This is a genomic window from Vineibacter terrae (genome assembly GCF_008039615.1).
In the GTDB taxonomy this organism is placed as follows: Bacteria; Pseudomonadota; Alphaproteobacteria; order Reyranellales; family Reyranellaceae; genus Vineibacter; species Vineibacter terrae.
In genome coordinates this window covers 1-56,498 of record NZ_VDUZ01000005.1, presented here as the reverse complement: position 1 = coordinate 56,498, position 56,498 = coordinate 1, and the positions used below count along the sequence as shown (strand labels likewise).

50 protein-coding genes, 1 tRNA gene, 1 pseudogene and 1 riboswitch (1 of these 53 running past the window's edge) are annotated in these 56,498 nt (G+C 68.3%); of the genes and pseudogenes, 16 read left to right on the top strand and 36 right to left on the bottom strand.

Features of this window, described 5'->3' with window-relative positions; translation table 11 throughout:
• On the top strand, window positions 1-386 hold the 3' portion of the coding sequence (locus FHP25_RS05875) for an ArsR/SmtB family transcription factor (protein ID WP_147845981.1). It extends 13 nt beyond the left edge of the window; only the last 386 of its 399 coding nucleotides appear in the window; the start codon falls outside the window, past its left edge; the stop codon is at window positions 384-386.
• A complete protein-coding gene (locus tag FHP25_RS05870; protein ID WP_147845980.1) occupies window positions 383-1,273 on the top strand; it encodes an alpha/beta fold hydrolase in 891 nt (296 codons plus the stop codon). The genes FHP25_RS05875 and FHP25_RS05870 overlap by 4 nt, the downstream gene beginning before the upstream one ends.
• A 76-nt stretch (window positions 1,274-1,349) precedes the next feature.
• Here FHP25_RS05870 and FHP25_RS05865 read toward each other — a convergent pair whose 3' ends face one another.
• The 6 genes from FHP25_RS05865 to FHP25_RS05840 form a co-directional block, all read right to left on the bottom strand.
• Complete coding sequence (locus FHP25_RS05865) at window positions 1,350-4,598, bottom strand: AAA family ATPase (protein WP_231712224.1); 3,249 nt, start codon at window positions 4,596-4,598, stop codon at window positions 1,350-1,352.
• A gap of 13 nt (window positions 4,599-4,611) precedes the next feature.
• On the bottom strand, window positions 4,612-6,504 hold the full coding sequence (locus FHP25_RS05860; protein ID WP_147845978.1) for a S1 family peptidase: 1,893 nt from the start codon (window positions 6,502-6,504) through the stop codon (window positions 4,612-4,614).
• A 9-nt stretch (window positions 6,505-6,513) separates the two neighbouring features.
• A complete protein-coding gene (locus FHP25_RS05855; protein WP_147845977.1) occupies window positions 6,514-7,791 on the bottom strand; it encodes a trypsin-like serine peptidase in 1,278 nt (425 codons plus the stop codon).
• Window positions 7,770-8,399: a hypothetical protein gene (locus FHP25_RS05850; RefSeq protein WP_147845976.1), complete on the bottom strand. Its 630-nt coding sequence runs from the start codon at window positions 8,397-8,399 to the stop codon at window positions 7,770-7,772. The genes FHP25_RS05855 and FHP25_RS05850 overlap by 22 nt, the downstream gene beginning before the upstream one ends.
• Window positions 8,400-8,538: 139 nt before the next feature.
• Complete coding sequence (locus tag FHP25_RS05845) at window positions 8,539-9,930, bottom strand: selenium-binding family protein (RefSeq protein WP_147845975.1); 1,392 nt, start codon at window positions 9,928-9,930, stop codon at window positions 8,539-8,541.
• 265 nt (window positions 9,931-10,195) lie between these two features.
• Window positions 10,196-11,341 carry a lipoate--protein ligase family protein gene (locus FHP25_RS05840; protein ID WP_147845974.1) on the bottom strand — a complete coding sequence of 382 codons (1,146 nt, stop codon included), beginning with the start codon at window positions 11,339-11,341 and terminating at the stop codon, window positions 10,196-10,198.
• Between the two features lie 44 nt (window positions 11,342-11,385).
• Here FHP25_RS05840 and FHP25_RS05835 point away from each other — a divergent pair, with 44 nt between their 5' ends.
• Both FHP25_RS05835 and FHP25_RS05830 read left to right on the top strand, forming a co-directional pair.
• Window positions 11,386-11,763 (top strand): DsrE family protein, encoded by a 378-nt coding sequence (locus FHP25_RS05835; protein ID WP_147845973.1) that lies wholly within the window; start codon window positions 11,386-11,388, stop codon window positions 11,761-11,763.
• Window positions 11,764-11,775: 12 nt separating this feature from the next.
• The gene (locus tag FHP25_RS05830) at window positions 11,776-12,222 is read left to right on the top strand and encodes a glycine cleavage system protein H (RefSeq protein ID WP_178133326.1); all 447 of its coding nucleotides are present in this window, start codon (window positions 11,776-11,778) and stop codon (window positions 12,220-12,222) included.
• Window positions 12,223-12,349: 127 nt separating this feature from the next.
• Here the strand turns inward: FHP25_RS05830 and FHP25_RS05825 are convergent, their stop codons facing one another.
• The 8 genes from FHP25_RS05825 to FHP25_RS05790 all read right to left on the bottom strand — a co-directional run bounded on the left by FHP25_RS05825 (window position 12,350) and on the right by FHP25_RS05790 (window position 19,285).
• Entirely contained in the window at window positions 12,350-13,897 is a 1,548-nt protein-coding gene (locus FHP25_RS05825; RefSeq protein ID WP_147845971.1) for an acid phosphatase, read from the bottom strand.
• Between the two features lie 99 nt (window positions 13,898-13,996).
• Entirely contained in the window at window positions 13,997-14,365 is a 369-nt protein-coding gene (locus FHP25_RS05820) for a hypothetical protein (RefSeq protein WP_147845970.1), read from the bottom strand.
• A gap of 1 nt (window position 14,366) precedes the next feature.
• The gene (locus FHP25_RS05815; protein WP_147845969.1) at window positions 14,367-14,828 is read right to left on the bottom strand and encodes a hypothetical protein; all 462 of its coding nucleotides are present in this window, start codon (window positions 14,826-14,828) and stop codon (window positions 14,367-14,369) included.
• Window positions 14,829-14,853: 25 nt separating this feature from the next.
• The gene (locus FHP25_RS05810) at window positions 14,854-15,615 is read right to left on the bottom strand and encodes a hypothetical protein (protein ID WP_147845968.1); all 762 of its coding nucleotides are present in this window, start codon (window positions 15,613-15,615) and stop codon (window positions 14,854-14,856) included.
• A 98-nt stretch (window positions 15,616-15,713) separates the two neighbouring features.
• The gene (locus FHP25_RS05805; protein ID WP_147845967.1) at window positions 15,714-15,983 is read right to left on the bottom strand and encodes a hypothetical protein; all 270 of its coding nucleotides are present in this window, start codon (window positions 15,981-15,983) and stop codon (window positions 15,714-15,716) included.
• 409 nt (window positions 15,984-16,392) lie between these two features.
• Entirely contained in the window at window positions 16,393-16,971 is a 579-nt protein-coding gene (locus FHP25_RS05800; RefSeq protein ID WP_218578209.1) for a hypothetical protein, read from the bottom strand.
• A gap of 39 nt (window positions 16,972-17,010) precedes the next feature.
• Window positions 17,011-18,246, bottom strand: coding sequence for an acyl-CoA dehydrogenase family protein (locus FHP25_RS05795; protein ID WP_147845965.1), 1,236 nt, complete (start codon window positions 18,244-18,246; stop codon window positions 17,011-17,013).
• Window positions 18,247-18,310: 64 nt separating this feature from the next.
• A complete protein-coding gene (locus FHP25_RS05790) occupies window positions 18,311-19,285 on the bottom strand; it encodes a Bug family tripartite tricarboxylate transporter substrate binding protein (RefSeq protein ID WP_147845964.1) in 975 nt (324 codons plus the stop codon).
• Window positions 19,286-19,447: 162 nt separating this feature from the next.
• Here FHP25_RS05790 and FHP25_RS05785 point away from each other — a divergent pair, with 162 nt between their 5' ends.
• Window positions 19,448-19,876: a globin family protein gene (locus FHP25_RS05785; protein WP_147845963.1), complete on the top strand. Its 429-nt coding sequence runs from the start codon at window positions 19,448-19,450 to the stop codon at window positions 19,874-19,876.
• 107 nt (window positions 19,877-19,983) lie between these two features.
• Here the strand turns inward: FHP25_RS05785 and FHP25_RS05780 are convergent, their stop codons facing one another.
• From FHP25_RS05780 to FHP25_RS05770, 3 genes are read right to left on the bottom strand one after another with little or no spacing between them, the layout of a single operon-like run.
• Entirely contained in the window at window positions 19,984-20,292 is a 309-nt protein-coding gene (locus FHP25_RS05780) for a tripartite tricarboxylate transporter substrate-binding protein (protein WP_147845962.1), read from the bottom strand.
• Window positions 20,279-20,719 carry a tripartite tricarboxylate transporter substrate-binding protein gene (locus tag FHP25_RS05775; protein WP_147845961.1) on the bottom strand — a complete coding sequence of 147 codons (441 nt, stop codon included), beginning with the start codon at window positions 20,717-20,719 and terminating at the stop codon, window positions 20,279-20,281. The genes FHP25_RS05780 and FHP25_RS05775 overlap by 14 nt, the downstream gene beginning before the upstream one ends.
• Window positions 20,720-20,751: 32 nt before the next feature.
• The gene (locus FHP25_RS05770) at window positions 20,752-22,509 is read right to left on the bottom strand and encodes an acyl-CoA dehydrogenase family protein (RefSeq protein ID WP_147845960.1); all 1,758 of its coding nucleotides are present in this window, start codon (window positions 22,507-22,509) and stop codon (window positions 20,752-20,754) included.
• A gap of 126 nt (window positions 22,510-22,635) precedes the next feature.
• Here FHP25_RS05770 and gcvA point away from each other — a divergent pair.
• Window positions 22,636-23,528: pseudogene (gene gcvA / locus FHP25_RS42570) on the top strand (transcriptional regulator GcvA).
• 12 nt (window positions 23,529-23,540) lie between these two features.
• Here gcvA and msrB read toward each other — a convergent pair.
• On the bottom strand, window positions 23,541-23,990 hold the full coding sequence (gene msrB / locus FHP25_RS05760) for a peptide-methionine (R)-S-oxide reductase MsrB (RefSeq protein WP_147845959.1): 450 nt from the start codon (window positions 23,988-23,990) through the stop codon (window positions 23,541-23,543).
• On the opposite strand from msrB, the gene FHP25_RS05755 reads away from it, so the two are divergent.
• Together FHP25_RS05755 and FHP25_RS05750 are read left to right on the top strand one after the other, a co-directional pair.
• Entirely contained in the window at window positions 23,989-24,210 is a 222-nt protein-coding gene (locus tag FHP25_RS05755; RefSeq protein WP_147845958.1) for a hypothetical protein, read from the top strand. The two genes, msrB and FHP25_RS05755, sit on opposite strands and share 2 nt — an antisense overlap.
• Before the next feature lie 139 nt (window positions 24,211-24,349).
• Window positions 24,350-25,189 (top strand): hypothetical protein, encoded by an 840-nt coding sequence (locus tag FHP25_RS05750; protein ID WP_147845957.1) that lies wholly within the window; start codon window positions 24,350-24,352, stop codon window positions 25,187-25,189.
• Window positions 25,190-25,224: 35 nt separating this feature from the next.
• Here the strand turns inward: FHP25_RS05750 and FHP25_RS05745 are convergent.
• The 6 genes from FHP25_RS05745 to FHP25_RS05720 all read right to left on the bottom strand — a co-directional run bounded on the left by FHP25_RS05745 (window position 25,225) and on the right by FHP25_RS05720 (window position 31,515).
• Window positions 25,225-25,320: transfer RNA gene (locus FHP25_RS05745), tRNA-Sec, on the bottom strand.
• A gap of 48 nt (window positions 25,321-25,368) precedes the next feature.
• On the bottom strand, window positions 25,369-27,315 hold the full coding sequence (gene selB / locus FHP25_RS05740) for a selenocysteine-specific translation elongation factor (protein WP_147845956.1): 1,947 nt from the start codon (window positions 27,313-27,315) through the stop codon (window positions 25,369-25,371).
• Window positions 27,316-27,484: 169 nt separating this feature from the next.
• Complete coding sequence (locus FHP25_RS05735) at window positions 27,485-28,264, bottom strand: tetratricopeptide repeat protein (protein WP_147845955.1); 780 nt, start codon at window positions 28,262-28,264, stop codon at window positions 27,485-27,487.
• A 34-nt stretch (window positions 28,265-28,298) separates the two neighbouring features.
• Window positions 28,299-29,687 carry an L-seryl-tRNA(Sec) selenium transferase gene (gene selA / locus FHP25_RS05730; protein WP_147845954.1) on the bottom strand — a complete coding sequence of 463 codons (1,389 nt, stop codon included), beginning with the start codon at window positions 29,685-29,687 and terminating at the stop codon, window positions 28,299-28,301.
• 104 nt (window positions 29,688-29,791) lie between these two features.
• On the bottom strand, window positions 29,792-30,751 hold the full coding sequence (gene fdhE / locus FHP25_RS05725; protein WP_147845953.1) for a formate dehydrogenase accessory protein FdhE: 960 nt from the start codon (window positions 30,749-30,751) through the stop codon (window positions 29,792-29,794).
• A gap of 62 nt (window positions 30,752-30,813) precedes the next feature.
• Entirely contained in the window at window positions 30,814-31,515 is a 702-nt protein-coding gene (locus FHP25_RS05720; RefSeq protein WP_147845952.1) for a glycosyltransferase family 2 protein, read from the bottom strand.
• A gap of 169 nt (window positions 31,516-31,684) precedes the next feature.
• Between FHP25_RS05720 and FHP25_RS05715 the strand changes: the two genes are divergently transcribed.
• Window positions 31,685-33,049 carry a glycosyltransferase gene (locus FHP25_RS05715; RefSeq protein WP_178133325.1) on the top strand — a complete coding sequence of 455 codons (1,365 nt, stop codon included), beginning with the start codon at window positions 31,685-31,687 and terminating at the stop codon, window positions 33,047-33,049.
• On the opposite strand, the gene FHP25_RS05710 is transcribed toward FHP25_RS05715, so the two are convergent.
• From FHP25_RS05710 to fdnG, 3 genes are all read right to left on the bottom strand, one after another.
• Complete coding sequence (locus tag FHP25_RS05710; RefSeq protein WP_147845950.1) at window positions 33,042-33,674, bottom strand: formate dehydrogenase subunit gamma; 633 nt, start codon at window positions 33,672-33,674, stop codon at window positions 33,042-33,044. The genes FHP25_RS05715 and FHP25_RS05710 overlap by 8 nt on opposite strands.
• Window positions 33,675-33,843: 169 nt before the next feature.
• Entirely contained in the window at window positions 33,844-34,743 is a 900-nt protein-coding gene (gene fdxH / locus FHP25_RS05705; RefSeq protein ID WP_147845949.1) for a formate dehydrogenase subunit beta, read from the bottom strand.
• A 16-nt stretch (window positions 34,744-34,759) separates the two neighbouring features.
• Window positions 34,760-37,837 (bottom strand): formate dehydrogenase-N subunit alpha, encoded by a 3,078-nt coding sequence (gene fdnG / locus FHP25_RS05700; RefSeq protein WP_218578207.1) that lies wholly within the window; start codon window positions 37,835-37,837, stop codon window positions 34,760-34,762.
• A gap of 313 nt (window positions 37,838-38,150) precedes the next feature.
• Between fdnG and FHP25_RS05695 the strand changes: the two genes are divergently transcribed.
• Genes FHP25_RS05695 through FHP25_RS05675 form a run of 5 tightly spaced genes read left to right on the top strand, consistent with a single transcriptional unit; the run spans window position 38,151 to window position 42,620 of the window.
• Complete coding sequence (locus tag FHP25_RS05695; RefSeq protein WP_147845948.1) at window positions 38,151-38,438, top strand: type II toxin-antitoxin system ParD family antitoxin; 288 nt, start codon at window positions 38,151-38,153, stop codon at window positions 38,436-38,438.
• Between the two features lie 10 nt (window positions 38,439-38,448).
• Window positions 38,449-38,820, top strand: a complete 372-nt coding sequence (locus FHP25_RS05690) for a type II toxin-antitoxin system RelE/ParE family toxin (protein WP_147845947.1) — start codon at window positions 38,449-38,451, stop codon at window positions 38,818-38,820.
• 9 nt (window positions 38,821-38,829) lie between these two features.
• Window positions 38,830-41,064, top strand: coding sequence for a selenide, water dikinase SelD (gene selD, locus FHP25_RS05685; RefSeq protein WP_218578206.1), 2,235 nt, complete (start codon window positions 38,830-38,832; stop codon window positions 41,062-41,064).
• Between the two features lie 54 nt (window positions 41,065-41,118).
• A complete protein-coding gene (gene mobB, locus FHP25_RS05680; RefSeq protein ID WP_147845946.1) occupies window positions 41,119-41,622 on the top strand; it encodes a molybdopterin-guanine dinucleotide biosynthesis protein B in 504 nt (167 codons plus the stop codon).
• Between the two features lie 32 nt (window positions 41,623-41,654).
• Window positions 41,655-42,620, top strand: a complete 966-nt coding sequence (locus FHP25_RS05675) for a Bug family tripartite tricarboxylate transporter substrate binding protein (RefSeq protein ID WP_147845945.1) — start codon at window positions 41,655-41,657, stop codon at window positions 42,618-42,620.
• Between the two features lie 158 nt (window positions 42,621-42,778).
• On the opposite strand, the gene FHP25_RS05670 is transcribed toward FHP25_RS05675, so the two are convergent.
• The gene (locus FHP25_RS05670) at window positions 42,779-43,243 is read right to left on the bottom strand and encodes an Lrp/AsnC family transcriptional regulator (protein WP_147845944.1); all 465 of its coding nucleotides are present in this window, start codon (window positions 43,241-43,243) and stop codon (window positions 42,779-42,781) included.
• Between the two features lie 156 nt (window positions 43,244-43,399).
• Between FHP25_RS05670 and FHP25_RS05665 the strand changes: the two genes are divergently transcribed.
• Window positions 43,400-44,413, top strand: a complete 1,014-nt coding sequence (locus FHP25_RS05665; protein WP_147845943.1) for a 1-aminocyclopropane-1-carboxylate deaminase — start codon at window positions 43,400-43,402, stop codon at window positions 44,411-44,413.
• Window positions 44,414-44,541: 128 nt separating this feature from the next.
• Here the strand turns inward: FHP25_RS05665 and FHP25_RS05660 are convergent, their stop codons facing one another.
• The 4 genes from FHP25_RS05660 to FHP25_RS05645 form a co-directional block, all read right to left on the bottom strand.
• Entirely contained in the window at window positions 44,542-45,651 is a 1,110-nt protein-coding gene (locus FHP25_RS05660) for an acyl-CoA dehydrogenase family protein (RefSeq protein WP_231712216.1), read from the bottom strand.
• A 130-nt stretch (window positions 45,652-45,781) separates the two neighbouring features.
• Window positions 45,782-46,870, bottom strand: coding sequence for an NAD-dependent epimerase/dehydratase family protein (locus tag FHP25_RS05655; RefSeq protein ID WP_147845941.1), 1,089 nt, complete (start codon window positions 46,868-46,870; stop codon window positions 45,782-45,784).
• Between the two features lie 36 nt (window positions 46,871-46,906).
• Entirely contained in the window at window positions 46,907-47,872 is a 966-nt protein-coding gene (locus FHP25_RS05650; protein WP_178133324.1) for a Bug family tripartite tricarboxylate transporter substrate binding protein, read from the bottom strand.
• A gap of 58 nt (window positions 47,873-47,930) precedes the next feature.
• Window positions 47,931-48,962, bottom strand: coding sequence for an asparaginase (locus tag FHP25_RS05645; protein WP_147845939.1), 1,032 nt, complete (start codon window positions 48,960-48,962; stop codon window positions 47,931-47,933).
• A gap of 127 nt (window positions 48,963-49,089) precedes the next feature.
• Window positions 49,090-49,241: riboswitch (FMN riboswitch) on the top strand.
• A gap of 88 nt (window positions 49,242-49,329) precedes the next feature.
• Between FHP25_RS05645 and FHP25_RS05640 the strand changes: the two genes are divergently transcribed.
• Window positions 49,330-49,815: a 6,7-dimethyl-8-ribityllumazine synthase gene (locus tag FHP25_RS05640; RefSeq protein WP_147845938.1), complete on the top strand. Its 486-nt coding sequence runs from the start codon at window positions 49,330-49,332 to the stop codon at window positions 49,813-49,815.
• A 158-nt stretch (window positions 49,816-49,973) separates the two neighbouring features.
• Here the strand turns inward: FHP25_RS05640 and FHP25_RS05635 are convergent, their stop codons facing one another.
• The 4 genes from FHP25_RS05635 to FHP25_RS05620 all read right to left on the bottom strand — a co-directional run bounded on the left by FHP25_RS05635 (window position 49,974) and on the right by FHP25_RS05620 (window position 56,039).
• Entirely contained in the window at window positions 49,974-51,683 is a 1,710-nt protein-coding gene (locus FHP25_RS05635) for a hydantoinase B/oxoprolinase family protein (protein ID WP_147845937.1), read from the bottom strand.
• 321 nt (window positions 51,684-52,004) lie between these two features.
• Window positions 52,005-54,053 (bottom strand): hydantoinase/oxoprolinase family protein, encoded by a 2,049-nt coding sequence (locus FHP25_RS05630; RefSeq protein WP_147845936.1) that lies wholly within the window; start codon window positions 54,051-54,053, stop codon window positions 52,005-52,007.
• A 497-nt stretch (window positions 54,054-54,550) separates the two neighbouring features.
• Window positions 54,551-55,282, bottom strand: a complete 732-nt coding sequence (locus tag FHP25_RS05625) for an ABC transporter ATP-binding protein (protein ID WP_231712214.1) — start codon at window positions 55,280-55,282, stop codon at window positions 54,551-54,553.
• Window positions 55,272-56,039, bottom strand: a complete 768-nt coding sequence (locus FHP25_RS05620; RefSeq protein ID WP_147845935.1) for an ABC transporter ATP-binding protein — start codon at window positions 56,037-56,039, stop codon at window positions 55,272-55,274. Before FHP25_RS05620 ends, FHP25_RS05625 begins: the two co-directional genes overlap by 11 nt.
• Window positions 56,040-56,498 lie beyond the last annotated feature (459 nt).

Sequence of the window (56,498 nt, the reverse complement as noted above, 5' to 3'; positions counted from 1 at the left end):
TCGACAGGAAGCAATTCGAACGCAGCGCCGCGAACGCGGCGCAGCTTCTCAAGGCGCTGGCCAACCAGCGGCGCCTGATGGTGCTGTGCGCCCTGGCCAATGGCGAGCGCTCGGTGGGCGCGCTGGCGGCCGAGGTCGGCCTCGGCCAATCAGCCTTGTCGCAGCACCTGGCGCGGCTGCGCGGCCTGGGCATCGTCGCCGCAAGGCGCGACGCGCAATCGGTCTACTACCGGGTTGCCGATCCCGCGGCGGCGCGCCTGCTCGAGACCCTGGCGGCGATCTTCTGCCCGCCACGCCAGGCCGCGAGCAGACCGCGCGGCTCCCGGCGTGCTCAGGGCTTGTCGGTTAAGGCAAGGAGCGCGGCAGGAGCCGCGCGGTCCGGTTGAGCACACGTCTTCCTGGATGGCTTGCTGCGCTGGTGGCGGTGCTGACGCTGGCCGGCCCGCAGGCCTGCGCCGAGCCGGTGCAGATCCGGCACGATGGCCGGACGCTGAATGCCGACCTGACGCTGCCGCAAGGCGGTGATGTGCGGGACGGGCTTGTGGTGCTGGTGCACGGCACGCTGATGCATGGCCGCATGGAGATCATGGCGGCGCTGCAGAAGGGCCTGGCCGAGCGCGGCGTCGGCAGCCTTGCGATCACGCTGTCGCTGGGGATCGACGACCGCCGCGGGCCCTATGATTGCGCCACGCCGCATCGCCACATGCTCGACGCCACCGCCGGCGAGATCGGCGCCTGGACGCTTTGGGCCAGGGAGCGCGGCGCCGCGCAGGTCGATCTCGCCGGCCATTCGCGCGGCGGCGCGCAGGCCGCCTATGCCGCCGCCACGGGCGCGGCGCCGGACATACGGCGCCTGCTGCTGATCGCGCCGGCGACATTCGATTCCGCCGCGATCGCGACGGGCTACGAGAAGGCGTTTGGCCTACCGCTGGCACCGCTGCTGACAGGGGCGGCCGGCCTCGCCGCGACGCCGGATGCGCTGCTGCGTCCGATCGGCTTCCTCTCCTGCCGCGACGCCGCCGTTGCCCCGCGCACGTTCATCGATACCTACACCGTGCCGGAACGCCACGACACGCCGACCCTGCTCGCCCGCCTCAACCAGCCGGCCCTGGTGGTGATCGCCGGCAACGACGAAGTCGTGCGCGGCCTCGATCGCGTGCAGGCCGTGCCGGGCCGGGTGCGTGTGGTCAACGTCGACGGCGCCGACCACCAGTTCCGCGACCTGTACGGCGACGATCTCGCCGACGCAGTGGCAGCGTTCGTGAAGGAGTAGGCTTCGGGCCCTCCAAGACGTGATCTCAACGGCTCCAAAAGTGCATCCTTCGGACGGGCCTCTGGCTTGGCGTCTATCAAGCGCGGGGCCTCGAGCGCGGCACCGGCGGAAGCAGCGGGTCGATCAGACCGTCGATGTCGGCGAAAAGATCGGCCCGCCACCTGCCGTAGGCGGACACCAGCCGCCGGAAGTCGCCATCGGACAGCCTCGTCCGCGCCGTGAAGCGTCCCAGCACGATGTGAAGCACGCCCAGGCCGTCGAATTGGGCGAACAGATCGGCCAGCGACTTCGTGGTTCCGCACGACGACGCCGGCTCGAACGGCAGGGTGGGCATTTCCGAGTCGTAGAGAGCCGATACCGGTATCGATTGCCGCCAGTCTCGCCGCAGGGCGCAGGCCAGGGGCACGTACCATTGCGGTGTCGCCGGGCGCATGACATGCCGCAGAACCAGCGACTCGGCGGGGCCGATGTCCGTCTCCGGTATGCCGATCCTCCGGGCCACGTGCCGGAAGATGCGGGTCTCCTTCTCCATCACTTCGCAGATGCTGCGCGCGGCCATCAGAACCGGCGTCGATTGCCGCGCGTCATCGAGCAGGCGGCCAAGGAACCTGACCTGGTTTCGCATCACCTCGATCATCGGCATGCCGTCACAAATCGCGAACCCTGTCCGATCGACTTCATCCGTCAAGGTGATGAACCAGAACTGGTCGTTGGTCGGCGTCGCCGTGATCGGCCATGGCCGATCGTCGTACCAACCGCGCGTGACGTCATCAGCCGATGCACGGCGAAGGCCGCCTCGCGCCAGTCGCGCCTGCAACCGGACGATGGCCAGCAATTCGCCCGGACGCCACGGCACGCCCTCTACCGCGAGCTCGGACAGGAATCTCGCCAGCTCGCTCCACTTTTCCGGCTCGTCGACAACGCGCTCAACGAAATCAGCCGCCTCAAGGACCGACATGCCCCAATCTTCCAGGGGCAATAACCAGGCCCCTTGCGCTGACTTCACGGGGATCGACATGATGCCCCAATCTCGGGGGTTTGTGTGCGAGCGCCAGCCTTTGAGGTTTCTTGCCTGGTCCCATTTGCCGGCCCGATCAAATGTCCGACGCTCCAGGAGAAGGCGCTTGTCGTCTGGAAGAAGGTCGCCGCTTTCCGATAGCACGGCCAGTGCCCTCTCCGGCTCATCGGCTGACAGCGACGCTTTGATCGTGCGGATCGCCCATTCCCGCCGCAGGCTCACTGGCAGCGCGCGCCCCTCTTCATCCGTCGGACTGCGATCAAGCATCACCTTGAGCGTTCCCCGACCTCCGACATGGGCGATTTCGTCGACTGCCGACGCCAGATCCAACCGCGCTCGGGAGGTCCATCGTCCCGGAATTGTGTCGAGGTCGAGCCCGGCGGCGAGCCGGTGATACAGCTCCTCGACGCGATCGCGCTCGGCTGTGGCGGCGTTCGCCGGATCAGCCTGCCGCCTGAGGTAGTAGTCGGCTGCGGCGCGATGCAGCGCCTCCGTTTCCCGTGGCTTTTCCTCGCGCATCAGCTCCAGCATCTGGCCGCGGATGTCGGCGCGGTGGCGCACGCTTCCGTCGGGCTCGACCCTTACGAGATCCTTCTGGCGGCGAAGCACATCGAGGATTGCCGCGATCCGGTCGTCGGAAAGGTCGGGGTGTCCGAGGACGGGCAGCATGACCTGGCGTACGACGTCGTGATCGATACGGCGCAACACCAGGCCGGGGTGCACAAGGTCCCGCAGATCCTTGGCGACGTGATCGAGAATCCGCCCATACAGTATCCCTTCGATCAGCCGCTTCCTGAAGAGGCCCCTCAGCGTGTCCACGAAGCTCACGCTCGCCGCGTCGGCACCCTTCTCCCGCACCAGCCGTGCCGCCAGCAGCAAGGCGAGCGGACGACCGCCGACTTCGTCCGCGACCTGGGCCGAGATGGATGGGCTGACGCCGCGTCGCTCGAGGAAGGACTGGCGACTGGCGCGATCCGCGAATTCTTCCAGGGTGTGCCGCGCCGCGGTCGTGAAAAAGCCCTTGGCGTCGTCGCGACCGGCGATCAGAACCCGCGTCTGGGGCATGGCGGCGTGGACGGCTTCGATGAATCCCTGAAGCCGGCGAACCGCCTCATCTCCCAGAGCCTGGGCTTCTTCGAGCGTGTCGAACACCAGGAGCAGCGGCAGGTCGGGCGCGTCGCTGGACGTGATCTGCCGTGAAAGCCCGCTCAGGAATGAATAGAGGACCTGAGGCGGCAGCAGGTCGGGAGGAATCCGGGCGTCATGCATGGCGGCCGCCTGCCGAGATGCCGTCCCGCTTTCGCTCGCCGTGCTGCCTGCCGCGCGTTGCCGTTGCTCCATCCATTCGCGGACCTGGGCGCGCAGCTGCCGCAGATCGTCATGGCCCGCCGGCAATTGCCAGCTCAGCTGCCGCACGATCTCCAGAAGCAGCGTGCCAGGTTGAGCTGCCGTGACCGTCGAGCGGTCGAAGTCGAGATAGGCGAACCACATCTGCTGCCCGGCGTCCGGCTGCACGTGCTGCAGGATGAACTTCGCCAGCAGAGTCGATTTGCCGATGCCACCGACCCCGCTCAGGATCATCGTTGCCGGTCGACGACCGGCCACGCGCCGCACGGCGCGGCGGATGGACTCGCCGATGCCCTCCGACTCCAGAACGTCGGCAAACACCCGCAGATCCCGCAGTTCCTTGTCGCGGCCGACAAAGAGATCCCGGCCGGTCTGTGGATCGTAACCCGTCAGGAAACGGAACGCCTCGAGCAGCTCCTCGAGCTCGATCCGGCGCAGCTCGGCGCGTGGACTGACGGGCAGGCTCGATGCTTCCGGAAGCCACCCCAGCACGGACCTGTAGGCCGCCAGGGCTTCGCGGCTGGCGACCGCGGGATCGATGCGCGCCCCGCTTGCGAGGCTGGCCAGGGCCTGGCTGAGGGCATCGCCGGCCGACGCACCCAGGGCCTGGAGCTGCTGCTGCGCCTCGTCGACCCCGGCGCGCAGCCCATCGACCGTGGTCGCCACGTCGGCGAATATCTTTCGGCGCTCGTCCGCCTTCAGGATCCACTGCGTCGTGTCACCTTCGGCCGCGACATTGCAGACGTTCAGCAGCTGCCGGAGGTCGGCCACGCCGGCATCGGGAAACAGGCGCGCCGGCTCGAACCGGCCCAGAAACGCAGCCGTCTTCAGGATCTTCTGGTAGGTCGATGATCCAACGCTGCGCCAGCCGACGTCGGGCGCAGGTGCGCGCGATGCCCGGGCGATCTCCCGCAGATCGGCAAGATCGTCTTCGGGGATCATCGGCGCCGGATTCGGCACGTTCGCCAAGGCCCTACTCCTCGCCGGCGGCATCCGCCCCCTTGCGGCGGCGCGCGGCCCATCTTTCCAGCGCCTTCGCCAGATGGGACACGGAGGTGATACCGAGGTCCCTCGCCTGCTCGACATAGGCGCTCGCTTCGCGCAACTGATCATCCAGCGGCTTGCCAAGCGCATCGCGCACATGCGCCATGAACGGCGCCACGGCAGTCCCCGATAGCAAATTGAGGTCGCTGCGCCAGATGCGCTCGGGCTGAACGCTCGCCAGATCGCCGCCATAGCCCAGCAGCACGTAACGCAGCGGCTGAGCCGGCCCCGATTCGTCGCCAGCGATCATGGCGACGAGCAGGTCATGCGTCTCCTGTGCAAACTGCACGACATCGAGCCCGTCGAAGATCAGCCACAACGTCCGTCGCGCCGGCGCCCCGCCGGAGTCCACGGCCAGCAAGCCCTGGGTCCACTCGCTGAGCTTGAGGGTGATCCAGCGCGCGCGCTGGCGACTGTCCGGGGCCGGCGGCGGCTCGGCATCGACGTGCCCCGATATCTCGTTGACGAGGCGCCGCGCGAATTTCTCCGGCGTGTCGCCTGCGAATTTTTCCGCGTCGAACAGGAATGCCTGCTGGCCACGGCTCATGGCCAGGCTGCGCACCAGCTCGCCTGTGAACGTCTTGCCCGAACCCGTCGCGCCGGTGACGGTGATCGTCGTCAGATCGCTGCTACCGTCGATCATCGCCTCGATGCGCTCGGCGAGATCCTGCCGGCCAAGAATCGGCTTGTTCTCGGCCGTCACCGGCGACAGGAAGGCAGGCTTCGGCGCAAGTACGTTGCGGCCGCCGCCGGCACCGGTGATCGCTGCCTGGATCAGCGCCACGGGTATCCCCTGATTGACCCGTGCCGCGTCATAACCGGCATTGTGCAGCGCCTGAGGTCTCCAATCGACCGAGAAGCAAGGCGCGCCGGAGGAACCGTGAACAGTGGGCGTCTTGTACCGGATGCGCTGCCGGCAATTGGAAAAGGTATGAACCAGCCCCACGGACAGGCGCAGATCGGCGCCGCCCGGATGATGCGCGATCAGCATCTGGGTGCCGCTCTGGGCTGGCGTCGCCAGGTTGGCAAGGTCGATCGAGCCGCGCGGCGAGTTCCTGCGGTACCTGGGCGGAATCTTGCCGATCGGCTTCGCCAGCTTGATCAGCGCGAAGTCGAGGCGGCCCGGCGTGATCTGGGGCAATGGCCCCGTAGGCTTGTCTTCATCGTCGTCCCTGACCGACGACAATTCGAGCCAATCCTTCGCGGCGTGCACGATCGTGCGAAAAGCCCCGATGGGCTTGCCCGCCAGTACGATGTCGTCGAAGACGAACTCCATCTGCAGATCGCTGCCGGGCTTCGCGACGCCGTTCGTGTCGATCAAGGATCCGACCGTGTGATGAGCGGTGAGCACATGCTGGTCACTGACCAGGAATCCGGTCCCCTTGTCGGTCCCCTTGACGCGGATCTTGCAGATCGCCGGGCCAACCCGCGACATGCCCTCGGCGAACTCGGCCCAGCGCGCAAAGATATCGTCGCGCGCCTGCATGGCCTGCATCGCATCCTGATCGTTCCGATCGATCACCTCATTGAGGCCAAACCGCAGCTTCCCGATCTCACGGTGGTAGAAAAGGCCTTCGTACAAGGCGATTCGCGCAAGATTGACCGCCGCGGAGGTTCGTGCCGGATCAAGCAGCGCCAGCACGGCGCCCTCGACGCTGCGGTCTGCGCCGCGAAAGGCGACCGGATCGTCGGCGCCCTGATTCATCAACATCTGGCGCAGCCCTTCGAACTTCAGGCATTCCTCCGCCACATAGGCCAGAATCTTGCGCTCTCGCTCGGCGGGCGTGATCTCCGCTGGTGGTAACGCGCCATCGTCAGCCATGACAGCCGCCTACCTGAAATTCACCGCCGCCAGCATCGGGTCGTTGACCAGGGTGGGCAGCAGAACCGCATGGTTCGCCTCCCGGTAGCGGCCGCCGTGATGCAGGCCGACGACGGTGTGTGTCGCCAGATCGGCAACGCACGACCCGGAATTGCCGCCCAGCGTCGAGCAGTCGTGCGACAGATCCTTGTTCGCGACACTGGCAGCCATGATCCGCCCTGGCGACAGGCGCTTCTTCTCGTAGATCCCGCCATAGATGCGATGCATCTGGGTGGGATCATTGCGGCTCGAATCCGAAGCGGGATAGCCGGCGGTGTAGACGTTGTTGCCGGCAGCCACGAAGCCCGAATCCTTTTGCACGCTCAGCGGCTTGGGGAAGGCGTGACCCGGCGTGCCTCTCGGGTTTGCCTTCAGCAGCGCCAGATCAAGCGTCTTGTGGATGCCGACGATCTCCACGATCGGGAATTCCGCGCGCGCGGCGGACCCGAACTCCTCCTTGAAGTCGATCATGATCTTCATCGAAGGCTTGATCCGCCACCCCCCGGCCGCCTTGGCCGCGAACACCTCCGCGACATGCGCGTTGGTCATGACCAGGTTCTTTCCAATGACGAAGCCGGTGCCGGCGTAGGGCAGCTCCGGATAGCCTTCCGCGATCTCGATGCGGCACACGCTTTTGAGGACGGTAGACATATCGGGGCGGAAGGGCGCCAACATCTCCCAGGCACCCTCGGGAACGACGAAGGTATCGTCCCGCACGAGCAGCGCCGGTCGCCCCCTCAGGCGGATGATCGCCTCCAGCGCGCTGCGCTGCGGCGCCGACAGCGGCGCCTTCGGTCCCTGCTGCCGCAGCGCCGTGAAGGTGTCGCTGAGCAGCTCGCGCAGGTCGCCCTCGCTGGGCCGTTCGGACAGGACGCCGAAGGCGCCCGGATCCTCCCGCGCCGCCGTGCTGAGGGCACCGGCCATGCGTGCGATGTCCTCGGCATCCGGCACCTTCGGCGCACCGGCTGCGGTGCCCTCCTGCAGCGACTCCATCCGGCCGGTGAATCCGCCGAGCGCATAGAAGCGCTCCCCGGCACCGAGACCTTTTGATGTTGTCCTCGCGCCGAGGATATCCGGTCTCTTCCCCCTGGATCCCCGAGGCGCCTTCTTATTTGGCTGTGACTTTCTCATCCCAGCCTCCCCAAGTACGTATTCTTGTCCCCTTGACATGATCTCGCAGATGACCTGCTGGCGCAAGAGGTCGGCGAGTATTGTACCATCACATTTCAACCGGCCAGCAAAAGCCATCCGCCGGCGGCGGCGAGGGCCACGGTCCACATGAGGTCAAGGTTGATCCAGGCGCTGCGCAGGATGGACAGGCCGAGCCAGGCATAGACCGTGACCGCGATGAGCCCCGTCACCACCAGCATCGACAGCGTATGCACGCCCACGCCGATGAGCGCGGTCACGATCGGCCCGGCAGCGCCGGGCGCTGGCGCGCCGTCGGGAAAGCACAGCGGCATCAGCACCGGCCACAGCATCAGGCCGGCGCCATGACCGGTCGCCATGAGGAACGACCACAGCACCAGACCCGCCATGCCGGTGCGCATGCCGACGCGCACGCGATGACGCGCGCCGTAGCGCCAGTGGTAGAACGCCCAGCTGATCAGGGCGAGGCCGGCGGCAATGCGCACCGCGCGCGGCGGCACCATGACGCCGGCCGACACGAAGACCATGGCCATGGCGGCGACCGACAGGGCATGGCCCAGCGCGATCGGCAGCAGCGACAGCCAGACGAGACGGCGGTCCTGGCGGTGCAGGCCCAGCGCCACCGCGAACAGCCAGCCCATGGCCGGATTGAGGCCATGGAAGGCGCCCAACCCGGCCAGGGTCAGCCAAGGCCAGGGGTCGGTCATGGCTATTCACCTCTCCCGCGAGCGGGAGAGGTCGCCGCGCAGCGGCGGGTGAGGGCTTCACGCACGGCGCCTCGATTGTTCGCCCTCACCCTCCCACGCTTCGCGTGGGCCCCTCCCTCTCCCGCTTGCGGGAGAGGGTCTACGGATAGCAGTACGAATCGGACGAGCAGTCGCCGCCCTCGAGGCGGACCTGGTGCGGCCGGTGCGACTTCGGCCACTTGACGAAGAACTTCGGGTCGAAGGCGATGCCGCCGGACGGATCCGCGTCGAGCTTGACCATCCAGCCCTCGATGCCGTCGGGATAGAATTGCGGGTCGATGGCGCCGTAGAGCGAGTTGGTGAAATAGACGCGCCGCCCGTCGCGGCTGATCTCCACCATCTGCGGGCCGCCGTTGAGCGGACCGGCCCCCGACGGATGCGCGGCGCGGGAGACGATGCCGCCGATGCGCACCTTGCCGGTGAGCTTGGGGTTGAACGGGTCGGACACGTCGTATTGCTGCAGGTCGCCGGTGCCCCAGCAGGCGACGTAGAGGAACTTGTCATCCATCGACAGGTCGATATCGGTGACCAGCGGCGGGCATGCCTTGAAGCCCTTGAGCACCGGCGGCAGGTCATCCTCGCTCGCCGGCTCGGCCGGGATCTCGATCACCTTCTTGACCGCCCACTTGTCGCCGTCGCGATACCAGGTCCAGATCGACGACGACAGGTTCTCCAGGCTGATCACGCAATTGACGAAGCCGTAGGCCTTGGTGGGGTCATGCGCCGGCCGCAGCTCGAAGACGAGCTGGTGCTTGTCGCCGAAGTCGATGGTCTGCAGGTGCTTGCGCTTGTTGAGGTCCCAGAAGTGCAGGCGGCGGCCGTACCTGGCACCCAGCAGGACCTCGGGGATCAGCCCGTTCTCGAACGTGTCTGGCGTGCCCCACTCGCTGGTGACCATCGTGTCATGGCCCAGATGCCACCAGGCGTCGTAGGCGAAATGCTGCGGACCGCGATCCATCTCCCATTGGCCGCGGACGTCGAAGCTCTCGTGATCCATCAGGAAGATGCCGCCCGGCCCCTTGCCCTCGCGGTTGCCCAGCGCCGCGACATAGATGCCCTCGGGACCGCAATGCACGGTGTGGGGGCGGGTGTAGCCGGCGCGCTCCGCGACCTCGGCCGGCTCGATCACCTTGACGATGGCCGGCTTGCGCGGGTCGGGCCTGGTGTCGAGGATATGGATGCGCGAGGAGCGCAGCCCGGGCACCACGAGGTAGCGCCGTTCCATGTGCGGATGCGGCGCGTTCGGGCACAGGCTGGACGAGCAGGCATTCCAGCCGAAATGATGCAGCTCGTCGCCGACATTGGGCATCGGCGTGTTGCCGACGATGCTGCCGTAGCTCGACGATGCGGGGTCGACATCGACCACGGCGATCGCGTCGGGCTGCTTGCGATCAGGATCGAAGGCAGCCACGTAGGCCAGTGTCTCCGGCGCGGCCTTCATGGCCATGCGTGGTGACGGATAGAAGCTCGGGTCGGGTGTCCAGGTCGCCACGGCGACTCTCCTTTCCCTCGGAATGGGCAGTGAGGTCGTTGCTTCGTCCAGTCGGACCGGCGGCACGATCGCGCACGCCGTCGTCCGGGCTGTCGTACCGGTATGCACGCTGCGCCGGGAGCTGCCTGCTGTCATCGGCACGACCCGGCGCCACACGACGCCGCGCTGATGGCCTCAGCTTACGGCATGCCGCCCCTTCTTGCGATCGCTTCTTGTGGCGCCGTGCGGCAGCCGGCTCGTGCGCTGGTTTCGGCGGGTGCCTTGGTCACGATGTCGGATTGGTGCCGAACAGCACATCGAGCGGATGACGCCCGGCCGGCACCGTCACCGGCTTCAGGGCGAGCGCGATCTCGGCGGCGGTGATGCCCGGCAGCTCCAGGCCGAACCGGCCCATCCGGTCATGGATGCGGACCGCAAGATCGGGTGCATCGCGCCGCAGCCCGACGAGACCCGCCGCCAGCTTGTCGAGCCCGTCGGCCGGCAGCGACGTGAGCTCGCCGGTGATCTCGATATCCTCGATCACGCCGTCGCGCTCCAGCAGGCGCAGGCGCACGAGGCCGCCGGCGCTGCGGCGCACGAGGTCCACGAGCTTGAGGCCGCCGGTGGCGCGCATGCCGGCGTTGGCCATGCGCTGCCCGCCGGCAAAGATATGGCGCATCTGCGCCATCTGCGTCTCGCGCCGCTCGATCGCGGCCTGCTCGTCCTCGCGCAGCGTCGAATCCTGCAAGGTCCAGCCCAGCGTGTCGCCCACGCCCGCCATCAGCGCGGTCCGTACCGCGGCGCGGTCGACCGGCCGGCCGGCCTGCGCCAGCCGCTCGCGGATCAGATCGCGCAGCTGCGCCCGGATCTGATCGGAGGGCAGGCTCGCCTGGCGCACGACGGTGTCGGCGTCGAAATCCGTCACCAGGCTGCCGCCGACCACGACGGCCTTGCCGACCACGCCCGCCTGCACACCGCCGATGCGGTAGCGCGCCAGCTCGATGCCGCCCCAGGCGCAGCGCTCCACCGGCACGCCGAAGGCCTGCCATGCCCGCACCAGCGGCTCGGTGAAGCGGCCGTAGAGCACGACCGCGCTGCCGCCCGCTTCCGGCCGGCCGCGCGGCAGCACGAAATGGACCATCATGGTGTTGGGCGACAGCGTCAGCGCCGGGCCGCCGGTGGCGCGGCGTATCACCGCCATGTTGCTGCGGGCGCAGGCCTGGATATCGACCTCGCGCGAAACGTCCTGGTGGGCGCCGACGCTGACGAACGGCGCGTCGGGCTCGGCCAGCACCATCACCGGCGCATCGCCCGGCGCCATGGCATCGGCGATGCCATGGTACAGGGCCTGCGCCCGCAGCGGTGAGGTGCGCCCGGCATCGATGAGCCGCACACCGTCGGGGCTCCCGCTTGTCGTCACCGCATCTGCCATCGAGACCCCCTTGCCGTCCGCCGGTCGCGGCGCGATGGTGGCGCATGCCCCGGCGGCTCACCATCATTCTGATCAACAGCGATCCGCGCAACCCCGCGGAGCTGGGCGCGCCGCTTTACCAGGCGGCGGTGGCGGCCGCGATGGACTATGAGGTCGAGGTCATCTGCACCGGCGCCGCCGGCCCGCTGATGTGCCGGGGCCGCGCGGCGGCGATCGAGATCAAGCCCGGTTCCGGCCGCACGGTCTACGACTTCATCCGCGAGGCGCATGGGCACGGCGCACGCTTCCTCGCCTGCGCCACCAACCTGGACCTGCACGCGATCGCTGCCGACGACCTGATTCCTGAATGCGCCGGCCTGGTCGGTTCTGCCTATATGGTGGAGCGCGCCATGGACGACGACACGCGCGTGCTGACGTACTGACAAGGAATGGCGATGGCCACGGTGAAAGGCTGCGAGCTGCCGGACGAGCTGCTGTACGACGTCGAGAACATGCTGTGGTATCGGCCGCTGGCCAACGGCGCCTACCTGGTGGGCGGCACCATGGTGGCGGTGGGCATGGCCGGCTCGATCGCCGCTGCGACGCCCAAGCGCGCCGGCCGGCATGTGACCGCAGGCCAGGCCTGCGCCGTGATCGAGTCGGGCAAGCTGGTGTCGGCCGCCAAGGTGGCGTTCGCGGGCGAGATCCTGGCCAGCAACGAGGACCTGATGGAGAACCCGCGCTGGCTGGAAGAGGACATGTACGGCAAGGGCTGGTTCGTCCAGCTGCTGCCCGACGACCCGGCAGCGGCGCGCGCGGCGCTGTTGACCGCAGCCGAAGCCGTGCCCGGCTTCCTCGACCTGATGGCGCGCGAGAAGTTCGACGGCTGCGGGCAGAGGTGAGCTCCGGAGTCCTTCGGACCGCGCGCGTCCACGCGCGCAGCCGCCTGAAGCACAGCCAAGAACGGATTTTCGCGCTGACGCACCGATGCGCGCGTGGACGCGCGCGGTCCGAAGAAGGCGGGGTGGCTCAGGGCAGGTCCAGCGCCGCCGTGAGGTCGCCGAGACGGCCGCTGCCGGCGGCCGCCATGGCGTCGTCACGCGCCTTCAGGCCGGCCAGCACGGGCAGGTCGAACCGCCGCGTGATGAAGCGCAGGATCGAGGTCGTGTCGTAGAGCGTATGGTCGACGGTGCCCTTGCGCGCGAACGGCGAGATGATCAGCGCCGGCACCCGCGTGCCCGGCCCCCAGCGATCGGCCTTGGGCGGCGCGGCGTGGTCCCAGAAGCCGCCGTTCTCGTCGTAGGTGACAACCACCAGCATGTGGGCCCATTGCGGGCTGCGCTCCAGATGCCCGATGATGTCGGCAAGGTGCTGGTCGCCCGACACGATGTCGGCGTAGCCCGGGTGCTCGTTGAGGTTGCCCTGCGGCTTGTAGAACGCGACCTGCGGCAGGCTTCCCGAGTCGATCGCCTTGATGAACGCGCGGCCCACCAGGCCGCCATCCCTCAGATGCTCGGCGCGCTCGGCGGTGCCCGGCGCCAGGCGCGCGAAGTAGTTGAACGGCTGATGGTGGTACTGGAAGTTCGGCGTCGGCATGGAGTTGCGGCCGTCGAGCGTCGCCTGCCAGGCGCCGGCATACCAGGCCCAGCTGATGCCCTTGTCGCTGAGCAGATCGCCGATCGTCGCGGCGGTCTGCGGCGGCAGGGTGTTGGGCGCATCCGGATCGGCCAGGCGCGGATCGCCGTCCTTGGGTGGTGCATTGCCGCTGGGCTGATACGGCGGCTGCATGGTGTTGACGGCATAGAAATCCGGCGTCAGGCCGCTGTCGTGCAGGAATTTCGGGATGCCCTCCATCGCGGATCTGGGCGATTCGGGTGCGGCCGTCAGCGTCACCCCGTCGGGCTCGACGGCGCTGATCTGCGCCTTGGCCGGGGTCTGGTCGGCGTTCGGGTAGTACGGCGTGCAGGCGCAGACCAGCGCGATATGATTCAGGAACGAGCCGCCGAAGGCCCCCATGAAGAAGTTGTCGGCCAGCACGTAGCGGCGGGCGACGTCCCACATCGGCAGGGTCGAGCCGTCGTAGTGGCCCATGACGAGGGCGCCGGTATTGCCATAGGCAACGAAGCGGTCGTTGCGACCGCCGTTGATCTGCATCTGGTTCTGGTAGAAGCGGTGCCACAGGTCGATCGTCGCCACCGAAAGCGACCGGTTGAAGCCCTTGGGGTCATCGATCGCGAACGGCGCATTGGGCAGATGCTCGGTCTGCGCCTGCGTCACCGGCGGGTTGACGCCCTTGGCGGTCAGCCCGTTCCAGATCGGCGGCAGCTGGGCCAGCGGCGTGCCGTCGCGATCGACCTGGCGCGTGGCATCGGGCGCCAGGTTCTGCAGGCCGTTGGCGCCGGGGAAATGGCCGTAGAGATTATCGAAGCTGCGGTTCTCGGCGTAGATCACGACCACGGTCTGGATCAGGTCGAGGTTCGGGGTGTCGGCCGCGTGCCCCAGCCCCGGCCAGCTCGCGATCCAGGCCGCGCCGAGGGCAGCCGCCGGCACGGCCCTCCATGTCGAACGACGTGTCATCATCGCCCTCCCCAGCACCCGCAGTGATGAACCCGCGATGTTCCAATGATATGACAATGACCTGACGGCAAGCGTATCAGCGGCCGAGGGACACAATCCTCAATGCACGGGATCAAGCCTCAGCTTCCGGCCCTGGCGGTCGAAGAAGGCGCCCTCGTTGACCGCGGCATGATCGGCGATGACCCGATCCTGCACCTGCTTCAGGCGCGCCCGCGCCTGGGCGTCGCTCAGCGGGCCACCCGTCTCGCCGGCGGCGGCGAAGACCGCGACCGCGTTCCAGGCCAGGTCCGACCGATCGAGCAGCGCGCGGAACTCGGGCCAGGTCAGTTCATTGCCGATGACATTGGCGTAGGACGAGCCCAGGGGCCAGATCGTGCGCGCATCGGTGCGCACCAGCAGCAGCAGCGCCGTGAAGCCGCGGGTCGCCGCGAAGGTTTCCTGCAGCCAGGCATCGAACGCCGCCGACATGTCAGAAATCCACCACCGACTGGAAGGCCGGCGCGTCACTGGTCATCAGCGACAGGAAATCGGCATCGAAGCGCGCCCGGTACCAGGCTTCGAAGGATGCGAAGGCCAGCACCGGCGCCTGTGGCGACGGCGGGGATTGGGTCGCCGCCGGCGGCCGGTCGGCGGCCCGCACCGCGGCGGCCACCGGCACGAGGCGCCCGCGCACCTCGGCATAGGCGGCATCGGCCTCGGACCAGCCGGTCCGGGCGCAGGCATGATCGACACCGGCTGCGACGGCGGCGGCATCGTCCTCGATGGCGGTGATGGCGGCAGCCAGGCCCTTCAGCAGGTTGAGGCGACGGTAGGCGCCGACCCGCGCCGCCTCGAGCTGCGCCAGCCGATCGCGCGCCTGGATGCGGAAGTCGGCTTCCAGCCGCGCCGCCGATTGCGCCTGCCGCTCGAGATCCTGGATGAACGCGGGCATGGCAGATGATCAATCCCGCAGGGCGTCAGAACTTTCCGCGCTCGAGACGGAAGATGTCCGGCGTGGCGCGATTGGCGATGTAGCTGACCCGCAGGCTGGCCTCGCCGGCGGCTTGCGGCGCCGCCTCGATGCGACCCTCGGCCTTGCGCTCGACGGCCACGCCGTCGGCGACGACCTGGACGGCGCCGGTCTTCTGGTCTTCCGCCGCGAACAGCAGCAGCGTGCTGGGGCCCAGGGGGATGCCAAGATTGACCCGTCCATCGCGCCAGCCGAATTCATTGAAGTAGTTCACCAGCTGGACGCCGGCCACGATGTACGGGGCGCTGTCGGTCTTGTCGGTCTTGTCGGTCTTGTCTGCCTTGGCCTCGCGCGCCCAGACCACGTTGACCTGGATCAGCTTCTTGCTCTGGTAGCCCAGGATGTAGACCACCGCGGCCGGGCCGGGGCCAGGATCGAGCGACGGCACCGACACCATCAGCGCCGCGGTGCGCTCGATGGCGTTGGCCGTCTGGCGGATATCGTCGGGCTTGACCCCGAAATCCTTCTGGATCGCCGCCCGCACCTCGGCTTCGGTCATGCCGAAATTGGCCGAGCGGAAGCCCTTGACCTCATACGGCGCCTTGGTGGTGGCGGCCGGCGTCTGCGGCGGTGCCGCGGCGCTGGGCGCGCCGGGCGCCGGCGTAGCCGCAGGCGCGGCCGGCGCCTTTGGCGCCTGGCTCCACGACGGGCCAGTCCCGATCATCACGGCCAGCCCGGCCACCAACGCCACCCCTGATTTCGCGATCATCCTGTACATCCACACTGTCATTCGTTGCACCACCATGCGCTCAGATCACAGCGCGATCAACGCGCCTCGCGCCGATTCCGCCGGCCGCCCCTCGTCGCTCAATACACGTTCTTGCTGCGCCGACGGGCGCGGCGGGTGGCGAAGGCCAGCAGGGCGCGCGCGGCGATCAGCAGCGCGATGCCGATCAACGCAACGGCCAGGGCGCTCTGGATGCCGGACCGTTCGAGCCGGGTCATGTAGAGCAGCGCCACGGCGATGGCGAGGCATGCCATGAACAGGAACACGCCCAGCCACCACAACACCAGGCAGACGCGCTGGTACCACCGCAGATGGTCGGTCCAGTACAGGCCGTGCCGCAGAAAGCTCATGGCCTGCGCTTCGGCAGGCCGCCGCCCTGGCGCCGTCCGGCCCCAGCATCGGCCGGGCTGTCGCAGGCGACAGCGAAGCCCGGCACTGCCGCGCTTGCGATGACAGAAGGACCATGAACGATCGCCCGCTCCAGAGCGCGGCAGGAGCGAAGGAATACCTTATCTTGCATAACGAATTGCCAACAATCAGGTCCGCGTCAGAGCAATAGCCATCAAATACGTTTTTCACACCCGGCGATGATACAGGCGTGCGCCTGACAGGGGCAAGGCGCACGGCACCGCCGCCATCGCCATCACCAGGCAGGGTCTCAGAGCACGAGCATCAACGCGGTCAACAGCGTGAGCCCGATGCCGTATCGCAAGCCGGCCCATCGCCCGCGGCGATGGACCGGCAGAAGAGATGCGGCTGCTATCGCGCTTCCGTCCAGCTTTCCGAGAAGGCGAGCGCGCAGGTGCTGAACGGCCGGCCCTCGCGCTCCCGCGGCCAGGGAAGCCCCTTGGCATCGACCCCGTTGCGCGACAGGCGCGCCGCCAGCGCCGGCACGAGGACCGTGCACACGCCGTACGGACGACCGGGCGTGGCATTGGGCTGCGTGTGGATCAGCAGCGGATCGCCGATATCATGCCAGGTGAGGTTGATGTCCTCGTCCCGTGCCGCCACCCGCTCGGTCCAGAAATAGCGCGGGTCACCCGTCTTGCTGAACGTGGCATCGACGGCGGGGATGGACACGTCCAGCAGCTCGGGATTGAGCATGCCCTGCACCGTCTTCTGCAGCCAGCGCGCCATCGCGATGTTGTCGGTGTAGATGCGCCAGCGGTTCTCGGTCAGCTCGCTCTTGAGATAGAGGACGTGGCCCGGCCCGGCGGGGCAGAAAAGGATGCGCCAGAAGCTGGCGTCGGTGGTGTTGGCATCGCCATCCTTGGCGCTCAGCCGGATGAAAGGGTTCTCGCCGGTGAGAATGACGCGGTTCGGATCTGCAGTGCTCATGTCATTGGCTCCCATCGTCAATCGGAGGAAGGATCGGACCTACAGCAGGTCGCCGCCGCAGGCGCCGGCCGTGGTGCCCGTCGCCTTGAACGCCTTGATCACGTTGCGGCCGGTCGTCCATCTGTGGACCTCGTCCGGGCCGTCGACCAGGCGCTGCGAGCGGATGCGGGTGTACCAGCCGGCCAGCGGCGTATCCTGCGAGTAGCCCAGCGCGCCGTGCAGCTGGATGGCGGTGTCGACGACCTTGTGCACCATGTTGGCCAGGAACACCTTGGCGATGCCGTTCTCCTGGCGGATGTCCATCTTGCGCTCGGCCTTGTAGGCGATGTGCAGCAGCATCAGGCGCGCGATGTAGAGCTGGCTGGCGCATTCGGCGAGCATGAACTGCACCGCCTGGCGCTCGTCGAGCTTCTTGCCGAACGTGCTGCGGTTCGTGACGTGCTTGGTCGCCATGTCGAGCGCGCGCTGGGCCATCGCGACGTTGTGCATGCCGTGCCGCAGCCGGCCATAGGCCAGGCGATGCTGGCCCATGCTGAAGCCATTGCCCTCGCCGCCCAGCAGATTCTCGGCCGGCACCTCCAGGTCCTTGATCTCGATCTCGGCGTGGCCGCCGCCCATGATGTGCGTGAGCGGCCCTTCGATGGCCATGGTCGGGATGTTGCGCTTGATGCGATAGCCGGGGTTCGGCAGCTCGACCAGGAAGGTCGAGAACTGGCGGTGGCGCGGCGCGTCGGGATCGGTCTTGGCCATCACCAGCGCGATGTCGGCGGCCGTGGCCGCCGAGGAGAACCACTTCTCGCCGTTCAGCAGGTATTTCTCGTTGCCGACCTTGTCGGCGCGCGTCTGCATGCCGGTGGCATCGGCGCCGGCCGCCTTCTCGGTCATCGAGTAGCAGATGCGCTTCTCGCCGTTGAGCAGCGGCTTGAGGAACTTCTCCTTCTGCAGCGGCGTGCCGTGCTCCAGCAGGGTCAGCATGGTGGCATCATCAGGGCCCTGCGTGTTCATCGACAGCGCGCCCAGGTGGCTCTGGCCCAGCTCCATCTGCACCAGGGCGTTGGCCAGCGGCCCCAGCCCCATGCCGCCATATTCCTTCGGAATGAAAGGACACCACAGGCCCTGCGCCCGCGCCTTCTGGCGCAGCTCGGCCAGAACCTTGGAATAGTCCTCGCCGTCCAGGAGGCGCTTCTCGGCCGGGATGCACTCGTCCTGAACCCATTGCCGCACGCGCTCGCGCATGGCCTTCGCTTCGGCCGGAATCTCGAAATCGATCGTCATGGCGTTCTCCTGTCAGCCCGGTCGGGTCGGCGAGAGACTATGGCCGGGACCGGCGGCGGTCCACCTATTGCGGCTGGATGCGCGCGATCCGCACGTACTCGGCCCATTTGACGCGTTCGGCGCGGTCGACCTCGGCGCACTGCGCGAGATCCAGGCGCCGCGGTGTCAAGGCGAACTCCTCGACCAGCCGCTTGTGGATCTCGGGCGCGAAGATCGCCTCGTTGATCAGCGCATTGAGGCGCTGCTTGATGTCGTCGGGCACGGCGCGCGGCACCGCGACGGCCAGGAAGCCCGTGGTGCTGAAGCCGGGGAACGTCTCCGACAGCGCCGGCACGTCACGATAGAGCGGGCTGCGCTGTGGCAGCGAGATCGCCAGCGCCCGGGCCTTGCCGGCGACGACCTGGCCGCGCGACGCCGTCAGGTCGACGAACATGAAATCGATGTTGCCGGCGTAGAGGTCGGTCCAGGCATTGCCGATCGCCTTGTAGGCAACGCCCTGCCACTCGACGCCGGCCTGCTTGGCCAGCACCTCCGAAGGCACCTGGGAGCTGGCGTTGAAATAGCCGAAGTTGAGCTTGCCGGGATTGGCTTTGGCGTAGGCGATCAGGTCGGCCAGGGACGCATGCCGGCTGCCGGCCGGCACCACCAGGAAGGCGCCGCTCGAGCCGATCACGCCCACGACCTGGAAGTCCGTTTCCGGGTCGTAGCCGGGGTTCCGGTACATGTGGATGTTGGCGGCGTTGGTCGAGGTCGTGGCCAGCATCAGCGTGTAGCCGTCGGGCGCGGCGGCTTTCACGGCCAGCACGCCGACAATGCCGTTGGCGCCGGGCTTGTTCTCGACGACGACCGGCTGGCCCGTCTTGTCCTCGATGAACCTGCCCACCAGCCGCGCCGTGATGTCGCCCGAGCCACCCGGCGCGAACGGCACGATGATGTGGACGGCCCTGGCCGGCCAGGTCTGCGCCGCCGCCGGCGTGGCGGCGAGCGCGCAGAGCGCGAGGAAGGAGCGGCGCGCGAGCGCCGGGCGATGTGGCGTCATGGCATCGCAGCTTAATCAAAATGACCGCGCTTGCGAGTCGGCCGGGATCCTCACCCACGCAACACATGAAACCACAAGACGTCCCGGCGCAGTTGGCGCGAAACGTGCTGGCCTTACCGTGCGCCCAACCCGACACGGCCAACGGAACGAGAGGAGGCCTCCATGACCCCCATGCAGAAGGCGCTGGTGCAGACGAGCTTTGCGCGGGTCGTGCCGATCAAGGAGACGGCTGCCGATCTTTTCTACAGCCGGCTGTTCGAGATGGATCCGTCCTTGCGATCGCTTTTCAAGGGCAGCATCAAGGAACAGGGCACGAAGCTGATGGCCATGATCGCGATTGCCGTGAACGGCCTCGACCGGCTCGAGGCCCTCCTGCCGGCAGTGCAGGCGCTGGGCCGTCGTCACGCCGGCTATGGCGTGACGGAGCGGCACTACGACACCGTCGCCGGCGCGCTGCTCTGGACCCTGGAAAAAGGCCTCGGGCCGGCATTCACCGAGGAGGTCCGGACGGCATGGGCCGCCTGCTACGGCCTGCTGGCGGACACGATGAAGCAGGCCGCGTCCGAGACATCGACTGCAACAGGCGACTGAGCGCAAGCCGAACTGCGGTGTCCCGCAGGGCTGCGGCTGACCCGGCGCGACCGCCGCTGCAGGTGGCGGCCGCCAGTGACGACGGCCCGCTGATGCCTCAATCTATCTCACAACTCCGGCTTCACGCCGGCAGCCTTGATCACGCCGGCCCAGCGCGCGATCTCGTCGGCCAGGAAGCGGCCGGTGCGGTCCGGCGACCACCCGCTCGGGATGATCGCCCATTCGATCAGCCGGTCCTTGACCTCGCCCGCCAACACGATGTCCGCGATCTTGCGTGACAGGCGGTTCGTGATCTCTGCGGGCACGCCGGCCGGCGCCAGCACCATCATCCAGGTGGCGGATTCGAGCGCCGGACCGCCGTCTTCGGTGATCGTCGGCACCTCGGCCGCGGCCGGCAGGCGTTCACGCGACAGCATCGCCAGGGCCTTGATCTTGCCGGCCCTTGTTGGCGGTCAGCACCAGGGGCGCGATGCCCATCAGCGACACCGGCGTGAAGCTGCGGATGGGATCGAACGGCAGCTTGCCGGCATAGAGCGTGGCATTGGCGGCGTGCCCGGCGATGACCGTCAGCAAGGTCAGCCCGTCCGGCGCCGCCCGCGAAACGGTCTCGGCGCCGATGATCGAGTTGGCTCCCGGCTTGTTGTCGACCACGATGGTCTGGCCCAGAGCAGGCCCCAGCTTGGTGCCCACCAGCCGCGTGACGGCATCGGTGATGCCGCCGGCAGGATAGGGAACGACCCAGCGGATCGGCTTGTCCGATGCCGCCCGGCCCATCGCGGGCAAGCCAAGCAGGGCAGCGGCGGCTCCGGCACCAAGGGCGCGCCGGCGTATGGCGATCGTCATTTCAGTCTCTTCTCTTGGACAGTCACAAGCGACTAGGCGGCAAGCAGGGCCTGCGCGTCCTGCAGCGACACGGGCGCATCGTCGAACAGGCGGTCGCAGACGGCGTTCTCCCAGCGATCGTCGGGCAGGCTGAAGGGATCGGAGCGGCCCAGGCGATGGTCGATGACCAGGCGCGCCATCAGCAGTCGTCGTGCATCGCCGCCTTCCGCGCCCAGCCGCGCTCCTTCGCTTGCCATCAAGGCCGCGCTCGCGACGTGGTAGAGGCCGGTCGCCGCCTTGCGGCTCGACGCCTCGGCCTGCGGCTGGCGTGCGACGGCCTCGGCGAACGCGATCGCGCGATCGACCAGCTGCATCAGCTCGCCTCGGAACTGACCGGGGAGCGGCGCGTCCTTCAGGTGGCCGTGCAGGCCGGCGGCCAGCGCGACATGGGCCTGCTCCTTGCCCACCGCGCGGCGCACGATATCGAGCGCGTTGACGCTGCTGGTGCCTTCCCAGAGCACGCCAAGATGAGCGTCGCGCACCAGCTTGGCATTGCGCCAGTCCTCGATGTAGCCGTTGCCGCCGCGCATCTCCATGGCGCCGGTCGCGACCGCGACATTGTCGCGGCAGGCGCGGTACTTCACCAGCGGCGTCAGGATCCGCAGCTGCGCCTCGTCGTTGGCGGCGAGCGCGGCGGCCGCGGCCAGGCCGACCGACAGCGCCTGCTCGGTGGGCAGCATCAGCTTCAGCAGCTGGCGGCGCGCCAGCGGATGCTCGATGACCCGCCGGCCGAATGTGCGGCGATGGCGCGCCACCTGCAACGCCTCGTTGAGGCAGCGGCGCATCATGCCGGCGGCACGGAAGCCGTGCGACAGCCGGCACAGGTTGACCTGGTCCATCATCTGCTTCAGGCCGCGCCCGGGCTCGCCCAGCAGGTAGGCGACCGCTCCTTCCATGATGGTCTCGCCCGAGGCCATCGAGCGCGAGCCGAGCTTGTCCTTCAGGCGCGCGATGCGATAGCGGTTGCGGCGGCCATCCTCAAGGTGCCGCGGCATGAGGAACAGCGACAGGCCGGCATTGCCCGCCGGCGCACCTTCACACCTCGCGAGCAGCAGGACGACCTCCGAATCGACGCAGGAGCAGAACCACTTGTCGCCCCACAGCTCCCAATGGTCGCCGGCGCGCCGCGCCGTGAGCGCGCTCTGCGAGACGTCGGAGCCACCGGCCTTTTCCGTCATGAACTGCGCGCCGCGCAGCAGCGCATCCATGTCCTGCGTCAGCATCCCCGGCAGGAAGCGCTGCTTGATCGCCGCGTCGGCATAGTTCTGGATCAGCACGACGCAGGTGTCCGTGGCCGACACCGGGCACAGCAGGCCGAACTCGGACTGCGCGAACAGGTAGTTGAAGGTGTACTTCACCACGGGCGGCGCGATGTCCGGCCACTCGAGCACGCCGGCGCGCCGCGACATGGCGTGCATGCCGAACACGCCATACGCGATCCGCTCCATCTCCCGATAGGCCGGGTGATATTCGACCCAGTCCTCGTCGCGGCCGAAACGGTCGCGTTGATGGAGGATCGGCGAGCGCTTGTCGGACTGCATGGCGCAGTCGTCCAGCACGGTGCCCGCCAGCGCCCCCAGCCGGTCGAAATGCGGCTCGAAGTGAGCCCGTGCCGCCGGGTCGAGGTAGAGCCCCAGCAGATCGCGGATCGACCGGTCGATCTGCCAGAAGTTGAGTCCATGGCAATCTGGCGCGATCAGATCGGATCCGATCGGGACGGCGCCAGGTTGGATCTGTGTGACGGCATTCATGAGGTTTTCTCTCGCCTGAAAGCGGAAGATTTCGATTTCGGTGGCGCGAAGCCAGGCGCCGCGACCGGCCGCGACAAACGACTAATTGACAATAAATCGTTGATCTGAACTCAATAGATAATCACCATGGCCCGCCGCCTACCCTCCCTCACTGCGCTGCGTGCGTTCGATGCCGCCGCGCGGCGCCGGCATTTTTCCCGCGCGGCAGAAGAGCTCGCCGTCACGCCCGGTGCGATCAGCCGCCAGATCCAGGCCCTGGAGCAGGCGCTGGCTGTCCAGCTGTTCCGGCGCAGCGGCCGCAGCGTCGAACTCACCGAGCGGAGCCGCACCTTCGCCAGCGAGGTCGCTGATGCGTTCGACCGTCTGGCGCTGGCCGCCGACAGGGTGCGCGGCCGCAATCACCCGGGACCGCTGTCGATCTGCGCCTATCCGACATTCGCGATGCGTTGGCTGATGCCGCGCTGGCGGAAGTTCCACGACCTGCATCCCGGCATCGACCTGCAGCTTGCCACGTCGCTGGCGGCGGTCGACGCCGTCGACGGCGGATACGACGCCGTCGTGCGCATCGGCGATGGCCGGCTGCCGGGCACGATTCGATCGCGCTCGCGCCGATCGACGTCTTTCCGGTCTGCGCCCCGAAGCTGCGCCGCAAGCTACGCCATCCGCTGGATCTGCGCGGCCACGTCCTCATCCATTCCGCGACACGCCCGCACGACTGGCCGCGCTGGCTGCGGGAGGCGGGTGTCGAGGGGCAGATCGACGGCAGCCACGGGCCCCGGTTCGAATCGCTGGGGCTGGCCTATCAGGCGGCGATCGAAGGCGTCGGCGTAGCAATGGGTGTCGGCTGCCTCGTGGCCGACGACCTGGCGGCCGGCAGGCTGGCCCGGCCGATGTCATTCATCTATCGCAGCCGGTGGACGTTCAACCTGATCTATCCCAGCGCGCGGGCCGCCGACCCGCGGCTGGCGGCCCTCTGCGCCTTCCTCCGCGCCGAATCGGAGGTCGGCAGCCGGCCCTGAACGCCATGCGTCTCAGGCCGGCGCCTTGACCTGGTCGAGATAGGCGCCGTAGCCCTGTGCTTCCATGTCGTCACGATGGATGAAGCGCAGCGAGGCCGAGTTGATGCAGTAGCGTAGGCCGCCGCGATCGCGCGGGCCGTCGGGGAAAACGTGACCCAGATGGCTGTCGCCGTGCGCCGAGCGCACCTCGATGCGGATCATGCCGTGCGAGGTGTCGCGCAGCTCGCTCACGTTGGCGGACTCGATCGGCCTGGTGAAGCTCGGCCAGCCGCAGCCCGACTCGTACTTGTCGGTCGAGGCGAACAGCGGCTCGCCCGAGACGATGTCGACATAGATGCCGGGCTCCTTGTTGTGGAGGAGCTCGCCCGTGCCCGGCCGCTCCGTGCCGCTCTGCTGGGTGATGTAGTACTGCTCCGGCGTCAACGCCGCGACGGCTTCGGCAGTCTTGCGATACTCGGTCATGATGGACCTCCGTTTCCCCCAATATGGGATACCGGGTGGTCGCGGGCAATCGGGCAGCGCGGCCGCGGCTGGAGCCGACGGCAGCGACGATGCCGGCACCTCCGAGCTCGACCGCCAACGAGACATCAGCTCCGAAGCAGAATTGTGGGCCGAAACTCAACAACAGATCAGACTGGCGATCATTCAGTCTCTCCTCTCCTCTGATCGGATTGGCATATGAGCTTCAGAATCAGACACGTGAATCGGTGATTTCCACGGCAAACTCCCGTTTTAATAGTTATTATTTCTTATACACAACTATCAGTATATGTCTCTGTGCAACAGAATCAGCTACCATTCCGGTCTCAGGGGGGGGTGCCATGGAGCAGTTGATCCGCGTAGCCATTGCTGCCGCAGCGGTGCTTGTTGGGAGCTTGGTTTGGAGGCTAACGCGAGACAAGATCGGAGCCTTTGCTGCGGGGCTCCTGTCGACGGCAGCGGGTCTTTTGGTCGGCGCGGTGATTTTCCTCTCTGGATATGTCGGCCAGTTCATCCTCATCCGTGTATCGGACGACTACGCCTGGAGCATGATCCAGAAGAGCATGGAAGTGTCCGGTCTCGACCTGAGATTGCTGTTCGAGGTCGATCAGCGCATCGAGCCGGAGTTCAGGCGCGAAGCGATCGCGCTGAGCCGGAAATACACAGGAAACCGCAAGGCGCTGAGCGACGCCAGCGACGAAGTGGGCCGGGCGATATACCGAAAGTACATCGGTCAAAGGGCGCCGCATGGCAGCCCCGCTTCCGTTACCGAATGGGGGCGTGCGTACCTGGCGCTGCTGGAAAAGCTTGCGGCAACGTCAAAACCGGCTTGTGGTGAGTTCTCGCTGGGGCGCAGCGCCGGTGTGACCCGGATGCTGTCCCACCTCCGGCCTGAAGTGAATAGGATGATTGTGGCTGCCGTGTCCGCCTACAAGACAGGCGACGCGCGCAATCCAGTGCCCACCGAGAGCGCCATGGAGGCTGTCTGGATAGAGATGTACACAGGCGCGGGCACCCCTTTCACCGCTCAGGACCTGGATGACCTCGACAAGATCGAGACGCTTCCACATCCCCGGGCATGCGACCTCACGGTCGCCGTCTTCAGAAGGGCCGTCGTATTGTCGCCGGAGCATCGCGTGATGTTCTTCCGCTGGATGCTTTACGACAGCTTCAAGGACTGACGGCGGATATTGCCGAGCACCCGACGAAGTAGGATTGGCGGAAGAGAGTGGGAGTCGAACCCACGAAGGACCGTCCAACGACCCTTACTGGATTTGAAGTCCAGCCGCCCCACCGGGAGCGTTTCCCTTCCCCATTCGCGGCGCCGTGCACGCCGCTCGCCCAAGAGGCGAGGCGGACACTACGATGGTCCGGCGCCTTTGACGAATCGCTCGTATCGGTCCTTGTTCACCACGCGAACCTGATCGCGCAAGGTGGTGACGCCGCCGCGGTCGAAGAATTCCAGGATATGGATCGCCACCTTGCGGCCGCCGCCGATGCGATCGCGGAACTCGGCGGCCTTGAACCTGCCGTCGGCGGCCTTGGTCGCGAGGTCGGCGGCGATCCGGGCCATCTCGACCACCGGCCCACGCAGGAAGAAGTGGTCGTGCGCCACTTGCCAGACCAGGCCCATCTTGCTCAGCCGCCGCAGCAGGTCCCGGACCTTGGCCTCGGCCACGTCGTAGCGATCGGCGAAATCGCGCACCCGCGGCGGGCCGAATGGACTCTGCTCCATCACCGGCCGGATCCAGCCCCACAGCTTCTCGTCCTCCGGCGAGAGGCGCACCGCATGGCCCGGCAGGCGCAGCCACGGCCCGTCGGCCTCCAGCGCCCTGGCCGCCAGCAAGGCGGCGGCGATGGCGCCGAAGGATGGCGCCGCGATCTTCATCGGCAGGGCCACACGCAGCTTCTCGGGCTCCAGGCCGGGGCTGTTGGGCTGCTTTTCGTGATGCGCGCCCAGGGTCTGCGTCACCGCCGCGGTGATCGCCGCCAGCTGAGCCGGGGACAGCGCGATGCTGCCGCCCGATCCATCGGCCATCGGCAACGCGTCCAGGCTGGCGGCGGCCACGGCGGCATCGCGCGACGCGGGCCGCAGGTTGCGCGCCTGTCCGAAAGCCACAAGGTCGATGATATAAGGCGGTAGCGCCGCCAGCGCGGCGAGCGCCGCGACGGGGTCGGTCTGCCGCAGCGCCGACAGCAGCGCCAGGCGCTCGGGCCGTCGGCGGAAGCGCGTCGGCGGCCAGGGGTCGAGCACCATGCCGCCGGCCATGGTGCGCCGGGCCGACTGGTCGCGCAGGATCAGGCGATCGCCATGCAGTGCGCCGACCGGCCGATCGAGCACGAGCTGGGCCAGCGCCGCGGCGCCGGGGGCCAGGGTCTCGGCATCGAGCAGGACGACACGGCCCATCACATGGGCGGCGCCCAGATGCAGGTGCACCGGCGTCCAGTGCCGCATCGGACGCTGCTCGTCGGCGAGCAGGCGCAGATGCACGTCCAGCCGGTCGGTCGGCCGGCGCAGCTCAGGCGACACCAGCCAGTCGCCGCGGTGGATCGCATCCTTGGCGATCTGTGGGCCGGCGACGTTGAGCGCGCAGCGCTGGCCGGCGCGACCGGTCTTGGCCGGCGTGTTCTGCGCGTGGATGCCGCGCACGCGCGCCGCGGCGCCGGATGACAGCAGCGCCAGCGGCTCGTCCTGGCGCGCCTCGCCCGCGAACACCGTGCCGGTCACCACCGTGCCGGCACCGGCCACGGTGAAGCAGCGGTCGATCGGCAGCCGGAACCAGCCATCGACGGCGCGGTCGGCGGTGGCCTCGGCCTCCAGCTCCAGCCGCGCCTTCAGGTCGGCGACACCGAGTCCGGATTGCGCCGACACTGGCATGATATCGGCATCGGCCAGCGTGGTGCCGGCCAGCATGGCGCGTATCTCGCCTTCCAGCTCGGCCAGCCGGTCGGCGTCGGCAAGATCGGCCTTGGTGATGGCAACGATGCCACGCGCCACACCCAGCAGGTCGAGGATCGCCAGGTGCTCGCGCGTCTGCGGCATCGGCCCGTCGTCGGCCGCCACCACCAGCAGCGCGACATCGATGCCGCCGACGCCGGCCAGCATGTTGTGGATGAAGCGCTCGTGGCCCGGCACGTCGACAAAGCCCAGCGTGCGGCCGTGCGCCAGCGGCAGATAGGCGAAGCCGAGATCGATGGTGATGCCGCGCGCCTTCTCCTCGGGCAGCCGATCGGTGTCGACACCGGTCAGCGCCCGCACCAGCGTCGTCTTGCCATGGTCGATATGGCCCGCGGTGCCGACGATCATGGACCTCTCCCGCTGGCGATCGAAGAGCGCGCCAGCGCTCTTCGGGTGAGGGCTTCACGCACGACATCTCGTGTGCATCCCTCACCCTCCCATCGCGCTGGCGCGCGACGGACCCCTCCCTCTCCCGCTGGCGGGAGAGGGGCTACGACGCACTCTGGGACGATACCTCTCATGCCCCATCTCCCGCCGCGATGCGACGCTCGGCTTCGGCGACCTCGTCCGGCGACACAACCTGCCGCACGCGGACCAGGAAGCCGGCGGCAGTCTCGCTGCCCTGGCGCTGTGCGCGCGTAAGCCAGCGCCAGGCCATCATCTGGTCTGCCGCGACGCCCAGCCCCAGGTGATAGGCGGCGCCGAGCATGGCCTGCGCTTCGGCATCGCCCAGGCGTGCTGCTGTCTCGAACCAGCGCGCAGCCGCGGCCGCATCGCGCGCCACGCCCCAGGCGTTGTGATGGATCTGACCCAGCCGGCACATCGCCGAGGCCACGCCCTGCGCCGCCGCCGGCTCGGCCCAGCGCCGGGCCAGCAGCCAGTCGCGCTCCATGCCGACGCCCTCGCACGCCATCCAGCTCAGCATGTTCTGCGCCTCGGGATCGCCGGCCTCGGCGGCACGCCCGTACCAGCGCGCCGCCTGCGACAGGTCGCCGTCGGTGCCGCGGCCTTCGTAGTACATCAGCGCCAGGTTGCGCTGCGCCAGGGCATCGCCGGCCTCGGCGGCATGGCGGAACCAGCGCACGGCTTCGTCATCGTCGCGCGGCACACCGTTGCCGGTCGCGAACAGGCCGCCCAGATTGCTCTGGGCGCGGGCCACCCCCTGGTGCGCCAGCGCATGCCAGATCGTGAACGCAGCCTCGACGTCACCTGCGTCAAACGCCAGCCGCGCGCGCTCAAGCGCCGCATCGACCGGCTCGGCGGCCGGCCGGCGCAAGAGGCGGCTGAGCAGGCTCATGGCGGCAACCCGTTGCGGCTGCGGGCAACGTCGCTCATGCGCCACCCGGCATCTTCAGATGCGCCAGCTGGGCGATGAAAGCCGCTTCGTCTTCCAGGCAACGCAGGTCGAGCTTCAGGCATCCGTCCTCGATGCGCCCGACCACAGGCATCGGCAAGGCACGGAAAGCGGCGGCCAGGCGCTCGACGGCAGCGCCGCTCCTCGTGCCCGTGGCCTTGATCGACAGGCAGTGGCTGGGCAGCAGGTCGACCGGCAGGGCACCGCTGCCGATCTGGCTGCGGCAGGCCTCGACCGCCACCTCGGCCTGGCCGGTCAGCGCCCGGGTCATTGCCGGCAGCAGGCGGTGCGCGACGGCATCGATCTCGGCGGCCGGACGCGTCAGCAGGCGCAAGGTCGGCAGGCGCTCGGCCAGCCGGTCGGGATCGGCGTAGAGCCGCAGGGTCGCCTCCAGCGCCGCCAGACGGCCCTTGTCCAGGCGTAGCGCGCGCTTCAGCGGGTTCTTGTTGAGTTTCTGGATCAGGTCCTTGCGGCCCACGACGATGCCGCATTGCGGACCGCCCAGAAGCTTGTCGCCGCTGAAGGTCACGAGGTCGGCGCCGGCCTGGAGCGCTTCGCGCGGGGTCGGCTCATGCGGCAGGCCCCAGCGTTCCAGGTCGACCAGCTGGCCGCTGCCCAGGTCATTGGCAAATGGCAGACCATGCTTATGGGCCAGCGCCGCCAGCTCGGCCTCGGGCACGCTGTGGGTGAAGCCGACCACGGCATAGTTCGAGGGATGCACCTTCATCAGCATCGCCGTCTCCGGGCCGATGGCTGCCTCGAAGTCGCGCAGATGCGTGCGGTTGGTGGTGCCGACCTCGACCAGCCGGCACCCGGCGCGGGCCATGATGTCGGGCACGCGGAAGGCGCCACCGATCTCGATCAGCTCGCCACGCGATACCGGCACCGCCTTGCCCAGCGCCAGGCTGTTGAGCAGCAGCACGACGGCGGCGGCGTTGTTGTTGACGACCGTGGCGTCCTCGGCCCCGGTCAGCTGCCGCAGCCACGTCCGCACATGATCGTCGCGCTCGCCGCGGCGGCCGTCGGCGACGTCGAACTCCAGGTTCGATGGCCGGCCGAGCACCTCGGCCATGGCCGCAATCGCCGCCTCGGCCAGCAGGGCGCGGCCGAGATTGGTGTGCAGAACGGTGCCGGTGAGATTGAACATCGGCCGCTGCGAGGGCGCCATCCGGGCCGCGAGCTTGTCGGCCGCCAGGGTGGCGACGCCGTCCTCGTCGGCCACGGCTTTTGCGGTGCGCAGGTCGGCAAGCGCGGTGCGCACCGCCTCGACGGCAAGGGTGCGGCCATAGCGCTCGACCAGAGCTTGCGCGGTCGCGCCCTTGAGCACACGGTCGACGGCAGGGAGGCGGGAAAGGTCAGCGGTCACGGAAGGCTCGCACGCGAGACGATGGGCTTCCACCTCTTATACCAGCGCCCCGCCCGCTTCATCTACGCGAAGACCATCCGGCGCATATCCGGCAGCTTCGCCGCTCAGCCCGCAGACGACAGCGGCGGCAGGTCGCCGTCATCCCCATCGGGCATCAGGTAAAAGCTGGGGCAGGCGCGAGCCCAGCCGGCCTCCGATACCAGGATATCGAGCGGCAGGCTGGCGAGGTCATCGGCGACCGGATCGATGTCGGCATCCTCCTCGAGATAGAGGATCTTGGTATAGGTGCGGCATTCGTTGCAGGTCTCGGCGCGCACGGCCTTCGAGCCGCCCTCGATGTTCTGGTAGGCGATGCCCTTGGTCGAGACGCAATGGGCGCACTGGATGCGGGTATAGTTCCAGCGCGTCTGGCACAGCGAGCAGCACAGGAAGCGCGCCCCCTGCCGGCCATGCGCGGCTTCGACCACCGACGCGATCGCCAGCGACCCGCAGACCGGACAGAGGCTGCGGGGCTCGACCGGCGCCAGATCGGCGGGATCCAGCAGCGCCGCCATGCATGCGAAATGCAGCTCCAGCGCCGCCCCCGCAAACAGCACCTCGGCCACTTCCCCGTCCTGATGCTCCTCGCGCAGCACGCGATCGGCCAGCGCCTCGAGCGAGGCATCGTCGCGGCCGGCAAAGGCAGCCAATGCCTGCGCCGCCGGTTCCGGCATGGCGGTCCCTGTCAGCTCCGTCGCGATGGCGCGCGCGCCGGCCACGAACGAGGCATCGCGCTTCCAGGCCAGCCGGTCCAGCACCGGGAGCTCACGGGCGTGACAGAAGGCGATATGGTCCTTGCCGGGCAGTGTTCCCGCCGGCAGCTGCCCGACCGCGCCGTGCTGCGCCCGCGCGATCGCGGTGAGGAAGCGCAAATAGGGTTCCAGAGCGTGACCGGGTGCGAGCGCGGCCAGACGCTCGGCGCGGGACTCGAACAGCGTGGCGGCATCGGGCAGCTGCGCGAAGGGCGGCACGGCGATCTGGCCGATGTCGACCGGCTCGGGAACAATCTTACCTTTGAGGGCCATGGCGACACCGTTTGCAGGACATGTCTGACGATAGGCAGCGCTGCCGGCGGCAGCACCCCGGCTCAGGCCGGTTTGAATAATGTGCGTGCGTCACCCCGGTAGGACATTGTCCCATGGTGGTTCAGCTTGACCTCGGGATCGAGCCAGATCTCACCGCCGATGGCGCGCCAGCGATGGCAGAAGCCATAGTCTTCCGACAAGTAACGGCGGGCACCATCGATGGTTTCGAGAACGCAGTCGAACAGGGCATAGCAATACGGCGCCTGCGGTGCCAGGGCTTCGTCCGGTGTGTAGCGGGTCTGTGGATAGGCCGCCATCATGCGCTCGAGCACCGGTCGGCGGATCATCAGGAAGCCCGATGCCGCATCCAGGATCTCGACCGCGCCCGTGGTCGGGCACTGCCGGACACGGCCATCGGCGTCGTGCTTGAGGTTGAGAGCGTAGGTCGGGGGCATCTTCTTCTTCGGATAGGCACCACAGATCATGTCCTTGTCGGCGGCAAGCAGGCGCAGCACGGCGTCCGGCGACCACTCGATGTCGGCGTCGATGAATAGCAGGTGCGAATGCGGCGATACCATGAACGTCGCGACCAGCGCGTTGCGCGCCCGCGTCACGAGGCTCTCGTCCGGCACGGTGACGACCTCGTGCGGCATGCCCTTGCCCAGCAGCAGCGCCGATGTGCGCAGCATGGATTGGAGATAGGCATTGGTGACGACGCCGCCGTAGCACGGCGTGGCGATCATCAGGCCGGAGAATGTCGTCATGCCACGCCCGTGCGGTCGATCGTGATCGCGCCTACTAGCACAGCGTCCCCCGACAATCGACACCTCGGCCCTCGGGCGCGTTGGCCGCAACCACCGATCGCCTGTGACGGCGAAGCCGCTTCTGTCATGCTCGCCGACCCGTGGTGGCGCTTGCCCGGAGGATGCCGGCGTGAAGATCGCGGTCGTGACGCCGTACTGGCGCGTGATCCCCGAAACGCTCGCCCGCTGCATCGGCTCGGTGCAGCGGCAAACGATCGCAGCGACCCATTACCTCGTGGCTGACGGCGAGCCGCAGGCCTTGGCCGCCAGGAACGACGATGTCCACCTCGTGCTGCCCGCGAATGTCGGCAACACGGGCGCGACCCCGCGCGGCATGGGCGCCCAGCTGGCGTTCAACGACGGCTGCGACGCCGTGGCTTTCCTCGACGCCGACAACTGGCTCGAGCCCGACCACCTGGCGAAAGCCACGGCTTTGCTCGAGCGGGAAGGCCTGGACATCGTGTTCGCGCGCCGCCACATCGTCTTTCCCGACGGCGAGCGGCTGCCACCCGGCGACGAGGAAGACGAAGCCGGCGACCATGTCGACACAAGCTGCCACGTGATCTCCCGGCGGGCGTCATTCATGGCCGGCATCTGGGGCATGTATCCCGGCGCCTTCGGATCCGGCGGCGATCGCCTGCCGCTGCACGTGATTCGGCTGATGGGCCTGCGGACCGGCTTTCTCGCTGAGCGCACGGTCTGGTACGAAACCAACTGGCCCCAGCACTATCAACGTGCCGGCAAGGCGCCGACCGGGCCGCTGCGCCAGCCCTCGCGATCGGTTGTCGCGTGCTTCGACCCGGAAACCTATCGGCAGCACACCGGGATCACGTTGCCTTTCCTGCCCGGGCCCCGGAGCGCAAGGCCGGAGAAGAAGCATCCGCACGACTGGCGCATCGCCGTCGTGACGCCTTGCAGGGACGGCGATGGCACGGCATTGCGGCGCTGCATCGACAGCGTCCGCCGCCAAGGCGATCGCGTCAGCCACGTGGTCGTCTGCAACAGCCCGCCGCCAGCCGAGGCATCCGGCGTGATGTGCCTGTCCCTGCCATGCGGCAGCCCTGCCGATCACGGCGGCACGGCACGCGGCCTGGGCGCGATGCTGGCTTTCCAGCTGGGTTTCGACGCCGTCGCCTTCCTCGACGCCGGCAGCGTCCTGAGCCCTGGCCATCTCGACGCGGCCCGCGCCGCGCTGGCGGCGCATCCGGCTGATGTGCTCGTGTCGTCGACCGCGGACGTGCTGGACGGCCTGCTGATCGCGCGCAACGCCGCGCATCTGGGCATCCTCGCGGCGCAGCTGCCGCCCCTGCCCACGCGCGCCCACGCTGCCGCCCTGATGGTCATGATCGCGCGCGCCCGCGGCGCCTCGGTTCACCGCCTGGCGACAGGCGCCCCTGCCGATGCTGCGCCGATGCCACCGGCGACACCGTTCACACTGGATGCATCGACGCTTTTTCAGAGGACCGGGGTTCGCGCCGCCGGCGCCCTCACTTAGCCTTGCCGACCTCCTCGCGCAGCCACTTGCGATGGTGGCGCCAGGCCCAGCCGCCGGTGACCGAGCCGCGGGTCATGCCACGGATGGTGCCGCGTATCCAGATCGCGGCATAGATATGCGTGATCACCACCGCGATCAGCGCCACGGCCGACAGCGCGTGCACTACCGCGGCCAGCCGCTTCTGCTCGATGGTCAGCAGGTGGCCGAACTGCGAATCCCACAACGCCAGCCCGCTGGTCAGCAGCAGGATGGTGAGCACGCACAGCGACCAGAAGACGAGCTTCTGCCCGGCATTGTACTTGCCGGCCTCCGGCACCTTGGCCTCGTCGCCCGACATCACGTGATTGATGTTCTTCATCCAGGCGCTGTCATCCTTGGTCCACAGATTGAAGCGCCAGAAGCGGATGACCAGGCCGAGGAAGCTCAGCATCGCCACCACGCCCATCCAGGGATGGATGATGCGCGTCCAGACACCGCCGCCGAACAGGTCCGACAGGAAGTACAGCGACGGATGGAACAGCGACATGCCGCTCAACGCCAAGCAGATCATCAGGATGGCGTTGATCCAGTGATTGAGCCGCGCGCCCGGCGTGTAACGGTCGAGGATGTTGTTGTGCTCTGCCATGACACGCTCCCTTTCTTAACCTCTCCCGCAAGCGGGAGAGGTCGACGCGCGCGCAGCGCGCGGCGGGTGAGGGGTTGCACACGAGGTGCCTCGTCCTTGGGCCCTCACCCTCCCATGGCTCTACGCGCCACGGGCCCCTCCCTCTCCCGCTTGCGGGAGAGGGAGAGTTCTACGCCGCCTTGTCGCGGCGCATCTTCTCGGCGGCTTCCTCGTCTTCCGTCTGGACCTCGTTGGGGCCGTGCGTGACGTAGTGGAAGAAGGTGGCCAGCGCCGCCAGGCCGACACCGGCCAGCAGGATCGGCTTGGTGATGCCCTTCCACAGCTCGACCAGGGGACTGATCTTCGGGTCCTTCGGCAAGCCGGCGTAGATCTCCGGCTTGTCCAGGTGCTTGAGCACGTACATCACATGCGTGCCGCCGACGCCGGCCGGATTGTACAGGCCGGCGTTCTTGTAGCCGCGCTCCTTGAGGTCCGCTATCCGATGATCGGCCCAGGCGACCATGTCGGACTTGGTGCCGAAGGAGATCGCCTGCGTCGGGCACACCTTGGCGCAGGCCGGCGCCTGGCCGACCGCGACACGGTCGGAGCAGAGCGTGCATTTATAGGCCTTCTGGTCCTTCGCCGAGATGCGCGGGATGTTGAAGGGGCAGCCCTTCACGCAGTAGCCGCAGCCGATGCAGTTCTCGGAGACGAAATCGACGATGCCGTTCTTGTACTGCACGATGGCGCCCGGCGCCGGGCAAGCCTTGAGGCAGCCCGGGTCGTCGCAATGCATGCAGCCGTCCTTGCGGATCAGCCACTCGAAGCGGCCGTCGACGTCGATTTCCGTGAAGCGCATCAGCGTCCAGGTGTTCTCCGTCAGATCGTGCGGGTTGTCGTAGACGCCGACATTGACGCCGATCTCCTCGCGCAGGTCGTTCCACTCCAGGCAGGCCGACTGGCATGCCTTGCAACCGATGCAGCGCGACACGTCGATCAGCTTGGCGATCGGCACAGTCTCGCGCTGGCTGGGCGGCGTGGTGGTGGTGGCCGAGCGGCGGCGGATGTCGAGGGATTGAAGATTGGCCATGGTTGCCTCCTTCCCCTCAGACCGTCGCCTGGCCGAGCTTCTTCACGTCCACCAGGAACGCCTTGAACTCCGGCGTGTCGGTGTTCGCGTCGCCGACATAGGGCGTCAGCCGGTTGGCACCGAAGCCCTTGCGGGTCGCTCCGGTGAAGCCCCAATGCAGCGGGACGCCCACGGTGTGGATCTTCTTGCCGTCGATGGTCAGCGCCTTGATGCGCTTCGTGACCACCGCCACCGCCTTGATCCGGCCGCGGTTGGAGCGGACCTCGACCATGTCGCCACCGGAGATGCCCTTCTCCTTCGCCAGCTCCTCGCCGATCTCCACGAACTCCTGCGGCTGCAGCACGGCGTTGATCTGGACATGCTTGGTCCAGAAGTGGAAGTGCTCGGTGAGCCGGTACGTGGTGGCGACATGCGGGAAGTCCTGCGGCTTGCCGAAGACCTCCAAGTCGCCCTTGAAGACGCGAGCCACCGGATTAGGTCCCACCTTGGGGTGCAGCGCGTTGGCGACCGGCGCCTCGAACGGCTCGTAGTGCTCAGGGAACGGCCCGTCGCGCAGCAAGCCGCGGGTGAAGAGCCGGGCCGAACCTTCGGGGTTCATGATGAACGGTCCGGCACCGGCCTCGGGCTTGCTGGTGACCACGAAGTCGGGCACGTCGTAGCCGGTCCAGCGCTCGCCATCCCACCACACCTGCTTCTTGGCGGGGTTGAACGGCTTGCCGTTCACATCGCAGGAGGCACGGTTGTACATGATCCGCCGGTTGGCCGGCCATGACCACGCCCATTTGGGCGTCAGCCCCAGGCCACCCGGATCGCTGTTGTCGCGACGGGCCATCTGGTTGCCCGCCTCGGTCCAGCTGCCGGTATAGAGCCAGCAGCCGCTCATGGTCGTGCCGTCGTTGCGCAGCTCGCCGAAGCCGGAAAGCTGCGTGCCCTTGCGCAGGATCATCTTGGTCGGATCCTTCGGGTCGACGACGTCGGCCAACGCCTTGCCGTTGAGCTCGCGCGCCAGCTCCTCGGGCTTGGGGCTCAGGGGATCCTCGTAGTTCCAGGTAAGGTTCACGAACGGATCGGGGAAGGCGCCGCCTTCCTTGCGGTAGAGATCGCGCAGCCTGATGAAAAGCCGCGCCATGATATCGATGTCGGGGAGCGCCTCGCCCGGCGGCTCGGCACCCTTGAAGTGCCACTGCAGCCAGCGGCCGGAATTGACCAGCGAGCCGTTCTCCTCGGCGAACACCGTGGTCGGCAGGCGGAAGACCTCGGTCTGGATCTTCGCCGGATCGACATCGTTGTGCTCGCCGTAGTTCTGCCAGTACTCGCTGGTTTCGGTGGCCAACGGATCCATCACGACCAGGAACTTCAGCTTCTCCAGCGCCGTCTGCAGCTTGCGGCGGTTGGGGAACGACAACAGCGGGTTGAATCCCTGGCAGAAGTAGCCGGTCATCTTGCCTTGATGCATCAGCTCGAAGGCGCGCAGCACGTCGTAGGCGACATCGAGCTTCGGCAGCCAGTCGTAGGCCCAGTCGTTCTCCTTTGTCGCCGCGTCGCCCCACATGGCCTTGGCAAAGCTGACGTAGAACTTGTCGTAGTTCTGCCAGTAGCTGGTCTGGCCCGGCCGCAACGGCTTGAAGCCGCGCGTCTTCATGTAGGTCGCGTAGTCGGGCTCGCGATCCCTGGCCAAGGTGAGGTAGCCCGGGATCAGGTCGCTCATCAGGCCGATATCGGTGAGCCCCTGGATGTTGGAATGGCCGCGCAGCGCGTTCATGCCGCCGCCCGACACGCCGATGTTTCCCAGCAGCAGCTGGATCATCGCCATGGTGCGGATGTTCTGCGAGCCCTTGGAATGCTGGGTCCAGCCCAGCGCGTACATCGACGTCATCACCTTGTCGACCGCCGACGTCTCGGCGATCAGCTTGCATACCTCGAGGAACTTGTCCTTGGGCGCGCCGGTGATGCGCTCGACCATCTCCGGCGTGTAGCGCGCGTAGTGCGTCTTCATGAGCTGATAGACGCAGCGTGGGTCCTGCAAGGTGGGGTCCGACTTCACGAAGCCGTCGTCACCCAGCTCGTAGTCCCAGGTGGCGCGGTCGTAGTCGCGCTTGGCCTCGTCGTAGCCCGAGAACAGGCCGTCCTCGAACTTGAAGTCGCCGCGGATGATGTAGGACGCGTTGGTGTAGTTGGCGACGTACTCCTTCTGGATCTTGTCGTTCTCGACCAGGTACTTGATGACGCCGCCGAGGAAGGCGATATCGGTCCCGGGCCGGATCTGGACAAAGAGGTCCGACATCGCCGCGGACCGCGTGAAACGCGGATCGACGACGATCAGCTTGACCTTGCGATAGTGCTTGGCCTCGGTCACCCACTTGAAGCCGCAGGGATGAGCTTCGGCGGCATTGCCGCCCATGATGATCACCAGGTCGGTATTCTTGATATCCGCCCACAGGTTGGTCATCGCGCCGCGTCCGAATGTTGGGCCCAAACTGGACACCGTCGGACCGTGTCAAACCCTCGCCTGGTTGTCGAAGACGACCATCCCCAACGAACGGACGACCTTGTAGGTCGCCCACGCTGTCTCGTTGGAGGTGGCGGATGCTGCCAGGAAGCCGGTGGAGATCCAGCGGTTGACCGTCTGGCCGTCGGCGTTCTTGGCGATGAAGTTCTTGTCGCGGTCGTCCTTCATCAGGCGCGCGATCTTGTCGATCGCCTGATCCCAGGTGATCCGCGTCCACTCCTTGGCGCCGGGCGCGCGGTGCTGCGGATACAGCAGCCGGGTCTTGGAGTTGATGAAGTCGATCAACGCCGCGCCCTTGGGGCAGAGCGTGCCGCGATTGGTCGGATGGTCGGGATCACCCTCGATATGGATGATCTTACCCTTCACGTTCTTCGCCCCATCGCCCATCGAGTACATGATCACGCCGCACCCGACCGAGCAGTACGGGCAGGTGTTGCGGGTCTCGGTGGTGCGTTCCAGCTTGAAGGCGCGCACGGCGGCCTGCGCCGCCGCCGGCGAGAAGCCCAACGCGGTCAAGGTCGAGGCGCCGACAGCAGCGCCGGTGAGCTTGAACAGCCCGCGTCGGGAGACCGTCACGGCTCCCATGTTGCTTCCTCCTCCACGTCCGCGTCGGAGGTGCGACCAGGAGGCAATTCCGCAGTGTCAAGCCTGCCCCTGGCGTCGCGCCCCAACGGTGCCTGATTAGCGGCGCTTATTGACCTCCAAAGCTTATCTTTGAGCACAGGGTTCCGGCAAGCGAAACCCGCGCCAATCGTAGCGTCCCGAGCTGTGACTGGCGCGATTGTGAGTCGTCAGTCAGTTCAATCAATGACGATCAACTCGCCGGTACAGTCGCGTCGCCGGGACTGGCATAGTCTGCCATGCCACGTATGATGCGCTCTATCGTAAGGACTGACGAATGCCCGCCCGCAACGTCGTGTTGACCGATCACCATGAGAAGGTGATCGACAAGCTGGTGAAATCGGGGCGCTATCAGAACGCCAGCGAGGTGCTGCGCGATGGCCTGAGGCTGGTGGAACAATGCGAGGCGCGGGAGGCTGCCAAACTCAAGGTACTTCAAGAAGCGGCGCGGTCCGGCTTCAGCGACATCGACGGCAGCCGCTACCGACACATTGATGACGACAACCTCGAGGACCTGATCCGTGAATTGGGGCGGCAGGCAGGCGCGCGCGCCGACAAGACCTGATTCCTAAGGCATGCCCGCCTATCGACTCGCAGCGGCCGCCGAGGCCGACATCCGCGATTTGCTGGCGTATTCACAGTCGCAATTCGGCGCACTCGCCCGCGAGCGATACGAAATACTCCTGATCAGCGGGCTGCGTGACCTCATGGCCGATCCGATGCGAGTCGGCGGCTTGGCGCAACCGGAGCTTGGCAAAAACGTCCGTAGCCACCATTTGCGGCATAGTCGCGACCGGACGCGGCATGAGCATGGCATTGTGGCCCGGCCGCGTCATTTGATCCACTATCGTCTTGCCACGACGGATCTGATCGACATCGGTCGTGTTTTGCACGATGCCATGGAGATAGAGCGGCACCTGCCCGCCGACTATAGTGTCGGGGAGTAGGCATCGATCGTGTCATCCGCTTTGTCCCTCGCGACCACCGTCAAACCGCGCCTCGAGCTCGTCCTCGTCGGCGGCGGGCACGCGCATGTCGAGGTGCTGCGGCAGGCGGCGATGAAGCGGCCGGCGCATGTGCGGCTGACCGTGATCGCGCGCGACCTGGAGACACCCTATTCCGGCATGCTGCCGGGGCTGCTGGCCGGGCACTACAGCCACGGCGATGCCCATATCGACCTGCGGCCGCTGTGCCAGGCGGCAGGCGCCCGGCTCTATCACGCCGAGGCCATCGGCCTGGACCTGATCGGCCAGCAGGTGCTGTGCGACCGTCGCCCGCCGGTGCCGTTCGAGCGACTGTCGCTCGATATCGGCTCGCGGCCCGACATGGCCAGCGTGCCGGGCGCGGCGCAGCACACGCTGCCCGTGAAACCCGTGGACGGGTTCCGCCGCGGCTGGGCCGCGATCGAGGCGGGGCTACGTGATGGCATCGAGAAGCGGCGCATCACCGTGATCGGCGCCGGCGCCGGCGGCGTCGAGCTGTGCCTGGCGCTGCAGCACCGGTTGGCCCAGGCAGGGCTGGGCGGCAAGGCATCGTTCGCCCTGGTGACCAAGAGCGCCACGGTCCTGCCGACGCACCCGCCGGCGGTGCAGCGGATCTTCAGCGCCGTGCTGGCCGAGCGCGGCGTGGCGGTGACGACCGGACAGAGCGTCAAAGAGGTGCAGGCCGATGCCGTCGTGCTCGACGACGGCACGACGATGCCGAGCGACGTGACGCTCTGGGTGGTCGATGCCGGCGCGCCGGCATGGCTGCGCGACACCGGCCTGGCGCTGGACGACCGCGGCTTCGTCAAGGTGAACCAGTACCTGCAATCGACTTCGCACGCCGACGTGTTCGGCGCCGGCGACGTCATCGCCTTCGGGCCGCGGCCCCTGGCCAAGGCCGGCGTGTTCGCCGTCCGCGAAGGACCGGTGCTGGCCCACAATCTGCTGGGATCGCCCGACGCAGCGCTGCAGGCCTATGTCCCGCAACGCCGGTTCCTGACCCTGGTCTCCACCGGCAACCAGCATGCCGTGGGCGCGCGCGGCCGGCTGTGGGTGCGCGGCGACTGGGTGTGGCGCTGGAAGAACCGTATCGACCGGCGCTGGATGCGCATGTACCAGGCGCTGCGGCCGGGCGCGATGGCGATGGGCGGCATGGCGCCGGCGGCGGCGGACGGCGGCGACGCGATGGCTGCGATGCGCTGCGCCGGCTGCGGCGCCAAGATCGACGGTGACATCCTGCGCCGCGCGCTGCACGACGTCGCCATCCCGCCACGCGAGGGCGTGCTGCTGGGCGTGCGCGAGGCCGAGGATGCCTCGGCGATCGCCGTGCCGCCGGGCCAGGCCCTGGTGCAGAGCGTCGATTTCTTCCGCGCCCTGATCGACGATCCCTGGCTGTTCGGACGCATCGCGTCGCTGCACTGCCTGTCCGACCTCTTCGCCACCGGCGCGGCGGCGCACAGCGCGCTGATGACCGCCGTGCTGCCGCACGCCCCGCCGCGGCTGCAGGAGAACGACCTGCGGGCGCTGCTGCGCGGCGTGGTCGAGGAGCTCAAGCACGCCGGCGCGACGCTGATCGGCGGCCACACCGGCGAGGGCATGGAGCTCAGCCTGGGCCTGACCGTGAACGGCCTGGCGCCGCTAGCACAATTGCTGCGCAAGGGCGCCCTGAAGGCCGGCGATACCCTGATCCTCACCAAGGCGCTGGGCACCGGCGCGCTGTTCGCGGCCGACATGCGCGGCGAGGCACGCGCGCCCTGGGTCATCGCCGCGATCGACTCCATGCTGCGGTCCAACGGTCCCCCGGGGGAAGCGGCCCGGGCGGCCGGCGCCATCGCCTGCACCGACATCACGGGCTTCGGGCTGGCCGGCCATCTGCTCGAGATGCTGCGTGCCTCGGTCCTCGACGCCGAGCTGTCGCTGGGCGCCGTGCCAACCCTGCCTGGCGCGGCCGATCTGGCGGCGCGCGGCATCGAAAGCACCATGGCGCCGGCCAACCGTGCCGCCGGCGAGCGGTTCATGGCATTGGCCACCACCCGTGCAGGTCTGTTGTTCGACCCGCAGACCTCCGGCGGTCTGCTGATCGGCATCGCGGCCGACAAGGCCGACGCGCTGCTGGCGGCGCTGCGGCCCCATGCGCCGGACGCGGCGGTCATCGGCCGCGTGCTGCCGCGCGCCGGCGCCGGGCCACGCATCGCGCTGGTCGATTGACGTTCTTGCCGCGTCGTGCACCTATCGGCCAGGGAGCAGTGGGCAGCGTTCGACATGAAACTTCTGGGCATCGTAGGCTGGAGCGGCAGCGGCAAGACGAGCCTCATCGAGCGGCTGTTGCCCTGCCTGATCGCACATGGCATCACGGTCTCGACCGTCAAGCGCTCGCATCACGGCTTCGACGTCGACACCGAAGGCAAGGATTCCTGGCGCCACCGCAAGGCCGGCGCGCACGAGGTGATGGTGGCGTCGGAGCGGCGCTGGGCCTTGATGCGGGAGAACCGCGAGGGCGGCGAGATCACGCTGGAGGCGCTGCTGGCGCGCATGACGCCCGTCGACCTGATCCTGGTCGAAGGCTTCACCGGGCACACCCATCCCCGCATCGAGGTCTGGCGTGCCGCCGAAGGCAAGCCGCTGCGCGCCGGCGATGACCCCGGCCTGCTCGCCGTGGCGGCGCCGCGCGCCGACCATCATGCCGGCGCGGCTCATCCCTGGCTCGACCTCGACGACACCGAGGCGGTGGCTTCGTTCATCGAAGCCTGGCTGCGGCAAGAATAGTCGGACAACGAAGCTCACGAGGGAGATGTCGCATGCATCGTCGCACGCTGCTCGCCACCGGCCTGTCGCTGGCGGTTCCCCTGCCGGCGCTGGCGCAAGCCTATCCGTCGCAGCCGATCCGCTGGATCGTGCCGTATCCGGCCGGCGGCGGCACCGACGTGGTGGCCCGCACGCTGGCGGAAGAGATGAAGGCCGGGCTGGGCCAGCAGATCATCGTCGACAACAAGCCCGGCGCGGCCACGATCATCGGCGCCGAGGCGCTGAAGCAGTCCAAGCCCGACGGCTACACGATCGGCACCGGCGACACCAGCACGCTGTCCTCCAACCCGCACCTCTACAAGACGCTGCCCTACGATCCGGCCAAGGACTTCGTGCTGATCGGCATGATGGCGCGCTTCAACCTGCTGCTGGTCGTGCACCCGTCGGTCGAGGCCAGGACGGTGAAGGAGTTCATCGCCCTGCGCGCCGCGGCCAAGGAGCCGCTGGGCTACGCGACGCCGGGCATCGGCACGCCGCATCACCTGGCGATGGAGCTGTTCAACCAGCGCAGCGGCAGCAAGGGCCTGCACGTGCCCTACAAAGGCGCCGCGCCGGCGGTGCAGGACCTGATCGCGGGCCAGGTGCCGTCGATGTTCCTAGACCTCGCGGCCGGCATCCAGCACGTGCGCTCGGGCAAGGTGCGGGTACTGGCCGTCGCCTCGGCCAAGCGCCTGGCGGCGTTGCCCGACGTGCCGACCCTGGCCGAGGCCGGCGTCGCCGACAGCGAGGCCTACGCCCTGCAGGGCCTGGCCGCGCCGGCCGGCACGCCCAAGCCGATCGTCGAGCGCCTCAATGCCGAGCTGGTGAAAGCGGTCGGCAGCCCGACCGTGGTCAAGCGCTTCGACGAGCTGGGCGTCGAGCCGATCTCCAGCACGCCGGAGCAGTTTGCCGAGACGGTGCGCGCCGAGTCGACGAAATGGGGCGCGCTGATCAAGGAGTTGAAGATCTCGCTCGATTGAGGTCGTACGCTACGGAGGGGCCACATCTTCCTCCCCAGCTTTGCTGGGGAGGTGCCCCGAAGGGGCGGAGGGGAGCTGACGAGATCTATGTAATGAAGATCACGTGGGCTCCCCCTCCGGCCTTCGGCCACCTCCCCCAACTGCGTTGGGGGAGGGTGTCAAAAGTCCAGCGGCGCGTTGTCGACGACCTCCTTCATCACGAAGAAGGTGCGGGTCTGGCGCACGCCGGGCACCGCGATCAGCCGGCTGCCGTGCAGGCGGTTGAAATCGGCGATGTCATGCACCCGGATCTTCAGGAAGTAGTCGAAATCGCCGGCGACCAGGTGGCAGTCGAGCACCGCCGGCAGCTTGCGGATCGCGGCCTCGAAGGCGGCGAAGCTTTCCGGCGTCGAACGGTCGAGCACGACGCCGACCACCACCAGCGTGCCGCGGTTGACGCGGTCGGGCGCGATGGCGGCACGCACGCCCGTTACATAGCCGGCGTCGAACAGACGCTGCGTGCGGCGATGGCAGGTGGCGGCGCTCACGTTGACGCGCTGCGCCAGCTCGGCATTGGTCAGCCGCCCGTCCTTCTGCAGCAGGCGCAGGATCTTCAGGTCGATCCTGTCCAATTCGTCGGCCATGGAAGAACCTTCCGTATCCTGGTGCCGGCCCGAGAGATCATACCAAACTCTCCTCCTCGGCAGGTGCCAAGGGCCACGGACAGGCAATCAACCAGAGAGCACCTTTCCCGCAACCTGCGTTAGCCTCCGGTCGTTCGCGCCACAGGGAGGCATCACATGCTGGAGAAATTCGAGCGCTACAAGCTGACCTTCGGGCCGACGCCGATCGAACGGATGGCACGGCTCTCGGCCCATCTCGGCGGCGGCGTCGAGATCTTCGCCAAGCGCGAGGATTGCAACTCCGGCCTCGCCTTCGGCGGCAACAAGCTGCGCAAGCTGGAGTACATCGTGCCCGACGCCATCGCATCAGGCGCCGACACGCTGGTCTCGATCGGCGGCGTGCAATCCAACCATACGCGCATGGTGGCGGCGACGGCGGCGCGGCTGGGCATGAAATGCCGGCTGGTGCAGGAGGCCTGGGTGCCGCACGAGGACGCGGTCTACGATCGCGTCGGCAACATCCTGCTGAGCCGGGTCATGGGCGCCGAGGTCGAGCTGGTCGACGCCGGCTTCGACATCGGCATCCGGCAGAGCTGGGAGAACGCCATCGCCGACATCAAGGCCAGGGGCGGCAAGCCGTACGCGATCCCCGCCGGCGCCTCGGTGCACAAGTTCGGCGGCCTGGGCTATGTCGGCTTCGCCGAGGAGGTGCGGGCCCAGGAGCAGGATCTCGGCTTCCGGTTCGACTACGTCGTCGTCTGCACCGTCACCGGCTCGACCCATGCCGGCATGCTGGTCGGCTTCGCCAAGGACGGACGCCAGCGCCGGGTGATCGGCATCGATGCGTCGGCGACGCCGGCGCAGACCAAGGCGCAGGTGCTCGACATCGCGCGGAAGACCGCCGACCTGGTGTCGCTCGGCACGCCGGTCACTGACGACGACGTCGTGCTGATCGAGGACTATGCCTATCCCTGCTACGGCGTGCCCTCGGAAGAGACCAAGGCCGCGATCCGGCTGTGCGCGCGGCTGGAAGGCGTCATGACCGACCCGGTCTACGAGGGCAAGTCGATGCAGGCCATGATCGACCTGGTGAAGAAAGGCTATTTCCCGGCCGGCTCGAGGATCCTGTACGCCCATCTTGGTGGCGTGCCGGCGATCAACGGCTACGCCTACGCGTTCCGCAACGGCTGAGGGTGAAGGCCTCCGTCATCCCGAGCGCAGCGAGGGATCTCCCGCGACAAGGCGCACGGTGCGTCAGTCGCGGGAGATCCCTCGCTGCGCTCGGGATGACAGCTTGTCCAGGATGAAGGCTCGCAGCCTCAACGCGCGAACAGGCTGCGGGCGATGATGGTCTTCATGACCTCGATCGAGCCGCCGGCGATCTTGGTGTAGCGCGCGTCGGCGTAGGCGCGCGCGATCGGGAACTCGGTCATGTAGCCGTAGCCGCCGTGCAGCTGCAGGCACTCGTCGACCACCTCGCACTGCAGCTCCGTGGTGGTCATCTTCGCCATCGCGGCGTCGACCGAGTCGAACTTGCGCTCCAGGTGCAGCTCGATGCAGCGGTCGACCAGCACGCGCTGGGCCACGATCCTGGCCTTCATCTCGGCGATCTTGAACTGCGTGTTCTGGAACGCCGCGATCGGCTTGCCGAAGGCGTGGCGCTGCGTGACGTAGTCGATGGTCCACGCCAGCGCCGCCTCGCAGGCCGCTATCGCCTTCACCGCCTGGGTCAGGCGCTCCTGCGCCAGCTCGTTCATCAGCAGCGCGAAGCCCTGGCCCTCGGTGGCGAGGATGTTGCTCACCGGCACGCGCACCTGGTCGAAGAACAGCTCCGAGGTGTCCTGTGAGTGCATGCCGATCTTCTTGAGCTGCCGGCCGCGGCGGAAGCCCGGCCGGTCTGTCTCGACCACGATCAGGCTCATGCCCTTGGCGCCCTGCTTGGGATCGGTCTTGCAGGCGACGATCACCAGGTCGGCGGTCTGGCCGTTGGAGATGAACACCTTCTGGCCGCTGATCACGTACTCGTCGCCTTCGCGCACGGCCGTCGTGCGGATCGCCTGCAGGTCGGAGCCGGCCGAGGGCTCGGTCATGGCGATGGCGCCGATCGCCTCGCCGGTCGCCATGCGGTTGAGCCACGCCCGCTTGAGCTGCTCGCTGCCGTACTTGAGGATGTAGGGCGCGACGATGTCGGAGTGCAGGCTGAAGAACACGCCGGTGGCGCCGGCGCGCCCCAGCTCCTCCATCACAATCACGCTGTGGCGGAAGTCGCCGCCCATCCCGCCATACTCTTCCGGCACGTCGCACAGCAGCAGGCCGGCCTCCCCGGCCTTGAGCCAGACCTCGCGCGGCACCCGCGCATCCTGCTCCCATTGATAGTAGTGCGGTGCGATCTCGCGCTCGACGAAGCGGCGCGCGGTTTCGCGGAACATCTCGTGCTCGGAAGAAAAGAGCGTGCGGGGGATCATGGCGTGTCCAGGCGTATCGGTGAGAGCGACGTTCTGCGGCCTTCCGCGGCCGGCGCCAAGCGACGGATGCCGCCGGTACCGGCTCGCGAAACGATCAAGCCGCCGGCAGCAGCTTCATGCGCTGCAGGGCTGCGAACCAGGCCGCGAACATGTCCTCGGTATCCAGGCAGTCGGCAAAACCCGCCTGGCGAATCTTCACGGTGCTGACCAGGGCGGGAGGCGGCGGCAGCTCGCGGCCATGGGCGAAGCTGAAGTCGGCATAGAAGAACGAATCGCCGACGAACTGCTTCAGGGTGCCGGACCGCAAGCCATGGCGCTGCACGACCGCGGCCCATTCGGCCTCGCACGCCGGCATGTCCTGGGCCAGGCGCAGCGGGCGCGCCTCGCCGGGCGTCGTGCCGAGCGCCTGGGCGATCGCCGGCCACACATTGTGCCAGGAGAAGACGTCGCCATTGGTGACGTTGAAGGTTTCGCCCGCGGCCGCCGGGCTGGTGCCGGCCCAGTCGATGGCGCGCGCCAGCAGGTCGGCGCAGACGGCCTCGGCCAGGTAGCCGGGGCCGCCCGGCCAGTGCAGCGGCTCGCCGCGCGCCTTGAGGATCGCGGCATAGGCGCCGATGGCCGACAGCATGTTCATGGGGCTGCCCGTGCCATGACCGAAGATGATCTGCGGCCGCAGGATGGTGAACGTCCAGTCGCGGCCTTTCTGCGCCGCGCGCAGCCGGTCCTCCTGCAGCCAATAGAAGTTGGCGTGGTCGTTGCGCGGCCAGCGCTCGCGCGCCGGCACCCGGATCGGCCGCAGATGCGCGCCATAGGCCTTGGTGCCCTGCAGCAGCGTCACATGCCGCAGCGCCGGCGCCGCAACCAGCAGCGGCCGCATCAGGTTCTGCAGCATGGCGAGATTGGTCTGCATCTGCTCGGTATCGCGCCAGCCGCGGATCAGGCCGGGCTTCTCATAGAGGGCCGTGAAGACGACATGCGTGACCGCGCCCAGGCCGGCCGCGGCCGCGGCGCAGGCATCGGCATCGGTGAGGTCGAGCGGCAGGAAACGGTAGGCGCAATCGAGGTCGGGCGGGCGCCGCGACAGCGCGATGACCTGCGTGCCGGGCGCGGCGGCGAAGCGCGCAACAGCGGCGCGCCCCACGATGCCCGAAGCGCCGGCGACGAGAATAGTACGATCAACCACAATGACCCTCCGTTGCAGCAGCGCAAAGCGCCAGCCCTACTCGATCCGGATGCCGGCATCGGTGACCACCTTCTTCCAGGTAGCGCTCTCGCGGGCAATGCGGGCGGCGAGCTCGTCCGGCGTCGACGGCACGGACTCGATGCCCTGCCTCGCCAAGGCCTCGCGCACCTCGGCGGCGCGCAGCGCCTTCACGAACAGCCGATTGAGCGCCGCGACGATCGGCGGTGGCGTGCCCGCCGGGGCGACCAGGGCATACCAGTTGGTGGCGTCATAGCCGGCAAAGCCCAGCTCGGCGATCGTCGGCACATCGGGATCATAGGGTGAGCGGCGCGCGCTGGTCACGGCCAGCGACCGGATGCGGCCCTCGCGCATGAAGCCCGTGGCCGTGGGGGCGCTGGCGATCAGCGACGGGACATGGCCTGCGATCAGATCGTTCATCGCCGGGCCGCCGCCGCGATAGGGCGCGTGCGTCAGCTTGGCGCCGCTCATCGCCCGCAGCAGCTCGCCGCCGAGATGGCCGGCGCTGCCGATGCCGGAGCTGCCGTAGGTCATGCCCTCGGGCCGTTTCGCCAGGTCGAGATACTCGGCCAGCGTGCGGGCCGGCACGGACGGATGCACGACCAGCACATTGGCGAACTCGACCGCCATGCTCACGGGCGCGAGGTCGGTCTGCGGGTCGTAGCCGGCGCTCTTCATCGCGTAGGGATTGACCGCCAGCACCCCGACATTGGCCAGCATGACGGTGTAGCCGTCGGCCGGGGATCGGATCAGCTCGCGGGTGGCGACATTGCCGCCGGCGCCGGGCTTGTTATCGACCAGGACCGACGGGCCGCCGTCGCGGCCGATCTCCTGGGCCAGGATGCGGCCGACGGTGTCGCCGCCGCCGCCGGGCGCGAAGCCGACCAGGATGCGGATCTGCTTCGAAGGGAACGCCTGCGCCCGGACCGAAACCGGCGCCAGGCCGGCCATCGCGACACCCGCCAGCAACGATCGCCGATGCATGAAGCGCCTCCGCCGTGGAACCGAGGATGCGACGTGCGGACGGGAGTCATAGGCCGGCTCAGCCGGTGCTGTCGAATGCCGCGGCGATGGCGGCACGGTCGGCGCCGGCGCGCAGCAGCAGGTCCAGCAGCAGGCGCGCCTTGAGCGGCGGCAGGCGGCCGGCATAGATCAGGCCGGCGGCGCGCAGCGCGATCTCCGACCCGGATCCTTCGTAGGTGTGGCGCAGCAGCGGGCCGCCGCCGGTGCGCGATGCCACGACCACGGGCAGCTGCGCGGCCAGCATCGTGAGGCGCGCCACCATCGGCTCGGGCACATGGCCGCCGCCCATGGCGCCCACCACCACGCCGCCATAGCCCAGGTGGCGCGGGCCATCGAGCAGCGCGTCGAGCAGGGCGCCGTGCTCGCCCAGGCCGAGCCAGAGCAGCGCCACCGGCGCCGCGCCGGCGAACCGCGACGCCGGCGACGCGCCGACGATGGCGCTCACGACTGCCTTCCAGTCGCGCACCGGCTGCATCAGCGGCACCACGCGCGTCTCGGCGAGGGTGGCCACCGGCCCGGCCGACGGGCTGTGGAAGGCGTCGAGCCGGCTGGTCTGGGTCTTGGCCACCTCGAGGGCGGCATGGGCATGATCGAGCATCGCGACCAGCACGCCGACGCGGCGCGCCGTGGCCCACGGCGTCGCCGCGACGCGCACCGCCGCCAGCACGTTGCCGGGACCGTCGGCGGAGGCGAGCGCGGGATTGCGCATCGCCGCGGTCATCACCACCGGGATGTCGACGTCCAGCAGGAGGTCGAGCAGAAAGGCTGTCTCCTCCAGCGTGTCGGTGCCCTGCGTCACGACCACGCCATCGCAGGCGCCCTGCTGGACCATCGCCTCGATATGGGCCGCCAGCGCGTAGACGGCATCGAGCGTCAGGTTGCTGCTGCCGGTGCGCGCCACGGTCCGGGCCTGCACATCGGCGACGGCGTCGAGGCCCGGCACCATGCGCACCAGGTCGTCGCCGTCCAGCCCGTGCTTCATGCCGTGCTCGCCCGGCTGCGTGGCGATGGTGCCGCCCAGAGCGAGAAGATGGATGCGCCGCTTGGTCATGCGTCAGCCACTCCTGATGTATCGATTGTCATCCTACGCCATCGCATCCGTGCCTTGACGAAAATCGCATGGCAGCCGAATGACGATCCTGTATCCTGCCCGTGTCGCATGAACCATGTTCCTGCGGCATCGTTCTCAGGGCGGGGTGGAAGTCCCCACCGGCGGTATGTGCGAGCCATCGCACGAGCCCGCGAGCGCCTGCCGGCTCTGCCGGCAGGGTCAGCAGATTCGGTGCGAAGCCGAAGCCGACGGTCACAGTCCGGATGGAAGAGAACGGGAAGAGTCCGGTGCGGCGGCCGCCTGCGTGCGACCGCCTGGCCGGAGGACGCTCGTACGCCCTGATTCTGTGTTCCCTTTGGAGGACGACATGAATCAGGTCCCTCAGCAGACAATCAGCAGATCGCCCCGCATCGCCTTCGTGCAATCCTGCTGGCACAAGGACATCGTCGACCGCTGCCGCGAATCGTTCACGGCCGAGATGGTCAAGCGCGGCTTCTCCGAGGCCGACATCGAGGTCTTCGAGGTGCCCGGCGCCTTCGAGATCCCGCTGCAGGCCAAGATGCTGGCACGCACCGGCCGCTACGCCGCCATCGTCGCCTCGGGCTTCGTGGTCGACGGCGGCATCTACCGGCACGAGTTCGTCGCCGATGCGGTGATCTCCGGCCTGATGCGCGTGCAGCTCGAGACCGACGTGCCGGTGATCTCGGCCGTGCTGACGCCGCAGCGCTTCCACGAGCACGACGTGCACCATCACTTCTTCTACGAGCACTTCGTGGTCAAGGGCGCCGAGGCCGCCAACGCCTGCGCCGCGACGCTGGCGAACGTCGCGCGGGTGCAGCGCATGGCGGCGTAGCCTTCCTGATCCTCTCCACGCTTCAGCGTGGGGAGGACGTGCCGGGCGCGCATCACCTGTCATCCCGAGCGTAGCGAGGGATCTCCTGTGGATGGCGCACTGTGCGTCGTTCGCAGGAGATCCCTCGCTACGCTCGGGATGACAGAAGCGCTTCTTCTTCACTCCGCCGCGGCGGCCTTGACGCGGCCGGCGCCGAAGAGCGCGGCCGCCTGCTCGTCGGTGTAGTAGCCGCGCCTGAGGTCGCGCGCGATCGCCGCCGGATCGCGCTGGCGCGGGTCGCCGTAGCCGCCGCCTCCGGGCGTCGTGACGCGCACGACATCGCCGGGGCCGACCTCGATGTCCTGGTCCTTCGACAGGTGCGGCGGTGTGTAGGTGCGGCCGCCGGTCTCGATGCGCACGGTGTTGACGCCGCCGTCGCCGCCGCCGAGCGCGCCCTGCGGGCCGACGCGGCCGTGGTCCATCACCATGGAGACGCGCGCCTCGCCGCGGCGGATGCGGATGGCGTAGCGCACGCCCATGCCGCCGCGATGCCGGCCGGCGCCGCCGGTGCCTTCCGCCAGCGCGAACTCCTCGAACAGCACCGGGTAGTACTGCTCCGTGACCTCGACCGGCGGCATCTTGGAGATGCCGATCGTCGAGCAGCCGTTGCTCAGCCCGTCGCCCTCGAAGCTGCCGCCATAGCCGCCGCCGGTGAACAGGTACATCACATAGGAGCGGCCGCGCCTGGGGTCGTAGCCGCCGATCGCGAGGTTGCCCGAGGTGCCGGCCGGCGCCGCGAACAGCCGGTCGGGGATCGCATGGGTGAGAGCCGCGAACACCGCCTCGGCAATGCGCTGGCTGACCTCGGCGGCGCAGCCCGACACCGGCCGCGGATACCGGGCGTAGAGGAACGTGCCTTCCGGGTCGATGATCTGCAGCGGCTCGAAGGTGCCGGCGTTGATCGGCACGTCGGGGAACACATGCTTGATGGCGAGGTAGATCGCCGAGCGCGTGGTGGCGATGACGCTGTTCATCGGCCCGCGGCAGGGCGGGCTGGAGCCCGTCATGTCGAAGCCAAGCGTCTCGCCGCGCTTGGTGATCTTCATGCGGATGGTGAGCGGCTCATCGACGACGCCGTCGGAGTCCACGATCGAGCTGCCTTCGTAGACGCCGTCCGGGATCGTGGCGATCCGGGCCCGCATCTGCTGCGCCGCGCGGCGGCGCAGCTCGGCGATCGCCGCACGCACGACGTCCTCGCCGTAGCGGTCGACCAGGTCGGTCAGGCGCCGCTCGCCGGTGTCGAGCGCCGCGGCCTGCGCCTTGATGTCGCCGATGCGCTGGTCGGCGATGCGGATGTTGCTGAGGATGATGGCCAGGATCTCCTGGTCCATCACGCCTTTCTTGAAGAACTTCACCGGCGGCAGGCGCAGCCCTTCCTGCTCGACCTCGGTGGCGCTGGCCGAGAAGCCGCCCGGCACCATGCCGCCGACATCGGGCCAGTGGCCGGTGTTGGCCAGCCAGGCGAAGAGCTCGCCCCTGTAGAAGAACGGCTTCACGAAGCGCACATCCATCAGGTGCGTGCCGCCGAGATAGGGATCGTTGACGATGAAGACGTCGCCGGGATCGACGGTGCCGCCATAATGGCTCTTCACGCGCTCGATCACGGCCCGGGTCGAGTACTGCATGGTGCCCACGAACACCGGCAGGCCGAGCTCGCCCTGCGCGATCAGCGCGCCGTCGACCGTGTCGTAGATGCCGTCGGAGCGGTCCATGCCCTCGGAGATCACCGGCGAGAAGGCCGAGCGCACGAAGGCCAGGTCCATCTCGTTGCAGACCTGGTTGAGGCCGTTCTGAATCACGGCCAGCGTGACAGGATCGATGGTGGTCATGGTCTTTGCCCGACGACGTGAAGATTAACCACAGAGACACAGAGGCACAGAGACAGCACAGAGGATGAAGAGCTGCGCGCATTCGGCGCGCAATGGTGTCTTCCTCTGTGTGATCTCTGTGTCTCTGTACTACTAACCTCAAGAATCTTCGCGAGCCGCGGTGATTTGGTAGCCTTCATGGTGAGCCTGTCGAACCATGAAGGCGTCGCACGGGCGGTGGTGCGGCGCTTCATGGTTCGACAAGCTCACCATGAAGCGCTTCCTCCGCCCTTTGGGTTGCGGCCAAAGGCTGCGCTGTGCCTCTGTGGTTCATCTCTTTCATCATGCGACCTCCAGCACGAGGTTGCCGAGGGGGTCGAGCAAGACCTTGTTGCCGGGCTCGACGACGATGGTGGTGTCGAGCTGCTCGATGATGGCGGGGCCCTCGAAGCGCGCATCAAGCGGCAGGCGGTCGCGCGACAGGATCGGCGTGTCGTGCCAGCCGCCTTGCTCGAACCAGACCTGGCGCGTGCCGACCGTGGCACCGGCCACGTCCCTGGCCTTCTCGCCGCGCATCAGCGCCGCCAGGTCGATCGATGGCCGGCGGCCGATCACGGCGCTGTGCAGGTTCACCAGCACGGCCCGGATCTCCGGCAGCTCGACGCCGAAGCGCCGCCAGTAGGCAGCCTCGAAAGCGGCGCGCAGCTCGGGCACCGACACGTCGATATGCGGCAGCGGCACCGTGAGCATGTGGCTCTGGCCCTGGAACTGCATGTCGGCGAAATGCAGGCGCGTGATGCCTTCGATCGCCACGCCCTCCTGCCTCAGCGTCGCTTCGCCCTCGGTGATCTGCGCCTCGAGGATGGCGCGCACGCGTCCCTCGTCGAGCGCCGGCAGCGGCGTGTTGACGGTGCGCACATGGTCATGGCGCAGGTCGGCCACGACGCAGCCCAGCGCGTTGGTGATGCCGGGCCGCGCCGGCACCAGCACCTTGGGGATCGCCAGCTCGCGCGCCAGCGGCACGGCATGCAGCGGGCCGGCGCCGCCGAAGGCGAACAGCGCGAAGTCGCGCGGGTCGTAGCCGCGGGCCAGGGACACCAGCCGGATCGCGCCCGCCATGCGATCGTTGGCGACGCGCAGGATCGCAGCCGCGGCCGCCGCCCAGTCGAGGCCGAGCTTGTCGCCGACCTCGGCGGCGATGCGGGCGCGCACGTGATCGAGCGAGACCGGCGTGTCGACCGACAGCAGGTGGTCGGGATTGAGCCGGCCCAGCGCCAGGTTGGCATCCGTGATGGTGGGCTGCTCGCCGCCGCGGCCGTAGCAGATCGGTCCCGGCCGGGCGCCGGCGCTGTGCGGTCCGACCCGCAGCATGCCCGACGGATCGACATGCGCGATCGAGCCGCCGCCGGCGCCGATGGTGTGCACGTCGACCATGGGCACGTGGATCGGCATGCCGTACTCGAGGTCGAGCTCGCTGGAGACCTGCGGCACGCCGTCCTTGATCAGGCCGACATCGGTCGAGGTGCCGCCCATGTCGTAGGTGATCAGGTTGTCCTGACCGCAGGCGCGGCCGGTGTAGGCGGCGGCCATCACGCCCGAGGCCGGCCCGGACATCACGGTGTTGACGGCGTGCGCGGCGACCATGCCCGCGGTCACCGTGCCGCCATTGCCCTGCATCACCAGCAGGTCGCGCGCGAAGCCGCGGCCTTTCAGCTCGCCGACGAGGCGGCCGATATAGCGGTCGAGGATCGGCTGCACGGCGGTATTGATGCTGGCGGTGGTGCCGCGTTCGTACTCGCGATATTCCGACACGATCTGGTGGCCGGCGGTGACATAGGCGTTGGGCCACACGGCGCGCGCGATGTCGGCGGCGCGCAGTTCGTGCGCCGGATTGATGTAGCTGTGCAGGAAGTGGATCAGCAGCGCCTCGCAGCCGGCGTCCCGCAGGCGCTCGGCCGCCTGGCGCACCGCCGCCTCGTCGAGCGCCGTGACGACCTCGCCCTCGGCGTCCATGCGCTCGGGCACCTCCAGCCGCAGCTCGCGCGCGATGAGCGGCTCGAAGCTGCCGGTGAGGCCGTAGGATTTCGGCCGCGTGCGCCGGCCCAGCTCCAGCACGTCGCGGAAGCCCCTGGTCGTGATCAGCCCGACCCTGGCCACCTTGCGTTCCAGCAGCGCGTTGGTGGTGGTGGTGGTGCCGTGCACGACCGCCTGCAGGGCGCGCGGGTCGAGCGCCGCCGCCTCCAGAGCCGCCACGACGCCGAAGGCCTGGTTGTCGGGCGTGGTCGGCACCTTGGCCAGCGACACGGCACCGCTCTGCTGGTCGACCGCGATCAGGTCGGTGAACGTGCCGCCGACATCGACGCCGACGACGATGGAGGGCGATGAGGTCATGGTGTGCGTCCGCAATAAAACGACTGCGCTCGCGGCATCCCTTGGCGCGAAGCCCGGAAACAGCGGGAAGGGTCCCGCCTCAATACCGTCAAGGACTTAGGCTGGCGCTGACGGGCGACGCGACAGCTGCGCGAAGCTGCGGAAAGGGGGTGACGCCCGCGCCGGATCGCGTGACAACAACGATAACAATGACAACAAGTCGCTGACGCGCCGCCGCGCCATGTTGCGCTGCAACGGCAGGACTCGCGCGGCAAGACCTCAGGCATGCGTGACCTCACCCTCCACCGACGCCGATCGGGGGGCGGATATGGGAGCCGGCCAGCTGCCCGACAAGCGGAATGAAACCAGACATTTTGTTCCTCCATCCTCCCCACGCAGTGGGGAGGTGCCCCGAAGGGGCGGAGGGGAGCCGACGTGGTTTGGTAATATAGACCACGTTGGCTCCCCCTCCGGCCTTCGGCCACCTCCCCCAGCGAAGCTGGAGGAGGCAAGACTCCTCACACCGACAGGTACTGCTCGCGCACCGTGGGATCGGCGCGCAGGTCATCCATGGTCCCGGCAAAACGCACACGGCCCTTCTCGACGACCACGGCATGGTCGGCGACCAGCGACGCGAAATGCAGGTTCTGCTCCGACAGGATCACGCACAAGCCCTCGGCGCGCATGGCGCGGATGGCGGCCGCCATCTGCTCGACGATCAGCGGCGCGAGGCCCTCGGACGGCTCGTCGAGCAGCACGCAGCGCGGATTGCCCATCAGGGTGCGTGCGATGGTCAGCATCTGCTGCTCGCCACCCGACATGCGCCCGCCCGGCCGGTCCTTCATGCGGCCCAGATTGGGGAACAGCTCGAACAGCCTGGCGGGCGTCCAGGTCGGCGCGCCGGGACGCGGCTTCTGGCGCCCCACCTCCAGGTTCTCCATCACCGACAGGTCGGTGAAGATGCGCCGGTCCTCGGGCACGAAGCCCAGCCCCAGGCGCGCGATGCGATAGGGCGCCAGGCCGTCGATGCGGGCGCCGTCGAGCACGACCGCGCCCGCCGCCGGCCGCACCAGGCCCATGATCGATTTCAACGTCGTCGACTTGCCCGCGCCGTTGCGGCCCAGCAGGGCCAGCACATCGCCGGAAGATGCCGCCAGCGCCACGTCGGCCAGGATATGGGCGCGGCCGTAGTAGGCGTGCAGGCCGTCGACCTGCAGCATCGCACCGGGAGGGCCTACGTCACTGCGCATGGCCGTACATCGCGCCGGAGCCGAGATAGACGGCCTGGACCTGCGGATCGGCGCGCACCTGGTCCGGCGTGCCCGACGCGATCAGCCGGCCGCGGTCGAGCACGATCACGCGATCGGCATGGGCGAAGACCACGTCCATGTCGTGCTCGGTGAAGAGAACGGCAATGCCGCGCTCGCGCGCCAGCCGCGCCGCCAGCTCCATCAGCTGCACCCGCTCCCGGGGCGCCATGCCGGCCGTGGGCTCGTCCATCAGCAGCAGCCTGGGATCGTTGGCCAGCGCCACGGCCAGCTCGACCCGCTTGAGATCGCCGTAGGCCAGCACGCCGCAGACACGGTCGGCCTGGTCGCGCATGGCGACGCGCTCGAGCAGCGCGTCGGCCTCGGCGCGGTAGAGGCCACTGGCGCGCGCGAACATCGAGCCGATGCGCCGATGATGCGACAGCAGCGCCATCTGCACGTTCTCGCGCACCGTCATCGACACGAAGGTGGCGGTGATCTGGAAGGTGCGGCCCACCCCCAGGCGCCAGATCCGCCGCGGCGGCAGGCCCACGATGCTGCGGCCGTTGAGGCTCACGCCGCCGGCATCGGGCCGCAGCTGGCCGTTGAGCATGTTGAAGCAGGTCGACTTGCCGGCGCCGTTGGGGCCGATCAGCGCCAGCAGCTCGCCGGCCGCGACGGCGAAATCGACGCCATCGACCGCCCGCACGCCGCCAAACGACTTGGACAGCCCGCGCACGTCGAGGACGGCGGCGCTCATGCACCTCTCCCGCGAGCGGGAGAGGTCGACGGTCGCGGCAGCGACCGGACAGGCATATCGGTCGTCGGCCGATATGCCGAGGTGAGGGCCTCACGCACGGCGCCTCGTGCTGGGCCCCTCACCTTCCCATCGCTGACGCGATGGGCCCCTTCCTCTCCCGCTTGCGGGAGAGGAGACCTGAGCCCACTCATGCACCTCATCCGGCGGGTGAGGGCCTCACGCGCAGCGCCTCGTGCTGGGCCCCTCACCTTCCCATCGCTGACGCGATGGGCCCCTTCCTCTCCCGCTTGCGGGAGAGGAGACCTGAGCCCGCTCATGCACCTCATCCGGCGGGTGAGGGCCTCACGCACGGCGCCTCGTGCTGGGCCCCTCACCTTCCCATCGCTGACGCGATGGGCCCCTTCCTCTCCCGCTTGCGGGAGAGGAGACCTGAGCCCACTCATGCACCTCATCCGGCGG

Excerpts from the sequence above, each read along its gene's own strand:
- FHP25_RS05860 (WP_147845978.1), bottom strand. The coding sequence starts at position 6,504 with ATGGCTGACGATGGCGCGTTACCACCAGCGGAGATCACGCCCGCCGAG.
- FHP25_RS05855 (WP_147845977.1), bottom strand. The coding sequence starts at position 7,791 with ATGGCTTTTGCTGGCCGGTTGAAATGTGATGGTACAATACTCGCCGAC.
- FHP25_RS05850 (WP_147845976.1), bottom strand. The coding sequence starts at position 8,399 with ATGACCGACCCCTGGCCTTGGCTGACCCTGGCCGGGTTGGGCGCCTTC.
- FHP25_RS05840 (WP_147845974.1), bottom strand. The coding sequence starts at position 11,341 with ATGGCAGATGCGGTGACGACAAGCGGGAGCCCCGACGGTGTGCGGCTC.
- FHP25_RS05835 (WP_147845973.1), top strand. The coding sequence starts at position 11,386 with ATGCCCCGGCGGCTCACCATCATTCTGATCAACAGCGATCCGCGCAAC.
- FHP25_RS05830 (WP_178133326.1), top strand. The coding sequence starts at position 11,776 with ATGGCCACGGTGAAAGGCTGCGAGCTGCCGGACGAGCTGCTGTACGAC.
- FHP25_RS05825 (WP_147845971.1), bottom strand. The coding sequence starts at position 13,897 with ATGACACGTCGTTCGACATGGAGGGCCGTGCCGGCGGCTGCCCTCGGC.
- FHP25_RS05820 (WP_147845970.1), bottom strand. The coding sequence starts at position 14,365 with ATGTCGGCGGCGTTCGATGCCTGGCTGCAGGAAACCTTCGCGGCGACC.
- FHP25_RS05815 (WP_147845969.1), bottom strand. The coding sequence starts at position 14,828 with ATGCCCGCGTTCATCCAGGATCTCGAGCGGCAGGCGCAATCGGCGGCG.
- FHP25_RS05810 (WP_147845968.1), bottom strand. The coding sequence starts at position 15,615 with ATGATCGCGAAATCAGGGGTGGCGTTGGTGGCCGGGCTGGCCGTGATG.
- FHP25_RS05805 (WP_147845967.1), bottom strand. The coding sequence starts at position 15,983 with ATGAGCTTTCTGCGGCACGGCCTGTACTGGACCGACCATCTGCGGTGG.
- FHP25_RS05800 (WP_218578209.1), bottom strand. The coding sequence starts at position 16,971 with ATGAGCACTGCAGATCCGAACCGCGTCATTCTCACCGGCGAGAACCCT.
- FHP25_RS05795 (WP_147845965.1), bottom strand. The coding sequence starts at position 18,246 with ATGACGATCGATTTCGAGATTCCGGCCGAAGCGAAGGCCATGCGCGAG.
- FHP25_RS05790 (WP_147845964.1), bottom strand. The coding sequence starts at position 19,285 with ATGACGCCACATCGCCCGGCGCTCGCGCGCCGCTCCTTCCTCGCGCTC.
- FHP25_RS05785 (WP_147845963.1), top strand. The coding sequence starts at position 19,448 with ATGACCCCCATGCAGAAGGCGCTGGTGCAGACGAGCTTTGCGCGGGTC.
- FHP25_RS05780 (WP_147845962.1), bottom strand. The coding sequence starts at position 20,292 with ATGCTGTCGCGTGAACGCCTGCCGGCCGCGGCCGAGGTGCCGACGATC.
- FHP25_RS05775 (WP_147845961.1), bottom strand. The coding sequence starts at position 20,719 with ATGACGATCGCCATACGCCGGCGCGCCCTTGGTGCCGGAGCCGCCGCT.
- FHP25_RS05770 (WP_147845960.1), bottom strand. The coding sequence starts at position 22,509 with ATGAATGCCGTCACACAGATCCAACCTGGCGCCGTCCCGATCGGATCC.
- FHP25_RS05755 (WP_147845958.1), top strand. The coding sequence starts at position 23,989 with ATGATGGACCTCCGTTTCCCCCAATATGGGATACCGGGTGGTCGCGGG.
- msrB (WP_147845959.1), bottom strand. The coding sequence starts at position 23,990 with ATGACCGAGTATCGCAAGACTGCCGAAGCCGTCGCGGCGTTGACGCCG.
- FHP25_RS05750 (WP_147845957.1), top strand. The coding sequence starts at position 24,350 with ATGGAGCAGTTGATCCGCGTAGCCATTGCTGCCGCAGCGGTGCTTGTT.
- selB (WP_147845956.1), bottom strand. The coding sequence starts at position 27,315 with ATGATCGTCGGCACCGCGGGCCATATCGACCATGGCAAGACGACGCTG.
- FHP25_RS05735 (WP_147845955.1), bottom strand. The coding sequence starts at position 28,264 with ATGAGCCTGCTCAGCCGCCTCTTGCGCCGGCCGGCCGCCGAGCCGGTC.
- fdhE (WP_147845953.1), bottom strand. The coding sequence starts at position 30,751 with ATGGCCCTCAAAGGTAAGATTGTTCCCGAGCCGGTCGACATCGGCCAG.
- FHP25_RS05720 (WP_147845952.1), bottom strand. The coding sequence starts at position 31,515 with ATGACGACATTCTCCGGCCTGATGATCGCCACGCCGTGCTACGGCGGC.
- FHP25_RS05710 (WP_147845950.1), bottom strand. The coding sequence starts at position 33,674 with ATGGCAGAGCACAACAACATCCTCGACCGTTACACGCCGGGCGCGCGG.
- fdxH (WP_147845949.1), bottom strand. The coding sequence starts at position 34,743 with ATGGCCAATCTTCAATCCCTCGACATCCGCCGCCGCTCGGCCACCACC.
- FHP25_RS05695 (WP_147845948.1), top strand. The coding sequence starts at position 38,151 with ATGCCCGCCCGCAACGTCGTGTTGACCGATCACCATGAGAAGGTGATC.
- FHP25_RS05690 (WP_147845947.1), top strand. The coding sequence starts at position 38,449 with ATGCCCGCCTATCGACTCGCAGCGGCCGCCGAGGCCGACATCCGCGAT.
- mobB (WP_147845946.1), top strand. The coding sequence starts at position 41,119 with ATGAAACTTCTGGGCATCGTAGGCTGGAGCGGCAGCGGCAAGACGAGC.
- FHP25_RS05675 (WP_147845945.1), top strand. The coding sequence starts at position 41,655 with ATGCATCGTCGCACGCTGCTCGCCACCGGCCTGTCGCTGGCGGTTCCC.
- FHP25_RS05670 (WP_147845944.1), bottom strand. The coding sequence starts at position 43,243 with ATGGCCGACGAATTGGACAGGATCGACCTGAAGATCCTGCGCCTGCTG.
- FHP25_RS05665 (WP_147845943.1), top strand. The coding sequence starts at position 43,400 with ATGCTGGAGAAATTCGAGCGCTACAAGCTGACCTTCGGGCCGACGCCG.
- FHP25_RS05660 (WP_231712216.1), bottom strand. The coding sequence starts at position 45,651 with ATGTTCCGCGAAACCGCGCGCCGCTTCGTCGAGCGCGAGATCGCACCG.
- FHP25_RS05650 (WP_178133324.1), bottom strand. The coding sequence starts at position 47,872 with ATGCATCGGCGATCGTTGCTGGCGGGTGTCGCGATGGCCGGCCTGGCG.
- FHP25_RS05645 (WP_147845939.1), bottom strand. The coding sequence starts at position 48,962 with ATGACCAAGCGGCGCATCCATCTTCTCGCTCTGGGCGGCACCATCGCC.
- FHP25_RS05640 (WP_147845938.1), top strand. The coding sequence starts at position 49,330 with ATGAATCAGGTCCCTCAGCAGACAATCAGCAGATCGCCCCGCATCGCC.
- FHP25_RS05635 (WP_147845937.1), bottom strand. The coding sequence starts at position 51,683 with ATGACCACCATCGATCCTGTCACGCTGGCCGTGATTCAGAACGGCCTC.
- FHP25_RS05630 (WP_147845936.1), bottom strand. The coding sequence starts at position 54,053 with ATGACCTCATCGCCCTCCATCGTCGTCGGCGTCGATGTCGGCGGCACG.
- FHP25_RS05625 (WP_231712214.1), bottom strand. The coding sequence starts at position 55,282 with ATGCGCAGTGACGTAGGCCCTCCCGGTGCGATGCTGCAGGTCGACGGC.
- FHP25_RS05620 (WP_147845935.1), bottom strand. The coding sequence starts at position 56,039 with ATGAGCGCCGCCGTCCTCGACGTGCGCGGGCTGTCCAAGTCGTTTGGC.